Annotated in this window: 31 protein-coding genes; 18 read left to right on the top strand and 13 right to left on the bottom strand. The window is 73.0% G+C overall.

What is annotated here, in order from left to right:
- Positions 1–145: 145 nt before the first annotated feature.
- The 7 genes from RM425_RS18230 to RM425_RS18200 all read right to left on the bottom strand — a co-directional run bounded on the left by RM425_RS18230 (position 146) and on the right by RM425_RS18200 (position 8,262).
- Positions 146–1,219, bottom strand: coding sequence for a DNA polymerase domain-containing protein (locus tag RM425_RS18230; protein ID WP_311346640.1), 1,074 nt, complete (start codon positions 1,217–1,219; stop codon positions 146–148).
- Positions 1,220–1,271: 52 nt separating this feature from the next.
- Positions 1,272–2,840, bottom strand: coding sequence for an alpha/beta hydrolase (locus tag RM425_RS18225; protein WP_311346639.1), 1,569 nt, complete (start codon positions 2,838–2,840; stop codon positions 1,272–1,274).
- A 70-nt stretch (positions 2,841–2,910) separates the two neighbouring features.
- On the bottom strand, positions 2,911–4,002 hold the full coding sequence (locus RM425_RS18220; protein ID WP_311346638.1) for an ATP-dependent DNA ligase: 1,092 nt from the start codon (positions 4,000–4,002) through the stop codon (positions 2,911–2,913).
- Between the two features lie 57 nt (positions 4,003–4,059).
- On the bottom strand, positions 4,060–4,662 hold the full coding sequence (locus RM425_RS18215; protein ID WP_311346637.1) for an NUDIX hydrolase: 603 nt from the start codon (positions 4,660–4,662) through the stop codon (positions 4,060–4,062).
- A 31-nt stretch (positions 4,663–4,693) separates the two neighbouring features.
- A complete protein-coding gene (locus RM425_RS18210) occupies positions 4,694–5,437 on the bottom strand; it encodes a dihydrofolate reductase family protein (protein ID WP_311346636.1) in 744 nt (247 codons plus the stop codon).
- A 2-nt stretch (positions 5,438–5,439) separates the two neighbouring features.
- The gene (treZ, locus tag RM425_RS18205; RefSeq protein ID WP_311346635.1) at positions 5,440–7,191 is read right to left on the bottom strand and encodes a malto-oligosyltrehalose trehalohydrolase; all 1,752 of its coding nucleotides are present in this window, start codon (positions 7,189–7,191) and stop codon (positions 5,440–5,442) included.
- A gap of 108 nt (positions 7,192–7,299) precedes the next feature.
- Positions 7,300–8,262, bottom strand: coding sequence for an NAD(P)-dependent alcohol dehydrogenase (locus RM425_RS18200; protein WP_311346634.1), 963 nt, complete (start codon positions 8,260–8,262; stop codon positions 7,300–7,302).
- A gap of 92 nt (positions 8,263–8,354) precedes the next feature.
- Between RM425_RS18200 and RM425_RS18195 the strand changes: the two genes are divergently transcribed.
- Positions 8,355–8,963 (top strand): DUF402 domain-containing protein, encoded by a 609-nt coding sequence (locus RM425_RS18195; RefSeq protein ID WP_311346633.1) that lies wholly within the window; start codon positions 8,355–8,357, stop codon positions 8,961–8,963.
- A 40-nt stretch (positions 8,964–9,003) separates the two neighbouring features.
- On the opposite strand, the gene RM425_RS18190 is transcribed toward RM425_RS18195, so the two are convergent.
- From RM425_RS18190 to glgX, 3 genes are all read right to left on the bottom strand, one after another.
- Positions 9,004–9,876, bottom strand: a complete 873-nt coding sequence (locus RM425_RS18190) for an MOSC domain-containing protein (RefSeq protein WP_311346632.1) — start codon at positions 9,874–9,876, stop codon at positions 9,004–9,006.
- Positions 9,877–9,978: 102 nt separating this feature from the next.
- Positions 9,979–12,327 carry a malto-oligosyltrehalose synthase gene (gene treY / locus RM425_RS18185; RefSeq protein ID WP_311346631.1) on the bottom strand — a complete coding sequence of 783 codons (2,349 nt, stop codon included), beginning with the start codon at positions 12,325–12,327 and terminating at the stop codon, positions 9,979–9,981.
- The gene (glgX, locus tag RM425_RS18180; protein WP_311346630.1) at positions 12,324–14,435 is read right to left on the bottom strand and encodes a glycogen debranching protein GlgX; all 2,112 of its coding nucleotides are present in this window, start codon (positions 14,433–14,435) and stop codon (positions 12,324–12,326) included. The genes treY and glgX overlap by 4 nt, the downstream gene beginning before the upstream one ends.
- 409 nt (positions 14,436–14,844) lie before the next feature.
- Between glgX and uvrB the strand changes: the two genes are divergently transcribed.
- The 7 genes from uvrB (at position 14,845) to RM425_RS18145 (ending at position 25,316) form a co-directional block, all read left to right on the top strand.
- Positions 14,845–16,962 (top strand): excinuclease ABC subunit UvrB, encoded by a 2,118-nt coding sequence (gene uvrB / locus RM425_RS18175; RefSeq protein WP_311346629.1) that lies wholly within the window; start codon positions 14,845–14,847, stop codon positions 16,960–16,962.
- A 16-nt stretch (positions 16,963–16,978) separates the two neighbouring features.
- A complete protein-coding gene (locus RM425_RS18170; RefSeq protein ID WP_311346628.1) occupies positions 16,979–18,475 on the top strand; it encodes an alpha/beta hydrolase domain-containing protein in 1,497 nt (498 codons plus the stop codon).
- Positions 18,476–18,726: 251 nt separating this feature from the next.
- The gene (locus RM425_RS18165; protein ID WP_311346627.1) at positions 18,727–19,884 is read left to right on the top strand and encodes a TerC family protein; all 1,158 of its coding nucleotides are present in this window, start codon (positions 18,727–18,729) and stop codon (positions 19,882–19,884) included.
- A 270-nt stretch (positions 19,885–20,154) separates the two neighbouring features.
- The gene (locus RM425_RS18160) at positions 20,155–21,249 is read left to right on the top strand and encodes a TerC family protein (RefSeq protein ID WP_311346626.1); all 1,095 of its coding nucleotides are present in this window, start codon (positions 20,155–20,157) and stop codon (positions 21,247–21,249) included.
- A gap of 45 nt (positions 21,250–21,294) precedes the next feature.
- Positions 21,295–22,617, top strand: coding sequence for an MFS transporter (locus tag RM425_RS18155; protein ID WP_311346625.1), 1,323 nt, complete (start codon positions 21,295–21,297; stop codon positions 22,615–22,617).
- 66 nt (positions 22,618–22,683) lie between these two features.
- The gene (locus RM425_RS18150; protein ID WP_311346624.1) at positions 22,684–24,699 is read left to right on the top strand and encodes a S9 family peptidase; all 2,016 of its coding nucleotides are present in this window, start codon (positions 22,684–22,686) and stop codon (positions 24,697–24,699) included.
- A gap of 44 nt (positions 24,700–24,743) precedes the next feature.
- Positions 24,744–25,316, top strand: coding sequence for a hypothetical protein (locus tag RM425_RS18145; protein WP_311346623.1), 573 nt, complete (start codon positions 24,744–24,746; stop codon positions 25,314–25,316).
- A gap of 10 nt (positions 25,317–25,326) precedes the next feature.
- On the opposite strand, the gene RM425_RS18140 is transcribed toward RM425_RS18145, so the two are convergent.
- Positions 25,327–25,923, bottom strand: coding sequence for a sugar O-acetyltransferase (locus RM425_RS18140; protein WP_311346622.1), 597 nt, complete (start codon positions 25,921–25,923; stop codon positions 25,327–25,329).
- A gap of 54 nt (positions 25,924–25,977) precedes the next feature.
- On the opposite strand from RM425_RS18140, the gene RM425_RS18135 reads away from it, so the two are divergent.
- The gene (locus RM425_RS18135) at positions 25,978–26,268 is read left to right on the top strand and encodes a hypothetical protein (RefSeq protein ID WP_311346621.1); all 291 of its coding nucleotides are present in this window, start codon (positions 25,978–25,980) and stop codon (positions 26,266–26,268) included.
- 16 nt (positions 26,269–26,284) lie between these two features.
- On the opposite strand, the gene RM425_RS18130 is transcribed toward RM425_RS18135, so the two are convergent.
- Complete coding sequence (locus RM425_RS18130) at positions 26,285–26,938, bottom strand: MBL fold metallo-hydrolase (RefSeq protein ID WP_311346620.1); 654 nt, start codon at positions 26,936–26,938, stop codon at positions 26,285–26,287.
- A gap of 49 nt (positions 26,939–26,987) precedes the next feature.
- Here RM425_RS18130 and RM425_RS18125 point away from each other — a divergent pair, with 49 nt between their 5' ends.
- Together RM425_RS18125 and uvrA are read left to right on the top strand one after the other, a co-directional pair.
- Positions 26,988–28,478: an amidase gene (locus RM425_RS18125; RefSeq protein ID WP_311346619.1), complete on the top strand. Its 1,491-nt coding sequence runs from the start codon at positions 26,988–26,990 to the stop codon at positions 28,476–28,478.
- 157 nt (positions 28,479–28,635) lie between these two features.
- Positions 28,636–31,527 (top strand): excinuclease ABC subunit UvrA, encoded by a 2,892-nt coding sequence (gene uvrA / locus RM425_RS18120; RefSeq protein ID WP_311346618.1) that lies wholly within the window; start codon positions 28,636–28,638, stop codon positions 31,525–31,527.
- A 42-nt stretch (positions 31,528–31,569) separates the two neighbouring features.
- Here the strand turns inward: uvrA and RM425_RS18115 are convergent, their stop codons facing one another.
- Positions 31,570–32,916, bottom strand: coding sequence for a reverse transcriptase family protein (locus tag RM425_RS18115; RefSeq protein WP_311346617.1), 1,347 nt, complete (start codon positions 32,914–32,916; stop codon positions 31,570–31,572).
- A gap of 443 nt (positions 32,917–33,359) precedes the next feature.
- On the opposite strand from RM425_RS18115, the gene RM425_RS18110 reads away from it, so the two are divergent.
- From RM425_RS18110 to RM425_RS18080, 7 genes are all read left to right on the top strand, one after another.
- Positions 33,360–34,151, top strand: coding sequence for an SDR family NAD(P)-dependent oxidoreductase (locus RM425_RS18110; RefSeq protein WP_311346616.1), 792 nt, complete (start codon positions 33,360–33,362; stop codon positions 34,149–34,151).
- A 166-nt stretch (positions 34,152–34,317) separates the two neighbouring features.
- Positions 34,318–34,626 carry a hypothetical protein gene (locus tag RM425_RS18105; RefSeq protein ID WP_311346615.1) on the top strand — a complete coding sequence of 103 codons (309 nt, stop codon included), beginning with the start codon at positions 34,318–34,320 and terminating at the stop codon, positions 34,624–34,626.
- Between the two features lie 143 nt (positions 34,627–34,769).
- Positions 34,770–36,812 (top strand): excinuclease ABC subunit UvrC, encoded by a 2,043-nt coding sequence (gene uvrC, locus RM425_RS18100; protein WP_311346614.1) that lies wholly within the window; start codon positions 34,770–34,772, stop codon positions 36,810–36,812.
- Positions 36,809–37,765: an RNase adapter RapZ gene (gene rapZ / locus RM425_RS18095; RefSeq protein ID WP_311346613.1), complete on the top strand. Its 957-nt coding sequence runs from the start codon at positions 36,809–36,811 to the stop codon at positions 37,763–37,765. Before uvrC ends, rapZ begins: the two co-directional genes overlap by 4 nt.
- A gap of 23 nt (positions 37,766–37,788) precedes the next feature.
- Positions 37,789–38,736 (top strand): gluconeogenesis factor YvcK family protein, encoded by a 948-nt coding sequence (locus tag RM425_RS18090; protein WP_311346612.1) that lies wholly within the window; start codon positions 37,789–37,791, stop codon positions 38,734–38,736.
- A 115-nt stretch (positions 38,737–38,851) separates the two neighbouring features.
- On the top strand, positions 38,852–39,847 hold the full coding sequence (gene whiA, locus RM425_RS18085; protein WP_304544071.1) for a DNA-binding protein WhiA: 996 nt from the start codon (positions 38,852–38,854) through the stop codon (positions 39,845–39,847).
- Between the two features lie 296 nt (positions 39,848–40,143).
- Entirely contained in the window at positions 40,144–41,805 is a 1,662-nt protein-coding gene (locus RM425_RS18080) for a diguanylate cyclase (protein WP_311346611.1), read from the top strand.
- Positions 41,806–41,815: the final 10 nt, after the last annotated feature.

The raw sequence follows: 41,815 nt of genomic DNA, 5'->3' as shown, positions 1-41,815 counted from the left end.
GGCGTTAGCGTGGGCCACGGAGACCTCCGGTTGGGAAAAGCGACGTCAGACATCGCCACTCCTTCCGGAGGTCTCCTTCGTGATCAAGCCACCACGCCGACTGTCAACAACGTCCGTGGTCGCGACAGCTAGGAGCTCCGCCCTGTCACTCGACCGCATCCTCGCTGGTAGGACGCTTGGCGCGACTCGGCTGCACGCGCATCGGCTCGCCTGGCATCTTCGGGTAGTCCGGCGGATAGGGCAGGTCGCCCATGCCGTCGTCCGTGGCCTGGCGCTCGGCGAGCTCCAGCAGCGGCTCGATGCCGAAGGCGTGCTCGGCCAGCCCGGCGTGCCTGTCACCGACGGTCCGGAACCGGTCGGGCATGGTCAGCACGTCGAAGTCGAACGGGGAGACGTCGGGCAGCTCGTCCCAGTCGACCGGCGCCGAGACGGGGGCGTGCGGCTTGGGCCGGATGGAGTAGGCAGAGGCGATCGTGCGGTCACGGGCCATCTGGTTGTAGTCGATGAAAATCTTCTCGCCGCGCTCCTCCTTCCACCACGACATCGTCACGCGGTCCGGCAGGCGGCGTTCCAGCTCGCGGCCGAAGGCGATGACCGCCCGGCGCACGTCGGTGAAGGTCCACCGGGGCTGGATGGGCACGTAGATGTGCACCCCGCGGCCGCCCGAGGTCTTCGGCCAGCCCTCCATGCCGAACTCGTGCAGCAGCTCGCGCACGTGCGGCGCCACCCACACGGCGTCGGAGAAGTCGGTGCCCGGCTGGGGGTCGAGGTCGATGCGGATCTGGTTCGGCGACTCGACGTCGGTCCGGTCCACCGGCCAGGGGTGGAAGGTGAGCGTGCCCAGGTTGGCGCACCACGCGACGACGGCCACCGAGTCGGGCGCGATCTCGTCGGCGGTCCGCCCGCTGGGGAAGGTGATGTGCGCCGTCGGCACCCACTCGGGTGCGTTCTTCGGCACCCGCTTCTGGTAGAACGCGTCGCCGGTGTTGTCCACGCGGGTGGAGAGGCGGGCGCCCTCGAACACCCCGCCCGGCCAGCGTTCCAGCGTCGTCGGCCGGTCCTTCAGCGCGAACAGGATGCCCTCTCCGACGGCGATGAAGTACTCGACGACGTCGATCTTGCGGATGCCCTTCTCCGCGAAGTACGGCTTCTCCGGGTTGGAGACGCGCACTTCGTGCCCCGCCACGTCGAGGATCACCGCGTTCTTGCTGCTCGCCATCCGCGTGCCATCCCCCCTGGTCCGGAGTCTCTCCCCGGCCGGGCGCCGAGTGTCACGCAGGGCAGGTGAGGCCGTCCAGCGGAACCACCAGATCGATGAGGTAGGCGTTGACCGCGTCGTTGACGCACTGGTTCTTGGGATAGGCGGTGTGCCCCTGGCCCTGCCAGGTCAGCAGCACGCCGGCGGTCAGGTCCTCGGCGAGGTCCACGGCACCGGGCAGCGGCGTCACCGGGTCACCGGCGGTGCCGATGACGAGGATCGGCGCGCTGCCGTCGGCGTCGCGCTCGGGGAGCGGGGTGCGCTCGGCCTCCCACGGGGTGCAGGTGTAGAGCCCGGCGGCCGCGCCGGCGCCGAACAGCGGGTACGTCGCGTCCCACTCGGCGGCCAGGGCCCGCACCTCGTCGGTGCCGATCTCCTCCTCGGTGTCGGCGCAGTTGATGGCGATGTTGGCGTCGAGGAGGTTGGAGTACGTGCCGTCCTCCAGCCGGCCCGAGAAGCTGTCGGCCAGCGAGAAGAGACCGGCGGAGTCGCCGTTGCGGGCGGCGGCCAGCGACTGGGACAGCTGCGGCCACGTCCGGGTGTCGTAGAGGGCGGCCTGCACGGCGGTGAGGACGACGCCCGGCGTGGCCTGCCGCGTCTCGCCCTCCTCGCTGCTCGGGATGGGACTCTGGGACGCCTGGAGCATGACCTCCTCCACGAACCGGCGCGGGTCCGGGCCGAGGGGGCAGCCGGCGATCAGCGACGTGCAGTTCTGCGCGAAGGCATCGAACCCGGCCTCGAACCCGACCGCTCGCGCCTCGGCGTCGGCGATCAGGTCGCCGTCGGGGTCGACGGCGGCGTCGAGCACCATGGCGCGGACCCGGTCGGGGAAGAGCTCGGCGTAGGTGGAGCCCAGCGTCGTGCCGTAGGAGTAGCCGAGGTAGTTCAGCTTCTCCTCGCCGAGGGCCTCGCGGATCAGGTCCATGTCGCGGGCGGTGTCGACGGTGTTGAACGCGCCCAGGGCCGCCGGGGACTCGTAGCGCTCGGCGCAGACCTCGGCCACCTCGCGCGCCAGGGCGAAGACGTCGTCCAGCTGCTCGTCGCTCGTCGGCTGGGGCTCGGAGGCGACCAGCCGGTCCTTCGTCTCGTCGGGGATGCACTCGACGGGGGAGGACAGGGCGACTCCGCGGGGGTCGAAGCCCACCAGGTCGAACCGGCGCAGCACGTCCTCGGGGAGGGTGAGCGCCAGCCCGATCGCGGCGTCCACGCCGGAGCCACCCGGGCCGCCGGGGTTGACCAGCAGCGAACCGATGCGGTCGGTCTGGCCGGGGTGCACGGCCCGGACGAGGGTCAGCGGCAGGCGCTCACCGCCCGGCTCCTCGTAGCTGATCGGCACCTCGATCTGCCCGCACTCGAAGGACAGCCCGCGCTCGCTGCCGGGCCGGCCGGCGACCAGCGGCTGCAGCGGCTCGTTGCAGTCGGTCCACTCGATCGGCTCCGCGGTGGGTTCGGTCGGCGCGGTGCTCGTCGCCGGCGCGGCCTCGTCGTCGGAGCCCCCGTCGGAGGTGCACCCGGCCGCCAGGAGGGTCAGCGCGGCGAGCAGGCTGGGGACGACGGCACGCCGGCCGCGGTGCAGACGCATGATCACGAGCCTAGGAGGCCTCCGGCGCCCGTGCAGACGATCATGGGCGGGAGAGGCGGGGATCACCCGGTCAGGGCGTCTCCAGCACCTCCGCCAGGTCGTAGCGCACCGGCACCTCGAGCTGGTCGTAGGTGCAGCTGAGCGGCTCGCGGTCCGGCCGCCACCGCAGGAAATGCCCGGTGTGACGAAGCCGACGGCCCTCGAGCTGGTCGTACTTGATCTCCACGACGAGCTCCGGACGCAGCGGCACCCAGGACAGATCCTTCTTCGCGTTCCACCGGCTGACCGCACCGGGCATGCGAGTCCCCATGCCGTCCGCTCCGTCCTCCCCCTGGGGAACCTGCGCGTTGGCCCAGTCCTGCCACGGGTGACCGTCCAGCGCCTCGGCCCGGTAGGGCGCCAGCTCCTCCACGAGCTCGGCCCGCCGCTTCATCGGGAAGGAGGCCGCGACGCCGATGTGTTGGAGGACGCCGTCGTCGTAGAGCCCGAGCAACAGCGAGCCGACGATCGGGCCGCTCTTGTGCCAGCGGAACCCGGCGACCACGCAGTCGGCGGTGCGCACGTGCTTGACCTTGGTCATCAGCCGCTGGTCCGGGCCGTAGGGCAGCTCGGCCTGCTTGGCGACGACGCCGTCGAGACCGGCGCCCTCGAAGGTGTCGAACCAGCGCTGCGCGGTGTCGGCGTCCTCGGTGATCGCGGTGAGGTAGACCGGCGGCCGGGTGCCGGCCAGGGCCTCCTGCAGCCGCTGGCGACGCTCGGCGAAGGGCCGGTCGACCAGCGACTCGTCGCCCAGCGCGAGCAGGTCGAAGGCGACGAAGGAGGCCGGCGTCTGCTCGGCCAGCAGCCGGACGCGGGACTCGGCCGGGTGGATCCGCTGGAGCAGTGCCTCGAAGCGCAGGCGGTCGCCGGCGGGCACGACGATCTCGCCGTCGACGACGCAGCGCTCGGGCAGGTGCGCCTTGACCGCCTCCACCACCTCGGGGAAGTAGCGCGTGAGCGGGCGCTCGTTGCGGCTGCCCAGCTCCACCTCGTCGCCGTCCCGGAAGACGATGCAGCGGAAGCCGTCCCACTTGGGCTCGTAGAAGAGCCCCTCGCCGGTGGGGAGCTTCGTCGCGGCCTTGGCCAGCATCGGCTTGACCGGCGGGTTCAGCGGCAGGTCCATGCCGGTCAGTCAAGCAGCCGATCATGGTCCGCGGGTACCGCATCCCGGCCCGCACGCTCAGCGCCAGGCGAAGACCGGCTGCTCGTAGTGCGCCACCCGCTGCACCTCGCCGCGGCAGGCGATCCGGATGAACTGGTGGACGACCGCGGCGGTGGGGGCGTGCACGTACCCGCCCAGCAGCGGCAGGCGGATCACGGGCGCCGCGGACTCGGGGATGGCCTCGAAGACCGGGTCGACGTCGAGGTCGGCGAGCGGCACCTCGAAGACCGCGGCCACCTCCGGCTCCGACCCGGCGAAGCCGTCGACCGCGCCGGCCCAGCAGACCACCGGCGTCATCACGTAGCCCGAGCGCGTCACGTAGTCGTCGAGCAGCCCGAGCACGGCCGGCCGGCCGAGGTCCAAGCCGATCTCCTCGTGCAGTTCGCGCAGCGCGCCCTCCACCGGGCCCTCGCCGGGGTCGAGGCGTCCGCCGGGCAGCGCCCACTGACCGGCGTGCGCGCGCAGGCCGGCGGCGCGGCGGGTGATCACGAGGGTCGGGACGCCGTCCTGCTCGGTCACGCAGAGCGCGACGGCCGCCTGCTTGAGGTCGGGCCGGTCCGCCGGCACCCGCGGGAAGCCCACGAGCCGCCCGGCGACGGTGTCCCGGTCCAGCGCTGCCATGCCTGCTCCTCGTCGCCCGGTGGTGCGGGCCTCAGTCGTGGGCGACGGTCACGCCGTAGCGGGTGAACAGCACGCCGTCCTCCTCCAGCACCTGCCGCAGCTCCAGGCCGGCCGGCGCAGGCAGGGCGTCGGGCAGCAGCCGGTGCGCCGCACCGACCAGCGCGGGCGCGATCGTGAGGTCGAGCTCGTCGACGAGCCCGGCGGTGAGCGCCGCGCGCAGCAGCTGCGGCCCACCCTCGCACGTCACCTGCTGCAGGCCTCGGTCGCCCAGCGCCGCCACGGCCGCCGGCAGGTCGACGTCGTCGTCGCCGCAGAGGAGCACGGTCGCGCCGGCGGCGGCCAGCGCGGCGCGCCGGTCGGCGTCCGCCGCGCCGCAGGTGAGAATCAGCGTGGACCGGTCCGCAGCCAGTGCCGACGCGGGATCCAGCGAGGCGCGGCGGGTGACGACGGCGATCGGCAGCTCCGCCGGCCGGCCGAGCTCCGCGCGCAGCCGGCCGACGGGGGAGTCGGGGGCGACCGGCCGGTACCCCTCGACGGTCGCGGTGCCGGCGCCGACCAGGACGACGTCGGCCAGCGCCCGCAGCGTGCGGAACACCCGCTTGTCGCCGGGGGAGCCCAGGCCGGCGCTGCGCCCGTCCACGCTGACCGCGCCGTCCAGCGCGGCGACGAAGTCCATCCGCAGCGACCGGCCGGCCGGGAGCCGGTAGGCATCGGCCAGCGCCGCGTCGTCCAGGTCTCCGTCGTCCTGTCCGGGGGAGGGCAGCAGGCGGCGCATCGTCAGCGGGTGCTGAGCACGGCGGCGCTCTCCGGTGGCAGGGTCACGGTGCTCCCGTCGATCGCCGGCAGCTCGGCGGTGGCGAACAGGACCTCGTCGGCGGACCGGTCCAGGTCGATCTCCCGCGGTTCGTCGGCCAGGTTGACCACCACCCGCAGCGAGCCCCGGTGCACGGCCAGCCAGCGGTCGGCGTCGTCCCAGTCGACCTCGACCGCGGTCAGGTCGGGATCGAGCAGGTCGGGGTGCGCCCGGCGCAGCGCCAGTAGCGACCGGTGGACGGCGAGCAGCCGCTCGTGCGGTTCGCGCGAGAGCTCCGACCAGTCGAGCTTGGACCGGGTGAACGTCTCCGGGTCCTGCGGGTCGGGCACGACGTCGGCGTCCCACCCGTGCTCGGCGAACTCCCCGATCCGGCCCTCGGCCGTGGCCCGGCCCAGCTCCGGCTCGGGGTGGCTGGTGAAGAACTGCCACGGGGTGCTCGCGCCCCACTCCTCGCCCATGAACAGCATCGGGGTGAAGGGGCTGGTGAGCACGAGGGTGGCGCCGATGGCGAGCTGCGCGGGGGAGAGGGTGGCCGAGATCCGGTCCCCGACGGCGCGGTTGCCGATCTGGTCGTGGTCCTGCAGGTAGGCCAGGAACTTCCAGCCGGGGAGCGTCGCGGTGTCGACCGGGCGGCCGTGGTGCCGGCGCCGGAAGCTGGACCAGGCGCCGTCGTGGAAGAAGGCGCCGGTGAGCACCTTCGCCAGTCCCGCGATCCCCGCATCGGCGAAGTCGGCGTAGTAGCCCTGGCCCTCGCCGGTCAGCGTCGAGTGCAGCGAGTGGTGGAAGTCGTCGCTCCACTGGGCGGTCAGGCCGATGCCGCCGGCGACGCGCGGGGTGACCATGCGCGGGTCGTTCAGGTCGCTCTCGGCGATGAGGGTGAGCGGCCGGCCGACGGCGACGGACAGCTTGTCCACCTCCTGCGCCATCTCCTCGAGCACGTGGGTGGCCCGCTCGTCGACCAGCGCGTGGACGGCGTCCAGGCGCAGCCCGTCGACGTGCATGTCCCGCAGCCACATGAGCGCGTTGTCGATGACGTAGCGGCGCACCTCGTCGGACTCCGGACCGTCCAGGTTGATCGAGTTGCCCCAGGTGTTGGCGCCCGAGGCGTTCACGGGGAAGAACTCGGGCAGGTAGTTCCCGGACGGGCCCAGGTGGTTGTAGACGACGTCCTGGACGACGCCGAGGCCCTGCTGGTGGCAGGCGTCGACGAAGCGCTGGTAGGCCGCCGGGCCGCCGTACTCCTCCTGCACCGCGTACCAGAGCACGCCGTCGTAGCCCCAGTTGTGCGTGCCGTTGAACCCGTTCACCGGCAGCAGTTCGACGAAGTCCACGCCCAGGCGGACCAGGTGGCCGAGCCGGCCGATCGCCGCGTCGAGCGTGCCCTCCGGCGTGAACGTGCCGACGTGCATCTCGTAGACGACGCCGCCGGCCAGCGGGCGCCCGGTCCAGGCGCCGTCGCCCCACTCGTAGGAGCCCGGCTCGTACCGCCGGGAGAGCCCGTGCACGCCCTGAGGCTGCCGCCGCGACCGCGGGTCGGGGCGGGGCGTGTCGTTGGCGTCGAGGAGGTAGCCGTAGTCGGACTCCGGTGAGGCGTCGACCTCGGCGCGCCACCACCCGTCGTCGTCGCGGGCCATGTCGTGCACGGTGCCGTCGACCTGGACGCGCACCCGCTCCGGCAGCGGTGCCCAGACGGCGAACTCGACGGGTGCGGACATGCGGGGGCCTCCGGGGCGGTACGAGGTAGCGGGTGGTGGGCGGGCCGGGAAGGCCAGCCGGGATCATGCCCGGCACGCGGCGGGTCAACCCCGCTCCCGACGGGTGGGTCAGGGCACGACGTCGACGACGACGTTGCCGATCTTCTGCCCCGATTCCACGTACCGGTACGCCTCGACGATCCGGTCCAGCGGGTAGTGCCGGTCGATCAGCGAGCGCAGCCGGCCGTCGGCCAGCAGGCCGGCGAGGCGCCTGATCATCGCCTGGTCGTGGAGCGGGAAGGGGAACCGGACCCGGCGGCCGGGGGACAGCGGTGACAGCACCGACAGCGGGATGTTCTGCCCCTTCGGCCCGAGCTCGGAGGAGGTGTAGATCCCGCGTCGGGTGAGCCGGGAGCGGTACCGGCCGAACGAGCTCTTCCCGACCGCGTCGAAGACGGCGTCGTAGCGCGTGCCGTCGTCCGGGACGGCGTCCGCCGCCGCCTCGACCACGCGGTCCGCGCCGAGCCCGGCCACCCGGTCGAGGGCGCCGCGGGTCGCGGCGGTGACCGTGACGCCGCCGGCCATCAGGAGTTGCACGGCTGCCGAGCCGATGCCGCCGCTCGCGCCCAGGACCAGCACGCGCTGACCCGGTCGTGTCCTGGCCACGCGGGCCATCGCCAGGGCGTAGTGGGCTCCCTCGGTCGCCGCGGCGGCCTCCGTGAAGCCGATCCCTGGCGGCACGACCGCCACCGATCCGCGCTCGGGCACGGTGATGTGCTCGGCGTGCGCGCCGAAGCGCCCCTCGACGTAGCCGAACACGCGGTCACCGGTGGCGAACTCCGTGACCTCGGCTCCGACCCGTTCCACCACCCCGGCGAACTCCGTTCCGAGGACCGCGGTGCGGGGGGCGGGGAACCCGGTACCGAAGCGGATCACGAACGGGGTGCCGCTCCGGTACGCGCAGTCCGTCCGGTTCACCGTCGTCGCGTGCACGCGGACGAGCAGCTCCGCGGGGCCGGGCTCCGGCGTCGGCACCTCGTCGACGTGGACGACGTCGGGAGGTCCGTACCGGGTGCGCACCGCTGCCTTCACCTGCGGAAACCTACTGCTGCCCGCGCTGCCGAGGGGACGACCGGTGCGCGAAAGGCGCGCTCGACGGCGGGAGCCGCGGCTAGCCTCCGTGCATGGCGGATGCGGCAGCGCCGGCGCCGCGGTGCTTCCGGGCCGGGAGCACCGTCCTGCGCCGAGAGGTGTTGCACGGGCTCCCGTGGATGGAGCACCCGGTCACCGTCGTGCGTGACGGCCAGGACTGCCTGGCCGTCCTGCTCGAGCCGGGCTCGCCCTTCACGTTCTTCCCCCACCCGTTCGGCACGCACCCGTGGCAGGCGAACCCGAACCGGGCCTGGACGGGCAGCTCGGTGCTGCAACTCCAGCGGGAGGGCGACGCACATGCGGCGTGGAAGTTCTTCGACCTGCACGGCGTCGTCACGCACTGGTACGTCAACTTCCAGGAGCCGGTCGTCCGGCACGTCGCGTCGGGCGGGAACGGCGCCTTCGAGACGGCCGACCTCGGCATCGACATCGTGTGCCCAACGGATGGCCGCTCCTGGGAGTGGAAGGACGTGGACGACCCCGATCGCATGCTGGCCACCGGCCGGATCTCCGCGGCCGAGCGCGACCGCATCCGGGCGGAGGCCGCCGCCGTCGCCCGGCGGCTGGACGCGGGCGTGCGCTGGTGGGCGCCGTGGGACGGCTGGCGCCCGGGGGACGCGCCCCCGCCGCTCGCCGCATAGGTCGGCTGCGCGCGACCGGATCGCCGATGTGGCCCCGGTGTCAGACGAAGGTGACCGGGTCCCCGGTGTGCACGATTCCCTCGCCGGTGATGTCGGCGTAGACCCCAGCGCAGGCCCACGTCCCGAGCCCCGGGATCTCGCGGCGGTGGTGCCGGGCGACGGTGCGCAGGGTGCCGCGGTCCTCGGGCAGGTCGCCCTGGGCGAGGGTCGTCATGACGCAGCGCATCGTGAGCATCCTGACGCCGGCGCGGGCGGAGTCACCGAGGCAGACGCCGCGACCGACCCAGTCGTCCTCGGCGAAGCCCGGCTCCGTGCCACCGACGAGGACGTTGGGGCGGTACCGCAGCGCGTCGAAGTCGCTGCCGTCGCCGAGCTCGGTCAGCTGGTCGAGCGTCGCGCGGGTCAGCAGGTGCAGCGCGGCGAGGTCGAAGAAGGTGCCGGGCGGGGCCATCTGCCCGAGGTCGATGGCGCTGACCGGCTCCTCGCCCTCGAACGAGTGCGTCGTCCCCTCGATGAACTCCGCCGGCGCCAGGCCCTCGATGGCCGGCCACTGCTCCTCGAACCGGCTGCCCGCCGGTACCTCGCTGGTCAGCCGCACGGGACGGCCGACCAGGTCGGAGAGCGCCGCGTCGGTGCCGGCGGCCTCGCTGCTGAGCTCCGTCCCGTCGGGCATGGTGATCAGCACGGGGGGCGGGGCCGCCCCGGGAACGGGCTCGCTGACGAAGCGGGCCGACAGGTCGAGCAGCGCGCCCCACTTCCGGGGGTGCTTGGCGCTGGCGACCGTGCCGTCGGCCCGGTCGACGAGCGCGTAGGCCCGGTCGCCCAGGAGGCCCCGGCCGGTCAGCGAGGCACGCTCCACCTGCTCGCCGAGCATGGACTTCACCGGGAATCGGTAGAGCGCGTCGATGTGCATGCCGCATCAGACCATGCCCCGTGCGCTCCGTGGCGAGATCCCGGTATCCCGGCAGCTCACCGGGGGTGAACGGCCGGGATCCCGGGATCTCGGCGAGGGAGGTCAGGCGCGGACGAGCAGGGCCACCGGCAGCCGGGCGAGGAGCGTGTCGGCGGCGATGCCGGCGACGTCGGACACGAAGCGCTCGCCGGTGAGCAGGTCGCGCCACGCCCCGTTGGGGAGCTGCAGCGCCGTGTCGCCCCACCCGGTCTCCGCCAGCCGGGCCGGCAGCCGGGTCGCGACCACGACGACGCCGTCGGAGTCTGCGCTGCCGCGGTCGTAGGCGATCACGGAGTCGGCGGCCGACCCGGTCACCTCCAGAGGGGCGTAGCCGCTGAACATCTCCGGGCTGTCCCGCCGTGCCCGCAGCACCCGCGAGGTCACCAGCAGCTTCGCCGCACCGGTCCCGTCGACCGCCGGCACCGTGCCGCGGTCGAGGTCGGCCAGCAGCCGGCGCCGCAGCGCATAGTCGACGGGACGGCGGTTGTCCGGGTCCACGAGGGAGAAGTCGTACAGCTCGGTGCCCTGGTAGACGTCCGGGACGCCGGGCATCGTCAGCTGCAGCAGCTTCTGCGTCAGCGAGTTCGACCGACCCAGCGGCGCGATCCGGGCGACGAAAGCCTCGATCTCCGCCGTCGTCGTGGGGTCGTCGAAGGCGGCGTCGACCAGCGCGTGCAGCTGCTCCTCGAACTCCTGCGACGGGTCGGTCCAGGTGGTGGAGGTGCCGGCCTCGCGCGCGGCCTTCTCGACGTAGGCGTGCGCCCGCTCCCGGGACAGCGGCCACGCGCCGATCAGGTTCTGCCACACCAGGTGGGCCAGCGACCGGTCGGCCAGCGGGTGGCGGGCCAGCCAGCCGCGGACGAGCTGCGACCACTCCGAGGGCAGCTCGGCGAGCACGGCCAGGCGGGCCCGCACGTCCTCGCTGCGCTTGGTGTCGTGCGTGGACAGGGTGGTCATCGCCTGCGGCTTGACCGTCAGCCGGTGGGCCTGGGCGGCGTGGAACCCGGCGACCGTGCCGCCGAAGTGCGCGGGGTCGCCGCCGACCTCGTTGAGCGCGACGAAGCGCGACCACCGGTAGTAGGCGCTGTCCTCGACGCCCTTGGCCATCACCGGGCCGCTGGTCTGCTCGAAGCGGGTCGCCGCTTCCGAGCCGGCCGAGGAGAGCACCGAGTGCAGGGCGTCGACCGCCCGCACGAGGTCCGGCCGTCGGGTCCGGACGGCGGTCACCGCGTCGTCCAGGTGGTTCCGGCCGTCGGGGAGGTAGCTGCGGTAGACGCCGAAGGTCGCCAGCAGCTCGGCCAGCGCCTCGGTCTGCTGCTCCGCGTCGATGCCGGGCAGCTCCCCGATGACGCGGACCAGCCGGGCCACCTCCGAGCCGAGCATGCCGTCGGTGACCTCGCGCTTGCACCGGTGCACGAGCTCCGCGTAGTCGACCGGGCGGCCGGTGAGCTCGGTGTCCAGCGCGGTCAGCGCCGGCTCCCCGGCCGGGTCGACGAGCACCCGGTCGACCTCGCTCAGCGCGTCGTAGCCCGTCGTCCCCGCCGTCGCCCAGCCCTCGGGCAGCTCCTCGCCGGGCTCCAGGATCTTCTCCACGACCGTCCAGCGGTTTCCGGACAGCCGGGCTAGTCGTTCGAGGTATGCCTTCGGGTCGGCGAGCCCGTCCGGGTGGTCGATCCGCAGCCCGTCGACCGCGCCGTCGCGGACAAGCTGCAGGACGAGGTCGTGGGTGGCGTCGAAGACCGCCGGGTCCTCCACCCGCAGGCCGGCCAGGGTGTTGATCGCGAAGAACCGCCGGTAGTTCAGGTCGGAGTCCGCGCGGCGCCAGTCGACGAGCTCGTAGTGCTGGCGGGCGTGCACCTCCTGCGGGGTGCCCCGCTCCGTGCCCGGGGCGATCGGGAAGTGGTTGTCGTAGTAGCGGAGCTCGCCGTCCACCACTTCCAGCTTCTCGACGTCGTCGCCGGATCCCAGGACCGGGATGCGGACCTTGCCGCCGCCGAACTCCCAGTCGATGTCGAACGCGGCCGCGTGGGGGCTCTGCTGCCCGTGCTGGAGCACATCCCACCACCAGGGCGCGGCCGAGGGGTCGTCGACGCCCATGTGGTTGGGCACGAGGTCGAGCACGAGCCCGAGGCCGTGCTCGTGGAGCGCGGCGACGAACCGGTCGAACCCGGCCCGTCCGCCGCGCGCCTCGTCGATGTGCGCGTGGTCGACGGTGTCGTAGCCGTGGGTGCTGCCCTCGGCCGACCGCAGCAGCGGCGAGCTGTACGCGTGCGTGACGCCGAGGTCGGCCAGGTAGCCCGCGACCTCCGCGGCGTCGTCCAGACCGAACGCGGCGTGCACCTGCAGCCGGTAGGTCGCGGCAGGGACGCCCCGGCGGCGCTCACCGCCCGAGCCCTGGTCCGGCGCCGTCACTCCGCGGGCCCGGTGAGGACGACGATCGAGCGGCCCTGGACCGTCACGGTCTCGCCCGGCTTGACCTCCACCGGCTCGACCTCGTGCATCTCCGCGGTGTCGAGGACCGTCGTCCACACGCGGGAGTAGTCGTCGCTGGGCAGCGTGTACTCGATCGCCTCGGAGGAGGCGTTGAACGCCAGGTAGAAGTGGTCGTCCTTGACGTACTCGCCGCGCTCGTCGGTCTCGCGGATGCCGACGCCGTTGAGGTAGACCGCCATCGACTTGGCGTAGGCGGCGTCCCAGTCCTCGTCGGCCATCTGCTCGCCGGCCGGGGTGAGCCAGGCGATGTCGGGCACCGGGTCGCCCAGCCCCCGGCGGACCGGCCGGCCGTGGAAGAACCGGCGCCGGCGGAACGTGGGGTGGTCGCAGCGCAGCTTGGTGACCTTCTTGGTGAACTCGAGCAGGCCCTCGTCGACGTTCTCCCAGTCGATCCAGGTGAGTTCGGAGTCCTGGCAGTAGCCGTTGTTGTTGCCGCCCTGGGAACGGCCGAGCTCGTCGCCGTGCAGGAGCATCGGCACGCCCTGGCTCAGCATCATCGTGGTGATGAAGTTGCGCCGCTGCTGGGCGCGCAGCTGCAGGATCTCCGGGTCGTCGGTCGGGCCCTCGACGCCGTGGTTCCAGCTGCGGTTGTGGCTCTCGCCGTCGTTGTTGCCCTCGCCGTTGGCCTCGTTGTGCTTCTCGTTGTAGGAGACGAGGTCGTTGAGCGTGAAGCCGTCGTGCGCGGTGACGAAGTTGATGCTGGCCATCGGTCGGCGGCCGGAGTGCTGGTACAGGTCCGACGAGCCGGAGATGCGGTCGGCGAACTCGCCCATCGTGCCGCCCTCGCCGCGCCAGAAGTCGCGGACGGTGTCGCGGTACTTCCCGTTCCACTCGGTCCACAGCGCCGGGAAGTTGCCGACCTGGTAGCCGCCCTCGCCGACGTCCCACGGCTCGGCGATCAGCTTCACCTGGCTGACGACCGGGTCCTGGTGGACGAGGTCGAAGAACGTCGCCAGCCGGTCGACGGCGTGCAGCTCGCGGGCGAGCGCGGAGGCGAGGTCGAAGCGGAAGCCGTCGACGTGCATCTCGGTGACCCAGTAGCGCAGCGAGTCCATGATCAGCTGCAGCGACTGCGGCGTCCGGACGTTCAGCGTGTTCCCGGTGCCGGTGTAGTCCATGTAGAACTGCTCGTCGCCCTCGACGAGCTTGTAGTACGTGCGGTTGTCGATGCCGCGGAAGGACAGCGTCGGGCCCATGTGGTTGCCCTCGGCGGTGTGGTTGTAGACGACGTCGAGGATCACCTCGATGCCGGCCTCGTGCAGCGCCCGCACCATCGCCTTGAACTCCTGGACCTGCTGTCCCGAGGTGGTGTCGCTGGCGTACTCGTTGTGCGGCGCGAAGAAGCCGATCGAGTTGTAGCCCCAGTAGTTGCGCAGGCCCTTCTGCTCGAGGGTGTCGTCCTGCACGAACTGGTGCACGGGCAGCAGCTCGATCGCCGTGATGCCCAGGTCGGTGAGGTGCTCGATCGTCGCCGGGTGCGCGACGCCGGCGTAGGTGCCCCGCAGCTCTTCGGGGATGCGCGGGTTGGTCATCGTCAGGCCCTTCACGTGGGCCTCGTAGATGACCGTCTTGTTGTAGGGGGTCCTCGGCGGGCGGTCCACGCCCCAGTCGAAGAAGGGGCTGACGACGACGGACTTCGGCATGTGGGCCGCGGAGTCGTCGTCGTTGCGCTCCTTGGTCTCGAAGTCGTAGCCGAACACCGACTGGTCCCAGTCGATCTGGCCGTCGATCGCCTTCGCGTACGGGTCGAGCAGCAGCTTGTTGGGGTTGCAGCGCAGCCCCTGGGCCGGGTCGTGCGGGCCGTGGACCCGGAACCCGTACTTCTGACCGGCGTGGACCCCGGGGAGGAACGCGTGCCAGACGTAGCCGTCCATCTCGGGGAGCCGGATCCGCTCCTCGTTGCCCTCGTCGTCGAAGAGGCAGAGCTCGACCTTCTCGGCCACCTCGCTGAAGATCGCGAAGTTGGTGCCGGTGCCGTCGTACGTGGCCCCGAGGGGATAGGCACTGCCGGGCCATACCTGGGTCATGGACTGGTTCCTCCTGCTGCTTGCCCCGCGCAGGGGGCTGGACCTCTCTCCATGGGGCGGGAGGAGGCCGGGACGGGGCGACCGTACGGCGATGCCCCCGGAAGTGCGCCCGCACACCTGGGAACGATGTGACCCTGGCGGCCCTCGGAAGGCACGACGGCGCCCCCGCGGCCGAGCCGCGGGGGCGCCGTGCGCGGAGCGGCGGACCGACCTCGCCCGGCAGATCCGGGTGGCGCTGGCCCGGGGGCGCCCCTGCGAGGCAGGACGCTAGGGCGACGTCGCTCGCTGCCGCAAGTACCTGTGACGGGACCGTTGCGTCCGGTTCGGACGGGGCTGCCGGTGGTCCGCGCACGACGTCGCGGCCGCGCGACCCGCCGTTCTGTCGTACCCCCGTCGTACCGTCGTCCCCGTGCGCACGACCACCGACCTCAGGCCCACGCAGGGCCGCTTCCGCGTCGTCAGCGAGTTCGAGCCCGCGGGCGACCAGCCGGCCGCCATCAAGGCCCTCGCCGAGCGGGTCAACTCCGGTGCGCAGGACACGGTTCTCCTCGGGGCCACCGGCACCGGCAAGTCGGCGACCACCGCCTGGCTGATCGAGCAGGTCCAGCGCCCGACGCTGGTGATGGCCCCGAACAAGACGCTCGCGGCCCAGCTGGCCAACGAGTTCAAGGAACTGCTGCCCGACGCCGCCGTCGAGTACTTCGTCTCCTACTACGACTACTACCAGCCCGAGGCCTACGTCCCCCAGACGGACACCTACATCGAGAAGGACTCCTCGATCAACGAGGAGGTCGAGCGGCTCCGGCACTCGGCGACCAACAGCCTGCTCACCCGGCGCGACGTCGTCGTGGTCTCGACCGTCTCCTGCATCTACGGCCTGGGCACGCCCCAGGAGTACGTCGAGCGCGCGCTGAAGATCAAGCTGGGGGAGGAGCGGGACCGCGACGAGCTGCTGCGCACCCTGGTCACCGAGCAGTACACCCGCAACGACCTCTCCTTCACCCGCGGCACGTTCCGGGTGCGGGGGGACACGATCGAGGTCTTCCCGGTGTACGAGGAGCTCGCCGTCCGCATCGAGATGTTCGGCGACGAGGTCGAGCGGCTCTACTACCTGCACCCGCTGACCGGCGAGGTCGTCCGCGAGGTCGAGGAGCTGTTCGTCTTCCCGGCCAGCCACTACGTCGCCGGGCCCGACCGCATGGAGCGGGCCATCCGCGGCATCGAGGCCGAGCTCGAGCAGCAGCTGGCCGTCATGGAGCGGCAGGGCAAGCTGCTCGAGGCCCAGCGGCTGCGCATGCGCACGACCTACGACATCGAGATGATGCGCCAGGTCGGCTTCTGCTCCGGCATCGAGAACTACTCGCGGCACATCGACGGCCGCGCTCCGGGCAGCGCCGGCGCCTGTCTGATCGACTACTTCCCGGACGACTTCCTGCTGGTGGTCGACGAGTCGCACGTGACCGTGCCGCAGATCGGCGGCATGTACGAGGGCGACATGAGCCGCAAGCGCACGCTGGTGGAGCACGGTTTCCGGCTGCCGTCGGCGATGGACAACCGCCCGCTCAAGTGGGAGGAGTTCACCGACCGGATCAAGCAGTCGGTCTACCTCTCGGCGACGCCCGGGGACTACGAGCTCGGCAAGGTCCAGGGCGACGTCGTCGAGCAGGTCATCCGCCCGACCGGCCTGATCGACCCCGAGGTCGTGGTCAAGCCGACCAAGGGCCAGATCGACGACCTGGTGCACGAGATCCGCCTCCGCACGGAGAAGGACGAGCGCATCCTGGTCACCACGCTGACCAAGAAGATGTCCGAGGACCTCACCGACTACCTGCTCGAGCTGGGCATCAAGGTGCGGTACCTGCACTCCGAGGTCGACACCCTGCGCCGGGTCGAGCTGTTGCGCGAGCTCCGGCAGGGCGAGTACGACGTGCTGGTCGGCATCAACCTGCTGCGCGAGGGCCTGGACCTGCCCGAGGTGTCGCTGGTGGCGATCCTCGACGCCGACAAGGAGGGCTTCCTGCGCTCGGGCAAGTCCCTCATCCAGACGATCGGCCGCGCGGCGCGCAACGTCTCCGGCCAGGTGCACATGTACGCCGACAAGATCACACCGTCCATGGCTCAGGCCATCGACGAGACCAACCGACGGCGCGAGAAGCAGATCGCCTACAACACCGCGCACGGCGTGGACCCCCAGCCGCTGCGCAAGAAGATCGTCGACATCCTCGACGGCATCTACAAGGCGGCCGAGGACGCCGAGGCGGCCACCGAGTTGCTGGGCGGGTCCGGGCGGCAGCAGTCGCGCGGGAAGTCCCCGGTGCCCGGCCTGTCCTCGAAGGCCAAGGCGAAGGCCGGGTCGATCGACGTGCAGGGTCTGCCCCGAGCGGAGCTGGCCGACATGATCCAGACCATGAACGACCAGATGCTCGCCGCCGCGCGGGAGCTGCAGTTCGAGGTCGCGGCGCGGCTGCGCGACGAGCTGACCGAGCTCAAGAAGGAACTCCGCCAGTTCGACGCCGCGCACGCCTGACCGGGAGCCCGTCCGCATGACTCTTACGCCCGGCCCCCGCCCGGCCGGAAGCGTCCCGGACGACGAACCGGCGGAGCGGCTCCGGTCAGCGGTCACCCGCGTCGAGGCCACGACGAGCACGGTGCAGCTGGGCGACCGGGCGTGGCAGCGCACCAGCGGCACGCTGCACGGCGTCGTCGACCCGCATGAGCCGGTCGCCGGCCTGGCCGCGCTCCCCACCGACGAGCACGGCCGGCACTCCTACCGCGTGGAGTTCGAGATCCTCGCGCCCGGCGGCGCCGGCGACCTGGTCCTCGTCGACATGGAGAACCGGGGGCGCCCGGCGACGCTGCTCGCCCTGGAGCAGCTGTCCCTCGTCACCGCCGACAGCACCCCGACGGGCGCGGTGTACCCGCCGGGTCGGGGCATCGGCTTCCTCGCCGAGCAGGACCTCGGCTACGCCCGCGTGCAGTGGGAGGCCGGCATCGCCGCCGGCGTGCCGGCCTCCGCCCAGGGACTGGGTGAGGTGGTGGTCCGCGACTTCGGCCGGCTCCTGACCGGCGCGGCGGAGGCGCCGGACACCGGCGGCACCGGGACGCTGCCGCGGTTCGGCGCCGCGATGCTCGCCGGGATCAGCCAGAGCGCCTGGTTCGTGACCACGTTCGTCGCCGAGGGCTTCAACGTGGACCCGCGGTCGGGGAGCCGGGTCTACGCCGCAGCCCTGGCCGTCTCCGGCACCGGCAACTGGCTGGCCATCAACGAGCTGGCGGGGGTGGAGCAGCAGCGGCCCTACCTCCTCGAGAACGGCGTGCCGCTGACCTACGAGCAGGTCCTCACCCGTGGGGACGCCGACCCGCTGTACGTCGACGTGGCCACCTACACCGACTACTACCGGCTGCGAGCGAGCGTCACCGCGGGCGCGGACCGGGCCGCCGGCGTCCACCGGTACGACTGGCCGGCTCCGCACGCCGGACCGGGCTATCCCGATGCGCTCGTGTTCGGCGCGCTCGGCTGCAACGGCGGCGTGGAGGTGCCGCGGAACCCGATCGCCTACGACCCCTATCTCCGGACGCTCGTCGCCCGCCTCGCCGACGTCCTCCGGAGCCCCGCGGCCACCGGAGCGCCGGGCCTACCCGCCTCCGCCGTGTTCGATCTGGTCGTCCCCGCGCCGACCGCCGACGTGAACGCCCTGCCCGGCGTGGAGCTGCTCGTCCCCGCGGTCGACGACGACACGGCGCAGCCGCTCGGTGGGGTGCGGTTCCCCGATGCCGTGGTCCCGCTGGGTCGGCCCGTACCCGTGGCGCTCGGGCCCGTGGGCACGTCCTCCATCACCGACGTGTGCGGCAACTGGGGCGGCTGGCAGCCGTTCACCGCCGACGAGCTGCACGAGCGGTACGGCGACGTCGACGGCTACCTGGCCCGCTTCGGCGCCGCGCTGGAGGAGCAGATCGCCGCCGGCTACCTGCGCGGCGCCGAGCGCGACCGGATGCTCGCGCGTGCCCGCACGGCCTTCAGCTCGGCGACCGGAGCCTGAGCGGCGTCCCGGCCGCCATCGGGGTGCGATGTGCGTCACAGGGACGCGGTTCCGGGAACCCGGCACCGGAGTGGCACGTTCTGCCCCGCGATGGATGCGCTCGCTGAGCGCATCCGTGGAGGGGAGTATCCCCGCACGGCGAGGTCGTCAGTACGGGGTTCCATGACCCCCGGCCCGCCGGCCGCCACCTCGGGTGGCGGTGGGAGAGACCTCCGGTACTGACGCATCGCCAGTCATCGGAGGAATATCTCTTGGACGTCCCCTTCTGGGTGTGGGCGCTCACCGTCGGCCTGATCGTGGGCATGCTCGCGTTCGACTTCTTCGGCCACGTGCGCACCCCGCATGCACCGACCCTCCGCGAATCAGCCATCTGGTCGGCGGTCTACGTCGCGCTCGCCGTCATCTTCGGCATCCTGGTCTGGATCTTCTCCGGCCCCACGTTCGGCGGTGAGTACTTCGCCGGCTACATCACCGAGAAGAGCCTGTCGGTCGACAACCTGTTCGTCTTCGTCATCATCATGGCGAGCTTCGGGGTGCCACGGGAGCTGCAGCAGAAGGTGCTGCTGTTCGGCATCGCCTTCGCGCTGGCGCTGCGCACCGTCTTCATCGTCGTGGGCGCCGCCGCGATCGCGAACTTCAGCTGGGTCTTCTACCTGTTCGGCGGCATCCTGATCTGGACCGCGTGGGTGCAGGCGCGCAGCGGCGGGCACTCCGACGACGAGGACTACCAGGAGAACGCCGTCCTGCGGTTCGCCCGCAAGCGGCTGCGCACGACCGACGAGTACCACTCCGACCGGCTGACGACGAAGCTGCAGGGCAAGCGCTACCTGACCCCGCTGGCGATCGCGCTCATCGCCATCGGCACCGCGGACATCATCTTCGCGGTCGACTCGATCCCGGCCATCTTCGGCCTCACCCAGGAGACCTACCTGGTCTTCGCCGCCAACGCCTTCTCCCTGCTGGGGCTGCGTCAGCTGTTCTTCCTCATCGACGGTCTGCTCGACCGGCTGGTGTACCTCGCCTACGGGCTCGCGGTCATCCTCGGCTTCATCGGGATCAAGCTGGTCATCCACGCCCTCCACACCAACGAGCTGCCGTTCCTCAACGGCGGTGAGCACATCACGCTGATCCCCGAGATCCCGACCTGGCTGTCGCTGAGCGTCATCCTGGTCACGCTCGTGGTGACGACGGTGCTGAGCCTGGCGAAGAGCCGGCGCGATCGGGCGGAGCACGCCCCGACGCATCCCGACGCCGCACCGCAGCCGCCGGTCGGGCTCGCTGCCGAGGAGCGGCCCGGGGGTGCCGACCCCCAGGTCCGCCTCGGCCGCCCGGACGGGGACCCGCTGGGCCGCGGGGTGGACGGGCACGGAGCGGACCGGACGGCCTCCCGCAGGGGGACCTCGTCCTGACCGCCTGACGCGGGTCGGGGCGGCGCGCCGTCGTCCCCGGCCCGGAGGTGGGTGCCGCGGCCCCGGGGTACGGTGAGCGCCACGTGCCCCGGGGCCCGCAGGCGGTGACGCCTGCGCGGTGACGGGGTCGCACGATGGAGGGGAGTATCCCCCCGCGGCAGCGTCGTCAACACGAGATCCCACGGTCTCCGGTGCTGCCGGTCGTCGGCGTCGAGCCGGCGGTGGGAGAGACCTCCGGTGCCGACGCCTGTCCCCGGAGGAACTCCCCGCATGGAACTGCCCGTCTGGTTCGAGGTCGCGACGTTCGTGGGGCTCACGGTCCTGCTGCTCGCGGATCTCGCCATCGTCGCCCGCCGCCCGCACGAGCCCTCCATCAAGGAGGCCGGCCTCTGGGTGAGCTTCTACATCTCGCTGGCGCTGCTCTTCGGCGTGCTCATGCTGGCGTTCACGAACACCACGTACGCCACGGAGTTCTACGCCGGTTGGCTGACCGAGTACTCGCTGTCGGTCGACAACCTCTTCGTCTTCGTGATCATCATGGCCCGCTTCCAGGTGCCGCGGAAGTTCCAGCAGGAAGCGCTGATGATCGGCATCATCATCGCCCTGGTCCTGCGCGGGATCTTCATCCTGCTGGGTGCCGTGGTCATCGAGCGGTTCGTGTGGGTCTTCTACATCTTCGGCGTCTTCCTGATCTACACGGCGTTCAACCTCGTCCGGCACCGCGACGACGACGAGGACTACGAGGAGAACGCCTTCATCCGGCGGATGCGCAAGATCCTCCCGATCACCCAGGACTACCACGGCGCCAAGATCCGGGTGACGGAGAACGGCAAGAAGATGTGGACGCCGATGATCGTGGTCATCCTGGCGCTCGGCACGACGGACCTGATCTTCGCGCTGGACAGCATCCCGGCGATCTTCGGTCTGACGCGGGAGCCGTTCATCGTCTTCACGGCCAACGTCTTCGCGCTCATGGGCCTGCGCCAGCTGTACTTCCTGCTCGGTGGCCTGCTGAAGCGGCTGGTCTACCTGTCGCTCGGCCTCGCGGTCATCCTGGCCTTCATCGGCGTGAAGCTGATCATGGAAGCGATCCACGAGAACCAGCTGCCCTTCGCCGGCGAGCGCGAGCCGATCGAGAGCATCCCCGAGATCCCCATCTGGCTCTCGCTGTCGATCATCCTCGGCGTGCTGATCATCGCGACGGTGGCCAGCCTGCTGAAGACCCGCGGTCAGATCGCCACCCCCGGGCCCCCGGACATCGACCAGGAGACGGCGCAGTCCGTGGCCACCGGTGGACCCGAGGCGGCCGCCAAGGCGGAGGCCCGCATCGCCGACGAGCCGGACGAGGACCGCACCCGCAGGTGAGCTCCGGCGGAACAGGCGCCCGGGCCGGCGCGTTGATCCGTCCTCGTGGGTGACCGGACGGACGCGGGCCGGGTCGCCGCCCTCGTGGGGCTGCTCTTCGGCCTGGCGGGGATGGGCAGCGCGGCCGTCGCTGTCACACTCCCGGCGATCGCGGCCGACCTCGACCTCACCACCGGCGGCGTCTCCTGGGTCATCAGCCTCTACGCGCTGATGCTGGCGGTGGCCACCGCCGTCTACGGCCGTGCCGCCGACCTGGCGGGCATCCGCCTGCCCCTCCTCATCGGCGTGGGCCTCATGGCCGGCAGCGCGGTCCTCGGCTGCCTGGCGCCGAGCATCGAGGTGCTCCTCGCCGCCCGGGTACTGCAGGGCATGGGCGCGGCCGCGGTGCCCGTGCTCGGCATGGCCATCGTCAGCGCGCGCTACGACGGCGCCGTCCGGACCACCGCCCTCGGGCAGGTCGCCGGCACGGCGGCCGCCGTGAGCGCGCTCGGGCCGCTGGCGGGCGGCCTGGTCGCCGACCTGGTCGGCTGGCGGGCGGTCGTGGCGCTCCCCGCGCTCGGGCTCCTGGTCGTCCCCGCGCTGTGGCGGGCCCTGCCGACCCAGGGCACCGGCGCTCGGCTCGACATCCTGGGCGCCGTCCTCGTGGCCGGAACGGCGGCGGGGCTGGTGCTGCTCGTCCAGTCGCCGGCCTCGGGCGTCGTCGTGGCGACGGCAGGTGCCCTGCTGCTGGTCCTCGGCGTCCCCGCGGTCGCGGCCTGGGTGCGCCGCCGGCCGGAGGGCTTCCTGCCGCGCCGCGTCGTCCGCGAGCCCGTCGTCGTCCGCAGCGCGCTGGCCGCCTCGGCGGTGCCGGCGGCCTGGTTCGCGCTGTTGATCGCCGTCCCCGCCGTCCTCGCGCTGCGCGGGTGGACGCCGCTCGAGGTGGGCCTGGCGCTGGTGCCCAGCGCCGTCACCGGCTTCCTCGCGCCGCGACTGGCCGGGCCGCTGCTCGCGCGCCTCGGGCCGGCCCGGTCGCTCGTCGTCTCCGACGTCACCGCCGCAGTGGCCCTCGCCGTCGCCGCGCTGGGGGCCGCGCGCGGCTCGGCGGCGATCCTGGTGACGGCGGTCGTGCTCGTGACGCTGGCCTTCGGCCTCGGGCAACCGGCCCTCATGGCCGCCGTGGGCGACGCCGTCCCGGCCGACGTCCGGGGCGTGGCGCTCGGCATTGCCACGCTCGTGTTCCTCGTCGGCGGCGGTGTGGGCTCCGCCGTCGTCGGGGGAGTGGGCGAGGTCCTGGGCGTGGACCGCAGCCTGTTGCTGCTCGCGGCGCTGCCGCTGCTCGGCAGCCTGGCGCTGGTGAGCACGATCCGCTCGGCGCGGATCCCGTCCTGAGGCGCCCGGCGTCCGCGGGGAGGGTACGGCGGAGCGCGCGGCCGGCACGGACTAGCGTCGAGGGTCATGCGCCCTGACGACCTCGCGCTGCTGCGCACCCCGGGCGTGCCCACCGTCTCGCCGGACGGCCGGATGGCGGTCGTCGCGGTGGAGCGGCTCGACCTCGAGGCCGACGAGTACCGCGGCCAGCTCTGGGCGGTCCCCACCGACGGCTCGGCACCGGCCCGGCCGATCAGCGCCGGTCACCGGGACAGCGCCCCGGCGTTCTCCCCGGACGGCCGGTGGCTGGCCTACCTGGGCGCGGAGCGGGGCGGCAAGCCGCAGATCTGGCTGCTGGCCACCGCCGGGGGCGAGCCGCGCAGGCTGACCGATCACCCGCTGGGAACGTGGGTGCCGGTCTGGTCGCCCGACTCCCGGCGGCTGGCCTACGTCGCCCGCGTCCCCGAACCCGGCCGGTACGGCACGGTCGAGGGGACCGGGCCCGAGGCCGAGCCACCGCGGCTGATCACGACGCTGCGGTACCGGGAGGACGGCGTCGGGTTCGTGGCCGACCGCCGGCGCCAGGTCTTCGTCCTCGACCTGCCGCCGGCGCTGCACGACGGCGCGGCCCCGCTGCCCGAACCGGTGCAGCTCACCTCGGGGGACGCCGACTGCGCGGACGCCACCTGGCGGGCCGACGGCGGCGCGCTCGCGTTCGTCTCCGCCCGGCACCCGCGCGCCGACCGCGACCTGGTGCGCGACGTGTACGAGATCGGCGTCGACGGCAGCGGCCTGCGCCGGGTGACCGCCACGCGCGGCGACTGCGCCGCTCCGGTGTACTGCCCCGACGGCACGCTGGTCGTGACCGCCGTCCCCGATCTGGGCCCCGAGGGCGTCGACTTCGTCGCCCGGCAGGCGGTGCCGTGCCGCGTCGACCCGGACGGCGCGCTGCAGCCGCTGCTGGACCCCGAGCACGATCACCGGGGCGACGAGACCCCCGGGACCGTGCTGGCCGGCGACGCCGTGCTCGTGGGGATCCAACGGCGGGGAGCGGTCGAGCTGCTGCGCGTCCCGCTGGACGGCGCGGCGCCGGAGGTGCTGGTCGACGGCCGGTTCACCGTGCGCGGCATCGCGGCCGGGGGAGGCGTCGTCGTCGCCACCGTGGCGCACGACCGCTCGGCCGGCGAGCTGATCGCGCTCGCCGGGGGCGGACGCCGGCTGCTCACCGCGTTCGGCCGTCCGCTGGGCGCCACGGGCCGGGTGCACCGGATGCGCGAGCGCACCGCCACCGCGCCCGACGGCTATCCGGTGCACGGCTGGGTGACCGCACCGGCCGGGCCGGGGCCGCACCCCGTGCTGCTGCTGATCCACGGCGGCCCGTTCGCCCAGTACGGCTGGACGCTGTTCGACGAGACCCAGGTGCTCGTCTCGGCCGGGTACGCGGTGGTGCAGTGCAATCCCCGCGGGTCCTCCGGCTACGGCGCGGCGCACGGGCGCGCCATCCGCGGCGCGCTCGGCACGGTGGACGCCGACGACGTGCTCGCGTTCCTCGACGCGGCGCTCCCCGATCCGGTGCTGGACGCCGAGCGGGTCGGGATCCTGGGCGGCTCCTACGGCGGCTACCTGACCACCCTGCTGATCGGTCGCACGAGCCGGTTCGCCGCGGCGATCAGCGAGCGGGCGTTCCTCGACCCGGTCAGCTTCGTCGGCTCGTCGGACATCGGCTGGGTCTTCCCCGACCAGTACGTGGGCATCGACCCCACCCGGATCGCCGCGCAGAGCGCGCTCGCCGGGGCCGGCGCCATCACGACCCCGACGCTGGTGGTCCACTCCGAGGAGGACTGGCGTTGCCCGGTGGAGCAGGGGGCCCGTCTCTACGTGGAGCTCAAGCGGCGCGGCGTCCCCTCGGAGCTGCTGCTGTTCCCGGGCGAGGGGCACGAGCTGTCCCGGTCGGGCCGGCCGCGGCACCGGCTGGCGCGCTTCGAGCACGTGCTGCGGTGGTGGGCGCGCTGGCTCCCGACGCCGTCGAACCCGGGGCCGGCCGAGGCCGAGGCGGTGGAGTCCGAGCACCCGATCGGGCGGACCGCTCGCGTCGCTCAGTGACGTCGGCCAGGATGCCCGTCGGGGGAAGGAAGGAGGCCGCGCCCGTGGCCCGGGATCCCGACAGCGGACGAGGCGACGCCTTCCGGAACTGGTTCCAGGGGTTGCCGCGGACGACGAGGCGAGTCGTCGGCGCCGTCGCCCTGATCGGCGGGCTGGGGCTCTGGTACGCCTTCCTGTTCGCCGTGGACTCGTGGTCGGGCGAGAGCCCGGGTTGGGCGGACCCGCTCGACGGCATGGTGGGTGGCATCGTCGGTGTGGGCGGGTTCCTCTGGCTGCAGAGTCGGCGGCTGGGCGGCCTCGGGAAGGCCCGGAAGTTCGAACGGGCGCGTCGTCGTGGCCGTCTCCCCGACGACGCCGACCCCGCCGAGTGGGGACCGCTGCTGGACCAGGCGCACCGGTTCCAGCGCGGAGCCCGGTCCTTCGCCGTCGCGTTCACGATGGTGACGGCCGTGGCGGTGGTGGCCGTGTCGGCGTGGGCGGGATACGACTGGGTCGTCGTCGTGGTCATCGCGCTGATCGGTGTGGCGCTCGTCGCCGTCCTGGACCTCGCGAGCAGGCGGCAGACGCTGCGCATCCGCCGGCTCCAGGAGCAGGTGCAGGACCTTCAGGGCCGTTGACGCCGGGCGCCTACTGCGCGGGGTCGTCGAGGTGGCGCACGACGCGGGCCGGGTTGCCGACGGCGACGACGTCCGCCGGCAGGTCCCGGGTGACGACGGCGCCGGCGCCCACCACGGTGTTCGCGCCGATGGTGACGCCGGGCAGCACGATCGCGCCGCCGCCGAGCCACACGTTGTCGCCGATGGTGATCGGCTGCGCGGCCTCCCACTTCTGCCGGCGCGGCTCGGCCTCGACGGGGTGGGTGGGGGTGAGCAGCTGCACGTTGGGCCCGAACTGGACGTCGTCGCCGATGGTGATCCGGGCGACGTCCAGGGCCACGAGCCCGAAGTTGGCGAAGCATCGCGCGCCGATGGTGATGTTGGTGCCGTAGTCGACGTACAGCGGGGGGCGGAACTCGGTGCCCTCGCCGACCGAGCCCAGCAGCTGCCCGACCAGCTCGCGGCGCAGCGACGCCTGGCGGACCGACGTCGCGTTGTAGGCCGCCATCAGGTCCAGCGCCTTGGCGCTCGCCTCGCCGATCTCCGGGTCGTCGGCGATGTAGAGGTCGCCGGCCTCCATCCGCTCGCGCATCGAACGGTTGTCCTGCGCGTCAGCTCCGCCGCTCATGCGGATCAGGCTAGGCGGCGGCCCACGACGGTCGCGGCCCCTCTACGGTGAGGCATGGCGCTCATCTATCCGGTCCTGGCGGATGCTCCCGATTCCGACGAGGAGGCGCTGCCCGACTTCGCCGAGCTCGCCGCTGACCTCTCCGACCAGTGGCTGGTCGAGGTGACCGTCGGCGAGGAAGGCGACGAGGGCTGCTTCGGCCCGCTCACGGCCCGGGCCGCCTGGGACCTCGCGGTGGGCGTGGACCAGCGCCGCCCCGGCTGGAACGTGTCGATCCTGCCGCTGTACCTGCCGGGTACGCCCGACGAGCTGGCCGCCGCCTTCGACGACGACGACGACGCCTGACTGCCGGGGCGACGGCTCACCAGCCGCGGGCGCGCCACTCCGGGAGGGACGGCCGCTCGGCGCCCAGCGTCGTGTCCCCGCCGTGGCCGGGGTAGACCCACGTCTCGTCGGGCAGCGTGCCGAAGAGCCGCTGCTCGACGTCGTCGATCAGGCTGGTGAACCGGGCCGCGTCCTTCTGGGTGTTGCCGACACCGCCGGGGAAGAGGCTGTCGCCGGTGAAGACGTGCGTGCCTCCGCCGCGCCAGACCAGCGCGATGCTGCCGGGCGTGTGCCCGCGCAGGTGCACGACCTCGAGCACCTGGTCGCCGACGGGGACCGTGTCGCCGTGCTCCACCGGCCGCTCCACCGGCACGGGCAGGTCGGCCGCGTCGGCCGGGTGCGCGACGGTCACCGCTCCGGTGGCTGCGACGACCTCGGGCAGCGCGCGGTGGTGGTCCCAGTGCCCGTGCGTGGTGACGACGGTGCGCAGCGGGGCGTCGCCGACCAGCGCCAGCAGCGCCTCGGGCTCGGCAGCGGCATCGATCAGCAACGCCTCGCCGGTCGCCGTGCAGGTGAGCAGGTAGGCGTTGTTCGCCATCTCGCTGACCGCCAGCTTGCGGATCGTCAGCCCGGGCAGCTCCCGGACGTCGGGCGCTCCACCGACCTCGACGTCCCCGGTGTACGAGCTCATCTCCGGCCTCCGTTCGAAAAGTGTCGGCGTGCGCCGCTACGGTCCTGACATGGACGCTAGCGGAGGTCCCGGGCTGCCCCCGATCGTTCTGCGGGCCGGTGACGGGTCGACGGGACGGCCGGTGCCATGGGCCGGCGAGCCCGACGGGCCGAGCGACCCCTCGCTGGTCGGCCTGCCGGCCGCGGAGATCGCCGCCCGGGTGCGCACGGGGGAGATCACCGCCGTCGACGTGGTCCGCGCGCACCTCGACCACATCGAGGCCGTCGACGCCCGGGTCGGGGCCTTCCGGGTCGTCCGGCGGGAGGCCGCGCTCGCCGAAGCCGCCGCCGTCGACGCCAGCCTGACCCGCTTCGCGCTCCCGCTGGCCGGGGTGCCGGTCGCGATCAAGGACAACGTCGCCGTCGCGGGCGAGACGTGCACCGACGGGTCGCCGGCCCGCCGCAACAGGCCCGAGCGCAGGGACCACGAGGTGGTGACGCGGCTGCGCAAGGCCGGCGCGGTCGTCGTCGGCATCACCCGCGCGCCGGAGCTCTGCCTCTACGCCGCCACCGACGGCCCGGACGCCGTGAGCCGGAACCCCTGGGACACCGCGCTCTCGCCGGCGGGGAGTTCCGGTGGCAGCGCCGCGGCCGTCTCCGCGGGCATGGTCCCGATCGCCCACGGCAACGACGGCATGGGGTCGCTGCGCCTGCCGGCCGCGGCGTGCGGCCTGGTCACGCTGAAGCCCGGCCGTGGCGTGGTCCCCGGCGGCATCGGTGCCGACGACTGGTCGGGCATGGCGGTCAACGGCGCGCTGGCCACCACCGTGGCCGACCTGGCGCTCGCGCACGCCGTCCTGGCGGGGGAGACGCCGGCAGTCCCCGAGGCGCCGGAGCGGCCGTTGCGCATCGCGGTGAGCACCCGCTCGCCGGTGCCCGGTGTGGGCGCGGACGCCGCCACCCGGGCGGCGGTCGACGCCGTGGTGGCCGAGCTCGAGGCCGCCGGCCACACGGTGCTGCGGCGGAACCCTCCGATCACCCCGGGCGCCGCCGCCGGCGCGCTGGTCCGCTGGATGGCCGGCGCCGAGGACGACGCCGCGTTCCTGGGCATCGACCGCTCCGAGCTGCAGCCGCGCAGCCGGACCCACGCCCGGCTGGGCCGGCTGGTCCGCCGTCTCGGCCTGCTGCGGCCGCGCACCCAGGAACGGTTCCGCGCGCGGATGGTGGAGTTCTTCGACGACGTCGACCTGCTGCTCACCCCGGTCACCACCGGGCCGCCGCTGCCCGCGCGCCTCTGGCACGAGCGCTCCTTCCTGGCCAACATCGCGGCCAACGCCCGCTGGGCGCCCTGGACGGCGGCGTGGAACCTCGCCGGTCTCCCTGCCGCCGTGCTGCCGGGTGCCGGTCGCCCCGCCGGACCGCCCGCCGCCGTCCAGTTCGTCGGCCCCCCGGGTGCTGAGGGGCGACTACTCTGGCTGGCCGGAGAGCTGGAGCGCCGGCTCCCGTGGCGCCGGTACGCGCCCGTCTTCGACCCCACCGCGCCGGCGACCACCGGCACCTGAGAGCGACGTCCCGCACGGCGGACGGGCGCAGCTCACACTGCGCGGCGGACGACCACGGCCGGTGCGGGCGTTGCACCCAGCAGTTCCGGCGGCGCCCCCGGCACGGCCGCGGCAGCACCAGCACCAGCGACATCCACCAGCGACCGACAGGGATCACATGGACCGGCTCGTCGTCCGCGGCGCCCGAGAGCACAACCTCAAGAACGTCGACATCGACCTCCCCCGGGACGCGCTCATCGTGTTCACCGGGCTCTCCGGCTCCGGCAAGTCCAGCCTCGCCTTCGACACGATCTTCGCCGAGGGCCAGCGCCGGTACGTGGAGTCGCTGTCGGCCTACGCCCGCCAGTTCCTCGGCCAGATGGACAAGCCCGACGTCGACTTCATCGAGGGCCTGTCGCCGGCGGTGTCGATCGACCAGAAGTCGACCAACCGGAACCCGCGGTCGACCGTCGGCACGATCACCGAGGTCTACGACTACCTGCGCCTGCTCTACGCCCGCGCCGGCCAGCCGCACTGCCCCAACTGCGGCAAGCCGATCTCCCGGCAGACGCCGCAGCAGATCGTGGACCAGGTGCTCGGCATGCAGGAGGGCACCCGCTTCCAGGTGCTGGCCCCCGTCGTCCGGGCCCGCAAGGGCGAGTACGTCGACCTGTTCAGCTCCCTGCAGACGCAGGGCTTCTCCCGCGTCCGCGTCGACGGCACGGTGCACCCGCTGACCGAGCCGCCGAAGCTCAAGAAGCAGGAGAAGCACTCGATCGAGGTCATCGTCGACCGGCTCACCGTCAAGGAGAGCTCCAAGCGTCGCCTGACCGACTCGGTGGAGACCGCTCTGGGGCTGGCCGGCGGTCTCGTCGTCCTGGAGTTCGTCGACCTGCCCGACGGCGACCCGGAGCGGGAGAGGACCTTCTCCGAGCACCTCGCCTGCGTCGACGACGGGCTGTCGTTCGAGGCGCTGGAGCCGCGGTCGTTCTCGTTCAACTCGCCGTTCGGCGCCTGCGGTGAGTGCACCGGCATCGGCACCCGCAAGGAGGTCGACCCCGAGCTCGTCGTCCCCGACCCGGAGAAGAGCCTCGCCCAGGGCGCGATCGCGCCGTGGTCGAGCTCGATGAGCAACGAGTACTTCAGCCGGCTGCTCACCGGGCTGTCGCAGCAGATCGGCTTCTCCATGGACGAGCCGTGGGAGCGGCTGCCGGCCAAGGTGCAGAAGGCGATCCTGCACGGCTCGCCCGACCAGGTGCACGTCCGCTACAAGAACCGCTACGGCCGCGAGCGCAGCTACTACGCCGCGTTCGAGGGCGTGCTGCCCTTCCTCGAGCGCCGGCACGACGACACCGACAGCGACTACATGCGGGACAAGTACGAGGGCTACATGCGCGACGTCCCGTGTCCCGTCTGCCACGGGACGCGGCTCAAGCCCGAGATCCTCGCGGTGAAGCTCAACGACCGGTCGATCGCCGAGGTCACCAACCTCTCCATCGGGGAGGCCTCGCAGTGGCTGGGCGTCCTGGAGCTGGGGGAGCGGGAGAAGGCGATCGCCGACCGCGTGCTCCGCGAGATCCAGGCCCGGCTGTCCTTCCTCGTCGACGTGGGCCTGGACTACCTCTCCCTGGACCGGCCCGCGGCGACGCTCGCCGGTGGGGAGGCCCAGCGCATCCGGCTGGCCACCCAGATCGGGTCGGGGCTGGTGGGCGTGCTGTACGTGCTCGACGAGCCGTCCATCGGCCTGCACCAGCGCGACAACACCCGGCTCATCGAGACGCTGGTGCGGCTGCGCGACATGGGCAACACGTTGATCGTCGTCGAACACGACGAGGACACCATCAAGGTGGCCGACTGGGTGGTCGACATCGGCCCGGGCGCCGGCGAGCACGGCGGGGAGGTGGTCGTCAGCGGCACCGTGGAGGACCTGCTGGCCAGCGAGCGGTCGCTCACCGGCCAGTACCTCTCCGGCCGGAAGTCGATCGTGATCCCGGAGAACCGCCGGGAGCTGACGCCGGGCCGCGAGCTGGTGGTCAAGGGCGCCCGCGAGAACAACCTGCGCGGCATCGACGTGACGTTCCCGCTGGGCGTGCTGGTGGCCGTCACCGGTGTGTCCGGCTCAGGCAAGTCCACCCTGGTCAACGACATCCTCTACACGACGCTGGCCAACCAGCTGAACCGTGCGCGCATGGTCGCCGGGCGGCACCGCACCATCACGGGGCTGGACCAGTTGGACAAGGTCGTGCACGTCGACCAGTCGCCGATCGGCCGCACCCCGCGGTCGAACCCGGCCACCTACACCGGGGTCTGGGACCAGGTGCGCAAGCTGTTCGCCCAGACCACCGAGGCGAAGATGCGCGGGTATCTGCCCGGGCGCTTCTCCTTCAACGTCAAGGGCGGGCGCTGCGAGGCGTGCTCCGGCGACGGCACGCTGAAGATCGAGATGAACTTCCTGCCGGACGTCTACGTGCCCTGCGAGGTGTGCAAGGGGGCCCGGTTCAACCGGGAGACCCTCGAGGTGCACTACAAGGGCAGGACGGTCGCCGAGGTCCTCGACATGCCGATCGAGGAGGCGGCCGACTTCTTCGCCGCCATCCCGGCGATCGCGCGGTACCTGCGCACCCTCACCGAGGTCGGGCTGGGGTACGTCCGCCTGGGACAGCCGGCCACGACGCTGTCCGGTGGCGAGGCGCAGCGGGTGAAGCTCGCCAGCGAGCTGCAGAAGCGGTCCAACGGGCGCAGCATCTACGTCCTCGACGAACCGACCACCGGCCTGCACTTCGAGGACATCCGCAAGCTGCTGCTCGTCCTGCAGGGCCTGGTCGACAAGGGCAACTCGGTGATCGTCATCGAGCACAACCTCGACGTGATCAAGAGCGCCGACTGGCTGATCGACATGGGGCCCGAGGGCGGGTTCCGCGGCGGCACGGTCGTCGCCGAGGGGTCGCCGGAGTTCGTGGCCACCGTGCCCGAGAGCCACACCGGCCGGTACCTCGCGAAGATCCTGGACGAGGACGCCGTCGCCGCGGCGGCCGCCCCGAAGAAGCGGACGCGCAAGAAGGCCAGCTGATCGGTCGAGGGGCGGGCGTCGCCGCCCCTCGACGACCGGGCGTCAGACCGGAGGCGCTGTGGCCGGCTCGGGAGACCAGTCGATCTGCTCGGCCCGGGCGCGAAGGCGAGCCCCGAACGCGGGATCGATCGAGGCCGCCCACGCGACCCGGCCGAGCACGTGGTCGCGGAACGTCGCTGGATCGCGGTCCCGGACCTGGGTGGTCCAGCCCCGGGTCGCGCAGTTGTGCAGCAGTGCCCGCAGCGCGTCGCGGTCCGTCCTCGGCAGGGTCGGACGCACGTTCACCACCGTGCCCAGCACCGATTGCCGCCCGGCTGACGACGTGGACCGGGTCTTCGACCGGTTCAGCCGGAAACCCTCCGCTGCGACGATCTCGCCGACCAGCCGCTCGAAGGGGCCCTGGTCGAGGCCTGGTCCGCCGCTGAAGGTCAGGTCGTCCACGTACCGCGTGTAGGCCGCCCCGAACGAGGCCGCCAAGCCCTCCAGGCGGCGGTCCAGGCGGAAGCACACCAGGTTCGCCAGCGCCGGTGACGTCGGCGCGCCCTGCGGGAGATGCGGCACGGCCAGCCGCCGCCCCAGCCGGCGGTGGTGCTCGACGTCGTCGGGCACCGGCACCCCGCGCCACACCGCTCGCGGCACCACGGTGGTCACCAGGCCGGTCACCGTGTGCGCCACCGGCTCGGGGAGTCCGCCCACCGATCTCAGCAGCCCGTGCACGCGCTCGGCGGCGATGCTCGCGAAGAACGACTCCAGGTCCAGCTGCAGCACCCGTGCGGCCCCGGCATGCGGGGTCACAGCCGTCCGCACCGAGCGTCCGGGCACGCATCCGTGCGCGGCCTCGTGCACGGTCAGCGGTCCGATCACGTGCCGGAGCAGTCGCCGCTGCGCCTCCTTCAACCGCGGCTTGGGTGCCGCGAGCAGCCGGCCTCCGACCGTCGTCCACCGGTAGTGCCGCAACGGCTGGTCCACCGTCCGTTCCAGCCGGTGGGTGTCGGCGAACCACGCCAGCTCACCGGCGTCGAGGTCGAGCAGCCGGGCGAGCGCCGTCAGGTCCGGGAGTGCGGCGACCCCGTACGGCCGACGGACGACCGCGGTGGGGGTCGGCTGCCAGCGGGTGATCCGTGGTGGCGGGACGGTGTCCCGTCCGCGGGCCCAGCCGGTCGTCGTCCGGACGAACCCGGCCAGCTCACGCGGCCGGTCCACCGGTGGATCGCGGTAGGCGTCCAGCACCTCGCCGACCAGGGTGCCCACCCACCGGGGCGCCCGGTCGCGGCCGAGGGCGACCGCCGTGCGGCGCACCATCTCCCGCCGGCGCCACGGGCCGGCCACCAGCGCGGTGGCAATGCCCGCCGCGGTGCCGGCGGCCCGCCGAGCGGACGGGGTGGTCACGAGGGGTGTGCGCGCCGGGACAGGTAGCCAGCCCCTGATCGAGGCGCCCTCAGGTGCGCGGAGCGCACGGCGTGGCGGGTGACGAGCTGCTCGGGAATGTTGCGATCCCCGGGGTTGCCCCGGGAGAACCGGTCTCCACCGGTCGTCCTGCCTGCCCCGACGCGCACCCGGCCACCGTAGGGGGTGGGCAGCCCGCACGGCACCGGTCCGGCGGGCCGCCCGACCAGGTCAGGAGAACGAGTGCGACCGGGCCGGCGGCGGTGATCGACGACCTCCGCGAGTCACGGTCCTCCGCAGATCGCTGGACCTGCCGATGCGCAGAGAACCCGGGGCCCTGCGGGCCCAGCAGCCGTCGCCGCCTTTCCGGACGGGAACCCGTCCCCGACCCGGCGCGGACACCGTCTTGGTACCGGTCGACCCGTTCAGCCCGATCCGGTCTTCACGTGGTCGCAGACTCGGGTCCGGACCTCGCGCACGCCGACCACTCCAAGGAGCCCGCTGTGGATCTCACCGGCCACGTCGTCATCGTCACCGGATCGAGCAGCGGCATCGGTGAAGCCGTCGCCCGCAGGCTCGCGACCGCCGACGCTCGCATAGTCGTCAACTCCGCCCGGTCCGTCCAGGCCGGGGAACGGCTGGCCAACGAGCTCGGGGAGGCCTGCTACGTGCAGGGGGACATCTCCGACCCTGGCACGTCACGCGCGCTGGTCGATGCGGCCCAGGACCGCTGGGGACGGCTCGACGGGCTGGTCAACAACGCCGCGGTCACGGCAGACGTGCCGCTCGCGGACATCGACGGCGTCACGGTCGACCACTGGAACCGCGTGCTGGGCGTCAACGTCGTCGGGACGTTCCTCGTGTCGCAGGCCGCGCTCCCGTTGCTGCGTGTCGCCGAGGACGGATGGATCCTCAACATCACCTCGATCGCCGGCATCCGCCAGACGGGTAGCTCGCTGCCGTACGCCGTGTCGAAGGCAGCCGTCGACCACCTGACGACGCTGCTCGCGAAGCACGCCGGCGGCAGGGTCCGTGTCAACGCGGTGGCCCCCGGTCTGGTGGCGACGCCGTGGACCGAGACCTGGGACCGGGTCAAGGAGGGAGTGACGGCGATGGCCCCCTTGGAGCGGGTGGCTACGCCTGACGACATCGCCGACGCCTGCGTCGGGATCATCGGCGCCCGCTACACCACCGGCCAGACCCTGCTCGTCGACGGCGGGCTCGGGCTCGTGCTCTGACCGGTGTCGCCGTGCGCCGGCCGCTCGGCCTCGACCAGTGCCGCTTCGACATCGGGGACGCCGACGTGGAGAGGCAGCGTCGGCTTGTGATCGTGGTCACGCTGGATATATGCTCCTTGTGACAGACGTCACTGAGGGCTGCGCTGCGGCCCGCGAGGAGGCCGCGATGAGCGCACTCACGCCCGACTGCGACCCCGACATGAGCCACTGCGGACAGCCGTGGCAGGGGAAGAGCGGCCCGGGGGCGACCGTCCTGTCCGTCGCCGTGCTGTTCACCATCCTCGGCGTCTCGCTGGCCGTCGTGGCCACGCGCGCCGTCTCGGACGCGTTCGACTTCGCCGCGGTCCCCATCGCGCTGCTCGCGGCCGTATCGCTCGTCCGCCGGGTGGCCCGCTCGGCCGCTCCCGGTGCGAAGGCCCTCGCCGCCCGGGTGCCGACGAGCGTCGCCGTGCGCCGCTCGCAGACCGCCGGCTGACCGCTCCGACAGACCCCGCTCCCGCTGGCATCGGGGCACGCCAGGCGTGCCCCGATGCCCGCATGTCCGGATCCGCTGTGACGGCTGTGACGCCCGTGCCCCGGGCCGGGCGGCCTGTCACCCTCTCGACCTAATCTGGACCCATGGCCGACCCCTCGACGTACCGCCCGGCGGTCGGCTCGATCCCCGAGAGCCCCGGGGTCTACAAGTTCCGCGACCCGAACGGCCGCGTCATCTACGTCGGCAAGGCCAAGAGCCTGCGGCAGCGGCTGAACAGCTACTTCGCCGACGTCGCCGGCCTCCACCCCCGCACCCGGCAGATGGTCACCACCGCGGCCGCCGTGGAGTGGACCGTCGTCGGCACCGAGGTCGAGGCCCTCCAGCTCGAGTACAACTGGATCAAGGAGTTCGACCCCCGCTTCAACGTCCGCTACCGCGACGACAAGAGCTACCCGTCGCTGGCCGTGACGCTGAACGAGGAGTTCCCGCGGCTGCAGGTCATGCGCGGGCCCAAGAAGAAGGGCGTCCGCTACTTCGGGCCCTACGCCCACGCCTGGGCCATCCGGGAGACGCTCGACACCCTCACCCGGGTCTTCCCCGCGCGCACCTGCTCCACCGGCGTCTTCAAGCGGGCCGGCCAGATCGGCCGGCCCTGCCTGCTCGGCTACATCGGCAAGTGCGCCGCGCCCTGCGTCGGCCGGGTCACCCCGGACGAGCACCGCGCCATCGTCGACGACTTCTGCGACTTCATGGCCGGTCGCACCGAGTCGATGATGAAGCGGCTCGAGCGGGAGATGGCGGCCGCGTCGGAGAGCCTGGAGTTCGAGAAGGCCGCGCGGCTCCGCGACGACCTGGGGGCGCTGCGGCGGGCGATGGAGAAGCAGGCCGTCGTCCTCGGTGACGGCACGGACGCCGACGTCGTCGCCTTCGCCCAGGACGAGCTGGAGGCGGCGGTCCAGGTCTTCCACGTCCGGGGCGGGCGGGTGCGCGGCCAGCGGGGCTGGATCGTCGACAAGGTCGAGGCGGTCACCACCGGCGAGCTGGTCGAGCAGTTCCTGCTGCAGGTCTACGGCGGCGTCGACGAGCAGACCGGCGTCGGCGAGGCGGGGGAGGCCGTGCCGCGGGAAGTGCTCGTGCCCGAGCTCCCCGACGACGCCGACGTCTACACCGAGCTGCTGGAGGAGCTGCGGGGCGGCAAGGTGTCGCTGCGGGTCCCGCAGCGGGGGGACAAGCGGAGCCTGATGGAGACCGTCGAGCGCAACGCCAAGGAGGCGTTCGCCCGGCACCGGGTGAAGCGCGCCAGCGACCTCACCGCCCGGTCCCTCGCCCTCAGCGAGCTGCAGGAGGCGCTGGAGCTGCCCGACGCCCCGCTGCGCATCGAGTGCATCGACATCAGCCACGTCCAGGGCACCAACGTGGTGGCCAGCATGGTGGTCTTCGAGGACGGCCTGGCCAAGAAGTCCGACTACCGCCGCTTCTCCGTCACGAACGGAACCGACGACACCGCGGCGATGGCCGAGGTCGTGCGCCGTCGCTTCGCCCGGCACCTCAAGGACGAGCAGGACCGGCGCGACGAGCAGGGGATCGCCGCCGAGGAGGGGCGGCCGCGCCGCTTCGCCTACCCGCCGAACCTGCTCGTCGTCGACGGCGGCGCCCCGCAGGTCGCCGCGGCGGCCCGCTCGCTGGACGAGCTCGGCGTCGTCGACGTCGCGGTCTGCGGCCTGGCCAAGCGCATGGAGGAGGTCTGGCTCCCCGGCGACAGCGACCCGGTGATCCTGCCCCGCACCTCCGAGGCGCTCTACCTGCTGCAGCGGGTGCGGGACGAGGCGCACCGGTTCGCGATCACCTACCACCGGCAGAAGCGGTCCACCACGATGCTGGTCTCCCTGCTGGACGACGTCCCCGGGCTCGGGGAGTCGCGACGGAAGGCGCTCATGAAGGAATTCGGATCGCTCAAGCGGCTGCGTGCCGCCACCGTGGAGGAGCTCATGGCCGTGCCGGGCATCGGCCGGCGCACGGCGGAGGCGGTGCAGGCGGCGATCGCCGAGCCGGCCGACCCCGCCGGTGCGGCCGCCGACGCCGACCCGGCCCTGGAGACCACCACGGCGCCCCAGGGCCCGGCCGTCCGGGGCAGGCCCCGGACCGGGTCGGGACGCACCGCCGAGGTCGGCCGGGTGGCCTCGTGAGTGACCCGCTGACCAGCGCACCGGGGGCGGGTCTGCCCGGACCCGACCCCGTGGACACGGGCGTCCCGGGGCTGGACGGGACGAGCACCGAGACGGCGCCCCTGGAGGTCGTCGTCGTCACGGGGCTGTCCGGCGCCGGCAAGAACAGCGCCGGCCGGGTGCTCGAGGACCTCGGCTGGTTCGTCGTCGAGAACCTGCCCCCCGCCCTGCTGCTGCCCATGGTGGAGCTGGGCGCCCGAGGTGACCTGCGGCGGTTCGCCGCCGTCGTCGACGTGCGCAGCCGGGCCTTCTCCAGCGACCTGCAGGAGGCCATCCGGGTCCTGTCCGACGCCGGCCACCGGCCGCGGGTGCTCTACGTGCACGCCCGCGACGAGGTGCTCGTGCAGCGGTACGAGTCCAACCGGCGCGAGCACCCGCTGCAGGGCAACGGCACCCTGGTCGACGGGATCACCGCCGAGCGGAACCTGCTCACCGGCATCGCCGGCGAGGCCGACCTGTGGGTCGACACCAGCGACACCAACGTCCACCAGTTGCGCGCCACCCTGGAGAACGCCTTCGCCCGGGAGGGGCGGACCCCGCCGCTGACCGCGACGGTGATGAGCTTCGGGTTCAAGTACGGCGTCCCGCTGGACGCCGACCTCGTCGTCGACGCGCGGTTCCTGCCCAATCCGCACTGGGTGCCGGAGCTGCGCGCCTACACCGGCCGTGATCCCGGCGTCCGGGACTACGTGCTCGGCCAGGAGGACGCCACCGAGTTCCTCGACCGCTACACCGAGGTGCTGCGGTTGCTCGTGCCCGGCTACCGCCGCGAGGGCAAGCGCTACCTGACGCTCGCGGTCGGCTGCACGGGCGGCAAGCACCGCAGCGTGGCGATCACCGAGGAGTTCGCGCGGCGGCTGAGCGCCGACGGGATCGCGGCCGTGGCCCGGCACCGCGACCTGGGCCGCGAGTAGTGGGCACAGATCCGGAACGGGGCGTGCGGCCACCCCGGGCGGTCGCGTTCGGCGGGGGGCACGGGCTGGCGGCCGCGCTGGCGGCGTGGCGGGAGCTCACGCCGGACGTCACCGCCGTGGTCACCGTCGCCGACGACGGCGGCTCATCCGGCCGTATCCGCCGGGAGCTACCCGTCCTGCCGCCGGGGGACCTGCGCATGGCCCTCACCGCCCTGGCCGGGTCGGGGGAGCGGGAGCAGGGGCTGGCCGCGCTCCTGCAGCACCGGCTCGGCGGCAGCGGGGGCCTGGCCGGCCACTCCGTGGGCAACCTGGTGCTCACCGGTCTCGTCGAGCTGCACGGCGGGGACACGGTGCAGGCACTGGACGAGCTCGCCGGCCTGCTCGGCGCCCGGGGCCGCGTGCTCCCCATGGCCGACGTCCCGCTGGACCTCGTCGCCCGGGTGGAGCCCGTCGACCGGGAGGACCACACGCAGGTGCGCACGATCCGCGGGCAGGTGGCCATCGCCACGACCCCTGGGAGGGTGCGGCAGATCCGGCTGTCGCCGTCCGATCCGCCCGTCAACCCGGCCGTGCTCGAGGCGATCGCCGCGGCCGACGTGATCTCGCTGGGCCCCGGTTCCTGGTACACCTCGGTGCTGCCGCACCTGCTGGTGCCCCAGCTGCGGGCGGCGCTGGCCGCAGCGGCGGCGAAGGTGGTGGTCGTGCTGAACCTGGAACCGCAGCCCGGGGAGACCGACGGATTCTCACCAGAGGAGCATGTGACCGTGCTGCAGGCCCATCTCGGCGGAGTGCCATTGCACAGCGTGATCGCGGATGCTGACTCGGTGGTTGACCGCCGTGGTCTCCTGTCTGCGGTGCGCTCGTGCGGCGCCGAGCTCGTCCTGGCGTCGGTCGCTGAACTCGACGGTGCGCCACGGCACGATCCCGTGCGCCTGTCGGCCGCCCTGGCCTCCGTGGTCGGGCGGCGCTGAACGGGTAGAGGGCTCAGGCCGGGTACCGGAACGTACGGACCTGGCCGGTACGAGGGGGAAGAGGGACGCCACGCATGGCGATGACCCGGACGACGACAGGTAGCCCCGTAGCTACGTGGGGGTGGACGACGTGGCGATGACGGCCATGGTGAAGGACGAGCTCTCGAGGGTCGAGTGCACGAAGACCTCAGAGCGCAAGGCGGAGGTCACCGCGCTGCTGCGTTTCTCCGGCGGGTTGCACATCGTCGGCGGCCGGGTGGTCATCGAGGCCGAGCTGGACACCGGCTCCGTCGCGCGACGGCTCCGGCGGGACATCAGCGAGGTCTACGGCTACACGAGCGGGGTGAGCGTGCTGGCCGGGGGGAACATCCGCCGGGGCGTGCGCTACCTGGTGCGCATCGCCAAGCACGGTGAGGGACTGGCCCGCCAGACCGGGCTGGTCGACCAGCGCGGCCGCCCGGTGCGCGGTCTGCCGCCCGCGGTGGTCTCCGGCAGCATCAACGACGCCGAGGCCGCGTGGCGGGGGGCTTTCCTCGCCCACGGGTCGCTGACCGAGCCCGGCCGGTCCTCGTCGCTCGAGGTGACCTGTCCCGGCCCGGAGGCGGCCATGGCGCTCGTCGGTGCCGCTCGCCGGCTCGGCATCGCCGCCAAGGCCCGCGAGGTCCGCGGCGCCGACCGGGTCGTGGTCCGCGACGGCGACGCCATCAGCGCGCTGCTCACCCGCATGGGCGCCCACGACGCGGTCATGGCCTGGGAGGAGCGGCGGATGCGCCGCGAGGTCCGGGCGACGGCCAACCGGCTGGCCAACTTCGACGACGCGAACCTGCGCCGCTCGGCGCGCGCGGCCGTGGCGGCCAGCGCTCGCGTCGAGCGCGCCATGGAGATCCTCGCCAACGACGCCCCCGAGCACCTGCTCGTCGCCGGCCGGCTGCGGCTGGAATTCGGCCAGGCCTCGCTGGAGGAACTCGGTCAGCGGGCCGATCCGCCGATGACCAAGGACGCCGTCGCCGGGCGCATACGGCGTCTCCTGGCGATGGCCGACAAGCGCGCCAAGGACCTGGGCATCCCGGACACGGAATCCGTCGTCACCGACGACATGCTCACGCAGTAGCCCTGCGGGCCGACGGTGGCGACGGATGCTCACGTACGCATGGGCGCCGTCGTCACCGACGACATGCTCACGCAGTAGCCCTGCAGGCCGACGGTGGCGACGGATGCTCACGTACGCATGGGCGCCGTCGTCACCGACGACATGCTCACGCAGTAGCGGACGGGGCCGCCGTCCCGCCACGGGCGGCGGCCGGACGTCCTCCCTCTGGGTGAGACGCGGCTACAGGAGAACGACGCAGTCTCCGATGCCCTCGGGAGTGGCGGGCGACCGAGCCCGCTCTTGACCGAGGAGCCGGGATGACGCCACAGCAGTGGGCGCTCCTGTTCGCCTGCGCAGCCGTCGTCGCCGTCGTCACCGCCGTGCTGGCCTGGCGACGGCGGGGCCGGACTCCGGCCGCGACCGCGCTCGCGCTCACGATGGTCGGCGTCGCGTGCTGGTCGGCCGCCGATGCGGTCGTCTACTCCGTCGAGGCCCAGGTGGTGCGCCTGGTCTACCCCGCGGTGCTGCTCGCGTCGGTCGGCCTGGTGGTCGTGAGCTCCTACTCGCTCGCGCGGTCGGTCTCCACCCCCTCGTGGCGGCTGTCCCGCCGCGCCGGCGTCCTCCTGGCGATCGAACCCGTCGTCCTGGTCGTGGTCGCGGCCGTACCGGCCAGTCGCGACCTGGTGCTCTCCGGGGTGGGTCTGGACGGGAGCTCGACCGGGCAGCAGATGATGGGGCCGCTCTTCCTGGCCCACACCGCCTACTCCTACCTGCTGGTCGGGCTCGGCTACGCATACCTGGTGCGCCGGGTCTGGAGCGCCGCGGGTGTATTCCGCCGCCAGGCCGGTGTTCTGCTGGCGTCGGGCGCGCTGTCGACGGTGGGCAACGTCGTGGCCGTCGCGGGCCAGGCGGACGGGAGCGGCATCGACGTCACCCCGCTGTTCTTCCTCGTCAGCGGGCTGGTGTCCTGTTGGACCATCTTCCGGCTCGGGCTGCTGCGGCTGGTGCCCGTCGCCCGGGAGCAGGTCGTCGACACCGTTCCCGACGCCGTCCTGGTGGTCGACCCGCTCGACGTGCTGATCGACCTCAACCCGGCCGCCTCTCGTCTGCTGTGCCGGCTCCGCCCCGAGCTGCACGGGGTCGACGTGGTGGGCCGGCCGCTGTCGTACGTCGCGGGGCCCCGGGCGGTCGCCACCTTGCAGCAGGTCCAGCGGGCGGATGGCCACCGCCTCGCCGAGGTTGCGCCGGACTTCTGGATCGACGTCCGCGACACTGCGGTCAGCGATACCCGGGGGCGGCCCCTGGGCCGGATCCTCGTGGTTCGGGACGTCAGTGAGCAGCAGGCGCGACAGGCGGCCGTCGAGGAGCTGAACCGGCAGTTGGCCGAGCAGGTCCAGGTGATCGACCGGCTGCGCGCCGAGCTCGCCGAGGAGGCCGTCCGCGACCCGTTGACCGGGCTGCACAACCGCCGCCACCTCGACCGGGTCCTCGCCGGTGACCTCGACGCCGGGACGCGCGACGACGGGCAGGCCGTCCTCGTCCTCGACATCGACCACTTCAAGGTCGTCAACGACCGGTTCGGTCACGCGGCCGGTGACCTGGTGCTCTCCGCCGTCGCCCGGCTGCTGCAGGCCGCGGTCCGGGACGGGGACACGGCCGTCCGCCTCGGTGGCGAGGAGTTCCTCGTCCTCCTCCCGGGCGCCGACCGCGATCAGGCGCTCCGGCGCGCGGAGCAGATCCGCCGCGACGTGGCGGCCGCGATCCATTCGATCGACGGTGAGCAGATCCGGGTCACCATCAGCGCCGGCGTCGCCGTCGGTCCCCATGACGGCGCCTCGGCCGCAGCGCTGCTCGAGGCCGCCGACCAGGCCCTCTACCGCGCCAAGGCAGCCGGCCGCGACTGCGTCATGGCCGCCGCGGCCGGCGCCCGGGACGCGGCGACCGCGGACGAGGCACCGGAGCCGGTCGCTGCGGGGTGACCCCCGGAAC

The sequence above is a fragment of the Blastococcus goldschmidtiae genome (genome assembly GCF_031845325.1).
Lineage (GTDB): Bacteria > Actinomycetota > Actinomycetes > Mycobacteriales > Geodermatophilaceae > Blastococcus > Blastococcus goldschmidtiae.
This window is presented reverse-complemented; position numbering and strand designations above follow the sequence as displayed.

Excerpts from the sequence above, each read along its gene's own strand:
- RM425_RS18230 (WP_311346640.1), bottom strand. The coding sequence starts at position 1,219 with ATGGCGAGCAGCAAGAACGCGGTGATCCTCGACGTGGCGGGGCACGAA.
- RM425_RS18225 (WP_311346639.1), bottom strand. The coding sequence starts at position 2,840 with ATGCGTCTGCACCGCGGCCGGCGTGCCGTCGTCCCCAGCCTGCTCGCC.
- RM425_RS18220 (WP_311346638.1), bottom strand. The coding sequence starts at position 4,002 with ATGGACCTGCCGCTGAACCCGCCGGTCAAGCCGATGCTGGCCAAGGCC.
- RM425_RS18215 (WP_311346637.1), bottom strand. The coding sequence starts at position 4,662 with ATGGCAGCGCTGGACCGGGACACCGTCGCCGGGCGGCTCGTGGGCTTC.
- RM425_RS18210 (WP_311346636.1), bottom strand. The coding sequence starts at position 5,437 with ATGCGCCGCCTGCTGCCCTCCCCCGGACAGGACGACGGAGACCTGGAC.
- treZ (WP_311346635.1), bottom strand. The coding sequence starts at position 7,191 with ATGTCCGCACCCGTCGAGTTCGCCGTCTGGGCACCGCTGCCGGAGCGG.
- RM425_RS18195 (WP_311346633.1), top strand. The coding sequence starts at position 8,355 with ATGGCGGATGCGGCAGCGCCGGCGCCGCGGTGCTTCCGGGCCGGGAGC.
- RM425_RS18190 (WP_311346632.1), bottom strand. The coding sequence starts at position 9,876 with ATGCACATCGACGCGCTCTACCGATTCCCGGTGAAGTCCATGCTCGGC.
- glgX (WP_311346630.1), bottom strand. The coding sequence starts at position 14,435 with ATGACCCAGGTATGGCCCGGCAGTGCCTATCCCCTCGGGGCCACGTAC.
- RM425_RS18170 (WP_311346628.1), top strand. The coding sequence starts at position 16,979 with ATGACTCTTACGCCCGGCCCCCGCCCGGCCGGAAGCGTCCCGGACGAC.
- RM425_RS18160 (WP_311346626.1), top strand. The coding sequence starts at position 20,155 with ATGGAACTGCCCGTCTGGTTCGAGGTCGCGACGTTCGTGGGGCTCACG.
- RM425_RS18150 (WP_311346624.1), top strand. The coding sequence starts at position 22,684 with ATGCGCCCTGACGACCTCGCGCTGCTGCGCACCCCGGGCGTGCCCACC.
- RM425_RS18140 (WP_311346622.1), bottom strand. The coding sequence starts at position 25,923 with ATGAGCGGCGGAGCTGACGCGCAGGACAACCGTTCGATGCGCGAGCGG.
- RM425_RS18135 (WP_311346621.1), top strand. The coding sequence starts at position 25,978 with ATGGCGCTCATCTATCCGGTCCTGGCGGATGCTCCCGATTCCGACGAG.
- RM425_RS18130 (WP_311346620.1), bottom strand. The coding sequence starts at position 26,938 with ATGAGCTCGTACACCGGGGACGTCGAGGTCGGTGGAGCGCCCGACGTC.
- RM425_RS18125 (WP_311346619.1), top strand. The coding sequence starts at position 26,988 with ATGGACGCTAGCGGAGGTCCCGGGCTGCCCCCGATCGTTCTGCGGGCC.
- uvrA (WP_311346618.1), top strand. The coding sequence starts at position 28,636 with ATGGACCGGCTCGTCGTCCGCGGCGCCCGAGAGCACAACCTCAAGAAC.
- RM425_RS18105 (WP_311346615.1), top strand. The coding sequence starts at position 34,318 with ATGAGCGCACTCACGCCCGACTGCGACCCCGACATGAGCCACTGCGGA.
- uvrC (WP_311346614.1), top strand. The coding sequence starts at position 34,770 with ATGGCCGACCCCTCGACGTACCGCCCGGCGGTCGGCTCGATCCCCGAG.
- RM425_RS18080 (WP_311346611.1), top strand. The coding sequence starts at position 40,144 with ATGACGCCACAGCAGTGGGCGCTCCTGTTCGCCTGCGCAGCCGTCGTC.